Below are 57,119 nucleotides of genomic sequence, written 5' to 3'. Positions count from 1 at the left end.
GCCGCCCGAAACGTGGTTGTAATCGACGGTCCCGTACACTTGCGTGGCCTTCGAAAGCGAATACTCGGCCAGCAGTACGCCGGTGTAGCGCTCGCCGTTGTTGCCGGCGAAACCGTTGATGTTGTGCATGTCGTCGTAGTAGAACGCGCCAGTCAGCGCCAGTGCGGGCGTGGCCTGGTAATTCACACCGGTATAGAGCGTCATGTCGCGACGCTTGTTGGCGGAGAACGAACCGGTGGCGACGGTGCGGCTCGGGTCGTTCAGCGCCTCGTCGACGAAGCCGGTAGCGTCCTGTCCACCCATGTAACCGGCGAACAGCGTGGCCGGGCCGGCGGCATACTTCGCACCGAGACCCCACATGCGCTGGATGTTGTTGTTGATGTCACGCGTTTGCTGATACGTGCCGCCGAAGCTTGCCGGACCGAGGTCGTAAGAGGTGCGCAGGCTCCAGGACGAACTCTCGCTCAGACTGCCGGGCTGGTTGCCGAAGCCGTAGGTCGCGCCCAGATGCAGACCGCCGAACTGCCCCGCATAGGTCGCGGCGTTGTCGATACGCCCGACCGTCATGAAGAAGGGCCATGAGTTGGCCGTGTAGTTGCCGACGGTCAGCGGATCGAAGTCGCCGAAGAAGTTGAACGCCTCCGTTCCCTGGCGGCCGAGCGTGACGGTGCCGAGTTTGCCCGCGAGACCCACATAAGCGTAGCGGCCAAAGATCCGGCCGCCCTGGTCGAGCTGGCCGGTCTGCGGCTCGAAGCCGCTTTCGAGACGGAACACCGCTTTCAGTCCGCCGCCCAGGTCTTCTTCTCCCTTCAAGCCCCAACGGCTATTGGTGATCGCGCCGTTGGTCAACTGCACCAGGTTGCCGTTTGCCGCATCTGAATTATTGGTGAAGCGAATGCTCTGGTCGACAATGCCGTACAGCGTAACGGAGCTTTGCGCGAAGGCGGTGCCCGTCAAGCCGATCCCCAGGGTCGCGATTGCGGCGTGGAGTTTGCGTTGCATGATTTAGTGTTGTCTCTCGTTTTTAGGTAGATAACTGCCCGGCGGTGACCGCCGGACATGGGTGCAGCAAAATCCCCGCGCAACAGGCTGGTCTAGCGCCTGCCGCGCAACAGCGTTTCGAGTCGATCCATGGCTTGCATCAGGCTGGCGTCGCTGCGCGCGTAGCACAGTCGGATCTGTTGTGCGGACTCCTGACCGAATGCGATGCCCGGCGCAAGCCCCACCCTGGCCTCCTGCACTGCGCGCTTGCAAAATTCGAGCGTATCGGTCACGCCATCGATACTGAACATCAGGTAGAACGACGCGCTGGTCGGTATCACATGCAGACCCGCGAGCGCGCGCAGACGCTCGAGCGCGATCTGTCGACCGCCACGGCAGCGCGCGACGAACGCCTCGACGACAGGCTCGCCCTCGTTGAGCGCCACCGCCGCCCCCGCCTGCAAGAACGCCTGGCCGCCGCTCGTGTTGAACTGGATCAGCTTCTCGAAGGTGTCGACCATCGTGCGCGGATACACGAGCCAGCCCATGCGCCAGCCGGTCATGAGCCATGCCTTGGAAAAGCTGTTGATCACGAATACCGGGTCTTCTGGCGAGGCGATTTCCAGCATCGAAGGCGCATACGGCCGGTCGTAGACGATGCGCTGGTAGACCTCGTCGGCAAGGATCGCGATGCCGCGCGAACGCGCGAATTCGAGCAGTTGCCGTTGTTGCCCGGCTTCCATCATCCAGCCGGTCGGGTTACCCGGCGAGGCGTAATAGATCGCCTTCGTGCGCGCGTCGCACGCATCGATCAACCGCTGCAGGTCGAGATGCCATCCTTCTTCGCCATGGTCGAGCGACACGCTGCGAACCTCGCCGCCGGCTATCGTGACGGCGCGCAGGATGTTGGGCCACGAGGGCGTCACGCACACCACGTTGTCGCCCGGCTCGATGATCGCTTGCGCCACGAGCATGACCGCATTCATGCCCCCGCACGTGACGGCGATGCGCGAGTCTTCGACGTGTATTGCGCACAGGCGGTCGTAGTACGCGCGGATCGCATCGCGCAACTCCGGGATGCCACGATTGGGTGAATAGAACGTGTGCCCGGCTGCCAGCGCACGACTGGCGGCGTCGCTGAATGCCTTCGGCGTCGGCAGGTCACTCTCGCCCGCCCACAGGCCGATGACGTCGCTTCTTCCGGCACCCATGCGCCAGACGTCGATGATCGGCGAATCGGGCATCGCGGCGATCGTGTCTCTCGTGATGTTCATCGTATCCTCAAGGAGTCCGATCAAAATGAAAGGCAGCCGTCCGGCAATGAGCGGCGCGCGTCTTCACGCGCCGCAAGAAAGCCATCCTTTACCAGGTCGATGTCGTTGGCGCACACGCCCATCCGGTATCCGCGCTCGAACGCCTGGCGCGCAGCGCGCACGTTGCCGGTGAAGATGCCGCACGGCAAGCCGTTTGCCGTGGCGGCACGCAGGATGCGTTCGCAATCGCTGTCGATCACCCCGCTATCGCTGGTGCCGCGTGACAGGGCAAGATCGCCCGTTCCGATAAACAGATAGTCAACGCCCGGCGTCTCGGCGATGGCCTCGACGTTCTCCACGCCCTCCACCGTTTCGATCATCAGGCCGATTGCCACTTCGCGATCGGCAGCCCGCATCGCTTCGAGACCTGCCCGCAATGGCCGGACGCCCCCGGCGGAACGCTTTCCCGCTGGCGGGTACCGTCCTGCCGATATGGCCCTGTATGCGTCGTCCACGGTTTCGACGAGCGGCACCAGCACGGAAGCGGCGCCGGCGTCGAGCGCCTGTGCGATGGCGCTGTGCGAATTCTCCGCGCAGCGGGCAATCACCGGGACCTGCGCACCGGCAACGCCAATTGCCGATTCGAGCGTGCCGCGCTCCCACAGGCCGTGCTGAAGATCGAGGACGACTGCGCCGGGTTTTGCATGAGCGGCAAACTCCGCCACCGGTACGCTGCCAAGCGCGAGCCATATCAGATGAAGGTGCCGATCACCGGCCAGCAACGGCTTGAGCGAGCGAAAAAGCATGGATGGGCGTCTCGTTCGTGGTGTGTTTCGCCTGGCTACAACTGCCTTGCCGGTCGAAAACTGAATTCAATTTTGCAATGGGAGGAACATTACTGTGGATATATTCGGGTGTCAACGAAATACGCCCCCGGAAACGGATTAGACCCGCTGCAGCGCACTGATTTACAAGGGACTCGGGGTTTTACCGGGACGGGTTTTCACTCTGATGCCTGCCTCATCCAAAGCAGCAGATGGCAAGGCAATTGGGCGTGTGAGGCTGATCGCCGATTACGCGATGAAAGGTCGCTACAAGCACTTCGAGTTTGTACGGTCACTACGGCCCGGAGGCGCCTGACCTGCCGGACCGATGTCTTGACAATCCACTCACTGCCCATCAGAATCCAGGAGAATTCTGAATTCAGAATAGAAAAATGTCCATTATGACGACAGGAATCGACAAAATTGCAAGGACGCCCACCAGGACCGCCCTCAAGCAGACGACGCTGACCGAAACGATCTACCAGGAAGTGCGCGGTCGGTTGCAGCGCGGAGATATTGGGTCGAACGAGCGCATTCTGGACTACGAAATAGCCGACGAGTTTGGCTGCACGCGCATGCCCGTTCGACAGGCGCTGGTGCGGCTCGTCAACGAGGGGTATCTGATCGGCACCACTCGCGGCTTCGTTATGCCCAGACTGACGAATGACGATATCCACGAAATCTTCGAAGTCCGGCGGCTGCTTGAACCGAGCGCGGCAGCCGGCGCCACCGCCGCACTAACGGACGAACAGCAGGCTGCATTGAAGCGTGCCTACCAGAAGGCCGTGCGAGCCTGTGAGAAGCAGGACGGGGCTGCGATGATTGCTGCCAACGTGGAGTTTCGCGATGTGTGGCTTTCGGCCGTACAGAATAGTCGCCTTCAGGACACGATCAGGCGCTTCACCGACCACGCGCAGCAAGTCAGGTCGCTCACGCTGACCGACTCTTCCACCCAGAATATCGCCCTGGCGGGCATGCGTGACTTGCTGGAAGGCTTTCTTGAGCGTGATTCGAAGCGTGTAAGGACCATCATGCTCGAATTCATTCTCAACGCTGAACAGCGATATTTCGTGTTGGTAGACGGTCAGGATTCTTGATCGAAACATCGCGCGCATGCGTTTTGTTCTGCCTGCGCCTCCCGCCGCAATCTGGTCCGGCAATGCACCGGGCCATCACAAGACAGAAAAGAAGACGGAGCCGCCCCTGGCGAACCTGGCATGAATAAGTCGAACCTGCAGCACGGATACAGGTGGCGTACGGGGGTGGAGACAACCCTCGTGATACTCGGCTCCGCCGTTATCGCCCTGAACTACTATGTGCTGCTCCAACCGAACCAGATTTTGCCGCCTGGTCTTGGCGGACTGCTGGCGTTCGCATCGCGTCGATTCGACCTGCCCTTCGATGTCGTCTACTTCGCGGTCAATATCCCCCTGTTTCTGGTCGGATTCCGCGTAGTGGGATTACGTTTCCTGATGCTGAGCCTGGCTGGCACCGTGGCGACTTCGCTTTTTCTCAGGCTCTTCAGCGAAGTACCGGGCATACATGGGCTGGTTATCGGAACCCTGCTCGGTGGCTTGCTGAACGGCGCCGCGATCGCCGTCATTCTGATGTGCCGGGGGTCCACCGGCGGGATGGATATCGTCTGTGTGGTGCTGTCTCGCAGGTATCCGCGTTTTAGCATCGGGCAGTTTTCATTTTTTCTAAATACGTTCGTCATCCTGATTTCTGGGGCCTTCCTCGGCGTGACGAGCATGTTGGCCACCCTGATCGCAATCTTCCTTGCGGGCAAGGGAGTGGATTGGGTCATGCATTGGGGAACGCGCTGGCGGTACGCTGAGAAACGCCGAATAACGGGTGCAATGAGGGGCTGAAAATTGCGCCCCAACGGTGCCGGGACTTTGTCAGAATGGGCAGCACGCACGATGCTGCGTGTTTTCAAAGGAGATTTCGATGGCCGAGCTTCTCACTTGCCTGTGGTTCGATGAAGGCAGAGCACGCGAGGCGGCGGAGTTTTACGCCGCTACATTTCCCGAGAGCCATGTCGATGCGGGCCATGTATCGCCCATACCGGGCGTGGGACAGGGTCCGGAGCTGCTGGTCGAGTTCACCGTACTCGGCCGGCGCTTCCTGGGCTTGAACGGCGGGCCCAACTTCAAGGCGAACGAGGCGGTCAGTTTCATAGTCGAGACCGATAGCCAGGAAGAGACCCACCGCTACTGGAACGCCATTCTCGACAAGGGCGGCGAGGAATCCGCTTGCGGCTGGTGCAAGGACCGCTGGGGCTTTTCTTGGCAGATCACGCCAAGGCGGCTGCTCGATTTCATCACTGGGCCAGATCGCGATGCCGCAAGGCGTGCGATGGAAGCGATGATGAAAATGAGAAAAATCGAGATCGCCGAAATAGAACGCGCTGCGGCCGCAACCGGTTAAGGCCGAACGAATCACCGCGTGCCGGCGCACACAGCACCGCAGCCCCAAAGCTGCGCGCCCGAACTGAGCGGTTGTGCGCTGTTCGGGCGCACCCGGTGCGCGAAACCCTGCATATCCTATCGCTCGTGCGCCAGCCATATCTGTCGAGCGTGCTGCCGATGTATGTCATATTTGCGCTGTGCGTGCCCGCTGCGGTTCCGTTCGCGCGCCGCGCACCGTTCGCCGCGCTGGCCTCCAGCCTGCTGCTCTGGGCCTTCGCGCCGCCGCTCCCCGCGCTGCTCAGCGCCAGCGAAGTCGGCAACTGGTTGTTCGACCCGTTCGCGTGGCAGTTGATGTTCGTGTTGGGCATGCTCTGCCGGCTGCACCCGGTGCCGCCCGGCTTCAAGGATTCGGAAATGGCGCGCTGGCTCGTACGGTTCGCTTTCGCTGCGGTAGCGATGTTCGCGGCAGTGAAACTGCTCGTCCTGACTCAACCCATGCCTGGGGAAATGAAACAGCATCTGGCATTCGCACGTGCCGTCAACTTCATCGTCATTGCGATGGTCGCGGCGTATTTCGTCCATCGCGGAACCGTTGCGCGCATCGCCGCGCATCTGCCGTCCGTCTTGACGGTGGGCCGTACGGGGCTCGTGTGCTTCGTCGGTGGCACGCTCATCTCGGTGATCGTGGATACCGCGATGCCCCGCGCCCTGCACGGCGCGGCCGCATTCGCGGCGGCGCTGGCCGGCGACGCCGTCGCGATCGGCGCGACGCTCATGCTCGCAAAGGCCTGGCGCGGCATGCTGCGCCACCAGAAGGCGCGTACCGCCGTCAACGGCGCCGGCTGCCGATGATGCATCGGAGCGCCTACGCATTCGAAGCTTTCAAGGCGATGGCCATCGCCGCATCGGCGCTCATCGCAAGCGGCCACGCTCTCGCCCAGCACGCGCCTGCGCTGCCGCTGCACTGCACCGACCTGGCCGGTGCGCTGCTGCCGGCCGCCAGTATCGGGTTGCCTACCCATGGGGCGCTCGTGCAGACCGCCACACTGATTGCCGCAACCGCGACCGGCAACCTCAATGGCGACTATTGCCGCCTGACCGGCGTGATTCGCGCGCAGAGCGCCGGGACCCCGGATATCCGCTTCGAAGTGAATTTGCCGAGCCGCTGGAACGGCCGCGCACTGCAGTTCGGCGGCGGAGGCTATAACGGCGTGGTCGTGACGGGAACCGGGCCCATGCCCTTCTCGCCGGACCGCGCTCCGCTCGCGCGCGGCTACGCGACCTTCGGCGATGACTCCGGCCACAACGGCACGTCGTCGGAAGCGAACTTCGGCCTGCTCGAAGAGGCCGTGACGAACTTCGGCTACGCGCACCTGAAAAAGACGCACGACGTTGCGCTCGCGCTGATCGTGCGCGGTTATGGCCAGCCGCCGGAGCACACGTATTTCGCGGGCGGGTCGACGGGTGGCCGCGAAGGCTACACGGTGATCCAGCGCTATCCCGACGACTACGACGGCGTGATTGCGAACTCCCCCGCGCTGAACTTTTCCGGCGTGCGGCTGACAGGCGTGGTGGTCGGCCAGCACGAATACCGCACGTCTGGCGGCTATCTGTCGCCGCAACTGCTCGAGCACGTGTACGAGCGCACGATGCAGGTGTGCGATACGTTCGACGGCGCTGCGGACGGCATCATCAGCGACGTCGAAGGCTGTCGTGCGAAAGAGCCGGAGATCATCGAATCGCTACGCTGCGCGGCGCAAGATCGATCAGGAGACCAACACGATTCCGATGACTGTCTTACGCCGCCACAGCTAGCCACGCTCGAAAGCCTGCGTGACGGCTTGCGCCTACCCTATACGCTCGCCTGGAACGTGAACCGCTATCGCGGCTACAACGTCTTCCAGGGAACGCGCTTCACGAGCGCGCTGGGTCTCGCGCATTCGGAAGAACGGCTGCCGCAACTGGCGTTCGTGCCCAATGGCTACCTGTTTTCGCAGGGCGACGCCTACATCAAGTACTTCGTCACGCACGATCCGGCATTCGATTCCACCACCTTCGACGTGATGCATCCTGGCCGCTATCAGGAACGCCTCTACACGCTTTCGGCAACGATCGGCGCGATGAACCCCGACGTCTCGCGCTACATTGCGCGCGGCGGCAAACTGATCACCTTGCAGGGGCTCGCCGACGAGGTCATCAGCCCGAACCAGACCATCGCGTATTACCGCGGCCTCATCGACCGTTACGGCCAGGAGCGTGTGGACAGCTTCATGCGGCTCTACATGGTGCCGGGCTATCAGCACGGCAACGGCGTGTTCATTCCATCGGTGGATCTGCTCGGCGTGCTCGACGACTGGGTCACGCACGGCGCCGCGCCGGAAACCTTGCTCGCCACCGACATCGCGCGGGCTACCAACGGCCGCACGCGGCCGCTGTGCCGCTTTCCGGCGTACCCGCGCTACGTGGGCAACGGTAACCTCAATCTCGCGAGCAGTTTCACCTGCGCTACACCGTAAGTGGCAAAGCAAGTGCCTCGCGCACCGGCGCTACGCGGCGGGTGCCCTGCGCGCGGCACGCTGCGGCAGCACCACGATGCAACCAACGACGAAGATGAGCAGCAGCGCGGAAGCATAAAGCCGGCTGACCTGCAGGCCGCCTTGCGCGAGGGGCTTGTCGAGCAGGTCGCCCAGCGTTGCGCCAAGCGGGCGCGTGAGAACGAACGCGAGCCAGAAGAGCGCCGTGCGCGAGACGCGGGGCCACAGCCAGAGCAGACCCACGACGACAAGGCCCGCGCCGAAGATTGCGGCGCCCACTTCGTAACCCACGCCGAGGCCGCCGCGATCGTCACCCGCCACCCAGTCGCCGAGCGCCGTGCCGAGCGTTTGGGAAAACAGGATCGTGGTCCAGTAGAACCACTCCACGCGCGCGCTCACCACGCTCTCGATCGAAACCGTACCCTCCGCGCGGTACCAGATCGCGAGACTCGCGATGAGCAGCAGGAGAATGATCGACACGCCGCCCGGATAGCCGACTCCCACCGAGCGGTCAAAGAAGTCCGCGAGCGTGGTGCCGAGCGTGGTCGTCGCGACGATGGTCGCCCAGTAGAGCCAGGAATAGAAGCTGCGCGCGCGGACCTGCGCCGAAACCAGTACGACGAAGGCCGCGAGGAAAATGAGCGAGCCCACCAGATAGCCCAGATTCAGTGACATCGTTACCCAGTCTCCGCCGGTTTCGCCGAGCGTGGTGCAGGCAATCTTGATGATCCAGAATCCGAGCGTCACCTCGGGGACTTTGCTGACAGCATGTTCGACGAAGCTTCCGGTGCGGGAAGACATGGGAACTCCTTGCGCCACGCGAGGGGCGGAACGAAACAAAGCTGCGACTATATTCCCCGTTTGCTTAACAGCGCCTTAACTGGACGCTCCGCATGACGATTCCATGGCGCATAAGCATTCGCTAAGGTTCGCTGCGTAGTCTGGAGACATACGCTGTGGAGATTGCGCGGCGTATCGCCTTCCGCAAGCGCCATGCCTGCTTATAAGGAATGCGAATTAATTTCCCATCGGATGGAGCCCATACCATGAAAGTTCTATTTGTATCCGCCATTCTCTCGCTGGGTTTTGCACTGCCCCCCGCCGCCTTTGCCCAGAACGCCGCAGCCAACAGCACCAACAGCACCAACAGCCAGGCGGCCCCTACCTCGCAAATGCCGCAACAAGGCCAGACGCATTGGTCTGGCACTCAACATGCCGACGAATCAGGCTATGGAATGGAAAGCAGCGGAACCTCGAGTGCCTCGACTGCGCATATGTCGCGCTACGGCTCGCTCGTATCGCACGAGGGCCGCAACGACCTTTTCGCGCACCATTGAGCGCCGCGACGCCAGCTGTCAAACCCGCAAACCGCGACTCTTGAGCCGATAGACGAGTTGGGCGCGTGTGATGCCAAGACTGCGCGCCGCCGCCGAAAGATTGCCCGACGCCTGACGCACCGCGCTCTTGAGCAGGGCCGATTCGATGTCGTCGAGCGAGAGCGGCGCGCCGTCGTTCTCGGTGCCCATGAGCAGGCTCGTGACCTTGCGTGTCACGCGCTCGGCCTCGTCGCCCGAGCCTGAGAGCGAATTGAGCTTGCCCGAGGGCAGCAGGCTGCCATGTTCGTCGACGCCGAACAGCAAGGGATCGAACGTTTCCCCGCTGATGAAGAGGTGGCCGACGTCGATCGGCGCGTTGTCGGCCGCGAGTATCACGCCGCGCTCGACGATATTCTCCAGTTCCCGAATATTGCCGGGCCAGTTGTAGCTGAGAATGGCGTCGATCGCGCGGCTCGTGAAGCCCGTGACGTTGCGCCCATGCCGCTCGCGGTATTTGCGCAGAAAGTGATTGAGCAGTACCGGCAGGTCTTCCTTGCGCTCGCGCAGCGAGGGCACGCGAACCGGAAACACGTTGAGCCGGAAAAAGAGGTCTTCGCGAAAGCGCCCCGCACGCACTTCGTCGCGTAGGTCGAGATTGGTGGCTGCCACCACGCGCACGTCCACGCGGCGCGTTTGCGTGTCTCCCACGCGCTCGATCTCGCCTTCCTGCAGCGCGCGCAGCAGCTTGCCCTGCGCCGTCTTCGTCAGGATGCCGATTTCGTCGAGAAAGAGCGTGCCGCCGTTCGCGCGCTCGAAACGGCCCGGACGGCTTTGCGTCGCGTCCGTGAAGCCGCCCTTCTCGACGCCGAAGAGCTCCGACTCCACCAGCGATTCGGGTATGGCCGCGCAATTGATGGCAACGAACGCGCCCTCGCTACGGTTGCTGATACGATGCAGCGTGCGCGCGAATACTTCCTTTCCCACGCCGCTTTCGCCGAGAAACAGCACCGTCGCGCGCGTGGCCGCCACGCGGCGGATCATGTGGCAAACCGCATTGAAACCCGGCGACGCGCCGACCATGTTGCCGTCTCCGAACGCCGTGGGGGCTGTATCGGCCTCGCGCTGCGCGAACGCGTCGTGATCCGCTATGGAGTGCGTACGATCGCCGCTCGCGGCCAGCCCTTGCGTAAACGATTGCGCTTTCAGAAAACGCAGGTCGTTGGCGGCCTCGTCGCCCCACTCCTCGATCGGCTTGCCGATGATGCGGCAATGCGATTGCCCGAGCGCGCGGCACTCCACCTCGCGATAGAGAATCGGCCGCCCCATGAACACGCTCGTATAGCCGCTCGCATAGCCGATCTGCATCCAGCAGACGGGCTCGGCGCCAATGCCGTAGATGCGCACATGCTCTTCGTCCTCGGCGCAGGCCTTCCAGATGAACTCGCCGTAGTAGTGGCCTTTCTCGACGTCGATTTCGAGCCGCACCGGCTCGACCTCGGTCAGCCCTTCGAGCATATGTAGCTGAGGGCCCACCGCGAACATCTCGGCGACATTGTTCTCGGGCCGCACCTTGCCCACCAGCTCGGCGTCGCGCGCGCCCGAGTTGTAGCCCATGCGCGTAAGGAGGCCGCGCGCCGCGTCGATGCCGAGGCTGTCGATCAGCTCGCGCCGCAACGTGCCGAGCGACTGCGCGTGCAGGAGCACCATGCGCTGGTCGTCCAGCCAGATACGTCCGTTGCCAGGTGCGAAACGCAAGCGCGACATGAGATCGGCGATATCTGGATAGCGCAGGCTGTCCACGCGCGCGCCTCTCGGCGTCACGAGTTTCATCGGGTCCCCTGCCTGCTCTGCCTTGCGTTGCGTACCCATGCTGCCCTGCTCCCTGCGTTGACGGACGGCCCCACGATAGGGGAAGCAGCATGGCCGCGCAAGGCTGGATTGTGCCGGCCCGCCAGGCCTGCGGGTAATCCCCGATGCTCGTTTGATCAAGCGGTTTTGGGGTTCGCGTACGGCAATCGTTCATTTCGTCGAATCGGTGGCGCGGCCTCCCCGTTGCCACGCAGCGCGTCATGAGGCGGCACACCCGTGCCAAACGCCGGATGCGAAAGCCTGTCTCCGAAAAAAGCCATGCCGCGCGCACGCGGCGCGACGCGTGCTGGCCTGCTCATTGCATATAGGGAGCACGACGCGGCGCATTGCACGAAAACATCGAGCAGCCGCGTGAAGCGAAAAAACGCGAAAAGAACGGAGGAGGCAATGAGCAAACCGCAGCCGCACACACCCGCACTCGAGCGGCCCTTCGACGTGGCGCAGCGCTACGTGCGCTTCAAGGCGCGCCGCGACGACGGCTTCGTGGAGTTCGACTTTTCGATAGGCGACCCTCGCCTGTGCGTGGAGCTGGTCATGCGCGAGCACGACTATCGCGCGTTTTGCGACACGCACCATGCCGTGCGGCTCTCCGCGGTGGAAGCCGCCGCGCTCGACACGGAAGAGCTCAAGTGGCGCTACGGCCAGCCGGGCCTCGCCGAATAGGCGTGGCAAAGCGGTTTCGACAGATTCGATCGATTACAAAGGAGGAGCACGAGATGCAAATCGATATCAAGACCTCGGCAGTGCAGCCGGTACGGCAGACGTTCTCGCACGTCGCGCGACGCCTCGGCGCCGACAAGCCCGCGTCGCGCTATCAGGAAGCGACGCTGGACCTGCAGCCCGAAGTCAATTTCCACTATCGCCCGCTGTGGCAGCCGCAATACGAGCTTTACGACAAGGCGCGCACTGCCATTCGCATGAACGACTGGTACGCGTTCAAGGACCCGCGGCAGTATTACTACGGCGCCTATACGATCGCACGTTCGCGCCAGCAGGAGACGATGGAGAAGAACATCGAGTTCGTCGCGCGGCGCGCGTTGCTCTCGGGTTTGCCCGAGGAGCAAAAGCAGCGCATCGCCTCGCTCATGGTGCCGCTGCGCCACGTGGAATGGGCGGCGAACACGAACAACTGCTTCGTCACCGCCTATGGCTGGGGCACCGCCATCACGCAGGCCACGATGTATCACAGCATGGACCGGCTTGGCCTTGCCCAGTATCTCTCGCGCATCGGCCTGCTGCTCGACGGCAACCAGGGCACCTCGCTCGTGGCCGGCAAGGCGGCCTGGCTCGACGCGCCGTTGTGGCAGCCGCTGCGCCGTCTCGTGGAAGACCTGATGGTCGCACAGGACTGGTTCGAAACGTTCACCGCGCAGAACGCCGTGCTCGACGGCCTGCTCTACCCGCTCGTCTACCGCCACATCGACGCGCGGCTTTCGGCGCAATGCGGCGCGGGCCTTGGCATGCTCAACGAGTTCGCGATCGGCTGGTTCGACGAGACGAGCCGCTGGGTCGACGCCACGCTCAAGACCGCCGCAGCCGAATCGCCGGAAAACGTCGCGCTGCTCGTACGCTGGGTCGAAACGTGGCGTGGCCGCGCGCTCGACGCCCTGCGTCCGCTCGCGCAAGAGGCGCTCGGCGCGCAGGACGCTGCCGCAGCGCTCGCGCAGATCGATGCTGCCTTCGCCGTGCGCATGACGAAGCTCGGCATCGGCATCGAACCCGCCATTGCCGCGCAGCACGCACGCATGGAGGCAAATCATGGCTGACACCGTATTCATCGCGTTCCAGACCAACGACGACTCGCGCCCGATCATCGAAGCCATCGCCGAGGACAACCCGCATGCCGTCGTTAATACACTGCCCGCGATGGTGAAAATCGACGCGCAAGGCCGCCTCGTGATCCGGCGCGAATCGATTGAAGCCCGCATTGGTCGGCCGTTCGACCTGCGCGAGCTGCAGCTGAACCTGATCTCGCTCTCCGGCAACATCGACGAGACCGACGACGAATTCATCCTGGCGTGGAACGCCTGAGCAACAACAAGGAGACTGACGATGAGCACGCCAACCGCCACGCCGAAAAAGCTGAGCATTAAGGAAAACTACGCAATGCTCACGCGCGGCCTTGCGTGGGAAACCACGTATCAGCCGATGGACACGGTCTTCCCGTACGACCGCTTCGAGGGCATCAAGGTCCACGACTGGGACCGTTGGGAAGACCCCTTCCGCCTCACGATGGACGCCTACTGGAAATACCAGGGCGAAAAGGAGCGCAAGCTCTACGCGATCATCGACGCGTTCCAGCAGAACAACGGCCAGTTCAACGTGACCGATCCGCGTTACATCAACGCGCTGAAGCTGTTCCTGACCGGCGTGAGCCCGCTCGAATACGCGGCGCATCGCGGCTTCGCGCTGGCGGGTCGCAATTTCCGCGGCGCGGGCGCGCGTATCGCCTGCCAGATGCAAGCGATCGACGAACTGCGCCACGCCCAGACCCAGGTTCACACGATCAGCCAGTACAACAAGTTCTTCAACGGCTTTCACGACTTCAGGCACATGCACGACCGCGTCTGGTATTTGTCCGTGCCAAAGTCGTATTTCGAAGACGCCATGAGCGCCGGGCCGTTTGAATTCGTCACTGCCATATCGTTCTCGTTCGAATATGTGCTCACGAACCTGCTGTTCATGCCGTTCATGTCGGGGGCGGCGTTCAACGGCGACATGGCGACGGTCACGTTCGGCTTTTCCGCGCAATCGGATGAATCGCGCCATATGACGCTTGGACTCGAAGTCGTGAAGTTCCTGCTCGAACAGGACCCCGGCAACGTGCCGATCATCCAGAAGTGGATCGACAAGTGGTTCTGGCGCGGCTACCGGCTGCTCACGCTCGTCGCAATGATGATGGACTACATGCTGCCCAAGCGGATCATGTCGTGGCAGGAAGCGTGGGAGACCTATTTCGAGCAGAACGGCGGCGCGCTCTTTCACGACCTGGAGCGCTACGGCATCCGGCTGCCGAAGTATCACGAGGTGGCGACGAAAGAGAAGGACCGTCTCTCGCACGAAGCCTGGGGCATCTTCTACAACTACACGCACGCGGCGGCCATGCACACGTGGATTCCCACCGACGACGAAATGGACTGGCTCGCGCAGAAGTATCCCGCGACGTTCGACAAGCTCTATCGTCCGCGCTACGAATACTGGCGGAATCAGCAGCAGGAAGGCAAGCGCTTCTACAACCCCACGCTGCCAATGCTCTGCCAGATCTGCCAGATACCGATGGCCTTCACCGAGCCCGACGACCCCACCCAAACCTGCTATCGCGAGAGCGAGTATCTCGGCAACAAGTTCCACTTCTGCTCGGACGGCTGCAAGGACATTTTCGACAACGAGCCGGAAAAGTACGTGCAGGCTTGGCTGCCCGTGCACCAGATCTACCAGGGCAACTGCTTCGAGGTCGATGCCGATGCCACTGCACCCGACTTCGACCCCATGCGCGAGGTGCTGCGCTACTACCACATCGAACCCGGCGCGGACGGCCACGAATTCGAGGATTCGCCCGACTGCGCGAACTGGCAGCGCTGGACTGGCAAGGCCCCGTATGGCGGCGAAACCGCGGGGGAAGCGACGCAGGAAGACCCGCCAAAGCGCCGCGCAGCGTAACGCACTCCGTATCTGACAACACTCATGGGAGACACATCATGGCCGTTGTTGCACTGAACGAAGGCTACACGGGGCCGATGCGCGACCGTGTGGAAAATTTCCACGGCAACCAGTTGCTTTACGTGGGCTGGGAAGGCCACCTCATGTTCTGCGCGCCGCACTGCATCATGGTGGCGCCCGACATGACCTTCGGCACGCTCGCACACGAGGTGATACCCGCGATGTACGGCATGCATCCGGACTGGCCTTCGGTGCAACCCGAAAGTATCGAATGGTTCCGCTCGCGCGAGCGCTTCACGCCCGACTTCAACGCGAGCCTCGTCGGCAACGGCCTTGGCCACAAGGCCCTGCTGCGCCTGCGCACGCCCGGCCTCACGGGTATCGGCGGCTCGCATAGCTAGCACGGGAGGCATGCATCATGAGCTATCAATTGACCATTGAACCGATCGGCCAGACGATCGAAATCGAAGAAGACCAGACGCTGCTCGACGCTTGCCTGCGCGCGGGCGTGTGGCTGCCGCATGCGTGCTGCCACGGCCTGTGCGCGACGTGCAAGGTGCAGGTGGTGGACGGCGAGATCGAGCACGGTGAGGCGTCCCCATTCGCGCTGATGGATTTCGAGCGCGACGAAGGCAAATGCCTCGCGTGCTGCGCGCGTGTGCAATCGGACGTGACGATCGAAGCCGACATCGACGAAGACCCGGACGCGCGCCATTTCCCGGTGCGCGACCACGTGGGGCGCGTGGCCGAAGTCGTCGACCTCACGCCGACCATCAAGGGTATCTTCGTCGAGCTCGACGGCGAAGGCATCGCGTTTCAGGCGGGCCAGTACGTAAACGTGCAGATACCCGGCGAGAGCATGCCGCGTGCCTTCTCGCTCGCAGGCGAGCCCGGCAGCGCGTCGCGCATCGAACTCAACGTACGCCTCGTGCCCGGCGGCAAGGGCACGACCTGGTTGCACGAGCAACTGAACGTGGGCGATACGCTGCGCTTTTCGGGGCCATTTGGCCGCTTCTTCGTGCGCGCCTCGGACCCGCAGCCGATCATCCTGATTGCGGGTGGCTCCGGCCTGTCGAGCCCACGCTCGATGCTGCTCGACCTGCTCGCGCAAGGCGATTCTCGCGCAATCACGCTGCTATACGGCGCACGCAGCCGCGCCGAACTGTACTACCACGAGGCGTTTGAGACACTCGCGCGGCGTCATGCGAACTTCACCTACGTGCCCGCGCTTTCCGACGAGGCCGCCGATTCGGGCTGGGAGGGATTTCGCGGATACGTCCACGATGCGGCGCGCGAGCATTTCGCGGGCGATTTTCGCGGCCACAAGGCGTACCTCTGCGGGCCGCCGGTCATGATCGAGGCCGCGATCCGCACGCTGATGCAAGGCCAGTTGTTCGAACGCGACATCTACACCGAAAAGTTCCTCACTCATGCGGACGGCGCGCAAGCCGCGGCGCGTAGCCCGCTCTTCAAGTCCATTTGAGCCGCGCAAGCGCCCCCAGCACAGCGCGCGCCGACATCGAACCGATGCCGCGCCGGCTGGCGGGCGATTGCAAACGACTGCGGACGATCGCGCGCAATTTCAGCCGCGCCGCTTGTCCCGCGCCAGTTCGTTGGGCGGCATCGCGTCGTTTTCCTGCAGAGGTTCACCGGCAAGCCGGCGCTTGCCGGCCTGATCGCTAGCTATGTGTGACGTCGCTCCTTCGGCGTCGTACTCGGCGGCGATCTGCTTCTCTGCGCGGCTCCAGTATTCGTCTGACTTCCCATCCGGCGCGCCGTCGTCTTGCCAGAGTTGATATGCACGTTGCCGGATGCGTTCTTCGCGTTCGTCATTCATGGTCGTTCCCTCAGAGGTGCGAGTTGCCGTAGCGCCGGACCCGAAACGCGTGGCGTGCCGTTGGCGCATGCCACGACGCACGAGCAAGCGCAGTGCCCGACGAGAACGGAAATGCGAGCGCTGCGACAGCTGAGTGTCAGCATGCGCGTACGCTGCGCGTTGCGCGACGGTGCGTCATACTCGCACCGTTATCGTCGAAGCCCCTGTGAGGAGGATAGTCTATGGCGGACATGAACAAGCTGCGTCCCTTTGCATTTGTGCTTGCCGTTCAGGACCTCGAGCGCAATACCGCCTACTTCCGCGACGTGCTCGGCTTTCGGGTGGATTGGGGCGACTCGTCGGACTGGCACCTCGTCGCGAGGGGCGACGTGCGGATCATGCTGGGCAGTTGCCCTGATGCGATGCCCCCGGCGCAAACCGGGGATCATAGCTATTTCGGTTACCTGGAAGTCGACGACGTGGAAGGCCTGCACGATGAGATCGCCAGGAAGGGGGCGATCATCCTGCAGCCGCCCATCGACCGGCCATACGGCATGCGCGAATGCACCGTGGCTACGCCGGATGGTCACCGGTTCGTGATTGGGCAAACCATGGTGTGATGGCCGCGGTCTGCGCGGTCGCTGCGGCTGCAGCGACCTTTCCCCGTCTTCTGCGCCCCTCGACAGGCACGCGCACCAACAAGCCAACGCGGCCCGCGTGCATATGGGGGCCTTCGAAGCTATCCGCCGCAATGGCGCCGACACGGTCAACATCGCTGATGTTCGGCGCGCGCAGCGCAGCGTGCGCTCCACCCTGCTCGCCACGATGCTTTTCATCGCGCTTCCGGTTGCGCTGCTTCCCGCGCTCGGCGTCCACCGCATGGCGGCAATCGGGGCGCTCGCGGTATGGGGCGTTTCCTGTGGCGCGATGCCGGTCGCGCTGCAGATGTGGATGGCACAGGCCACGCCGCAAATGCGCGAAGGCGGCATGGCGCTGTTCGTCGCCAACTTCCAGATCTCGATTGCGCTGGGTAGGTCGCTTCTCATTTGCGACACGAGTCTGAAGCAATCGCACAAGGCGGGTCCATCCGGACGCGCGAAACTCGCCCCTGCTCTACCTGCTCTGCGCGCGCCCTTGGCACAGCTGTTAGCTTGCTGCCTGCGGGATCAGATGTCGATTTTGGCAGATTCCTGTAGCGCGCATTGGGCCGACTGCGCGAATCGATCGCCCGCTTCGATCCAGATTACGCAATTCAGCATCAGCATGAGGAACTCGACCGGCACAGCCTTGCGGCCAATGGTGCACACACCATGAAGCAGTTTCCGGTGAGCGAGCCCGCCGGCATTGCTGAGGATCACTTATAGCTGACCATCACGACAAGCGGAATGTTACGGTCAGTCTTGTCAGGCACGGCCCCAAACTTCACTACCAGCACACTGCCCTGCGGGTCCAGCAGGTAATGGCCACTGGCATCGGACGAGAGCGGTTTCCCGGTGTGGCCGGACACTCGTGCCGAAACGTGCAGACTGCCTTGCTGTGCCGCTCCCGCCCCCATAAGCGCGACATCGGCCGCGGGCGAACAGCCCCGCGGCGCGATGAAGGACACTGTCACGCTTGAGCCATCGTGGCTTGCGCCCTGGGTCGTCCCTGTTGTGAATGCTTCGGATCGTGAAGCACCCAGCGCGATTCCGAACGGCGGGGCAACGATTGCGCCGACAAACGTAATACGCCCGCTGCCCTGCGCATTTGCTGGCGCCGGTGCCGCCAACATGCTCGCCAGCGTGACCAACGCTGAAGCGCCTGCGAGTCGGCGCGTTGCCAGCCCAAGTGTTCTCATGACGATCTCCGGTTGAACATCAGCAGCCGTCGGTGATGACCGCTGACCTGGGACGTATTGGGGAATCGATCAGAAAATCCTGAGTCCACTGTAGAAACCATCGATTACGAACGACTGACAACTGCGTGCCCGTCCGTACAGTGCCGCCTATTTCTTTCCCGATGTACCGCCCGTTGCAGCCGTACGCGATCTGACATCCCGTGGCCGTGTGGCGCGCGCGGCCCTCCATTCACCGGCCCGTCAGCCTCTGTCGGACGAAGCAGATATGCTCGCGCAGCAAATAGAACTGGTCGGCATACGTCACCGGCAGCCGCAGCCGGTTCACGCGGTGCTCGATGTCATCGAGCTTTTCGAGCAGTTCCGCGCGGCTCTCATCCGGCACTTCGTCGAACAGCGCGCGACGCTCGATCGCAAGCAATTCGCTGTACCAACGGTAGATGCGCGCCTTCACGCGCCACGCGTAGATCGGAGGCACGAGTTTCAGCCCCGGAATCAGCACGACCAGCAGCGGCACGATGAACACGATCATCCTGTCGGTGAGCGAAGCCAGCCAGAACGGCATCGCGCGGTAAAGGAACGTCTTGCCCGACTTGTAGTAGCGCGCCGCGTCCGGACTGAGCGGAAAATCATGAGCGACGGGAGACGGAAACGCGCCCGCGTTCTGCAGCAGGCCCGCGCCGCTGTGCACCTCGTAGGCCGCCTCGACGAGAAGATCCGAAAGCGCCGGATGCAGCGTGCGCCGTGCGATCAATTCAGCCGTGGTCACGACCGTATGCACGCTTTCGGAGGGCAGATTGTCGCCAAGGTCGAACACGCCCATCGGCACTTCCACCTCAGTCAGAAACGGGAAGCGCCGCGTATACGCGCGCGCCTGGGCAAAATTGAAGAAGCGAATATCGGGCCTGCGCAGCAGATCCGCAATCACCGAAGGCTGCGCCGCATCGCCCGTCACGATCGCAACATCGACCTGCCCGTCCACCAGCGCCCGTATCGCCGGTTCGCCGGCGAGCGAGATCATCTTGTCCGTATCCCCCGTATCGATGCCGTTCGCCTTCAGGACGAGCAGCACCAACTGGCGCGTCCCGCTGCCCGCCCTGCCGATCGCGATCCGCTCCCCCTTGAACGCCTTGAGAAGCCTCGCCTCGGGACCGCGGTAGAAGATGAAGAGCGGCAGGTAGCCCATGCTCCCGAGCGACATCAGGTCGGCGCCGTGCGTATCGGGCGACATCACGCTGTGGAGCGTGCCAAGGCCGCTCTGCACGAAGCCGAGATCCACGTGTTCAGCGGGATTGGCGAGCCGCTCGAGATTCTCGAGCGTGCCCGCCGAGGGGATCACCCGCAAGGTCACGCCGTTGCGCGCAAGAATGTCCTTGTAGCGTTGCGCGGCCACCCAGAACGCGCCGCCCGCGGGGCCCGCCGAAATCGTGAGCGTGCTGGGCGGCGCTGGTTGAATGACGCGAAAGGCAACCCACAGCACCACGATGCCCGCGGTCAGGACGATGCCGATCGAGGTGGCAAGGTCGAGCCATGAGATCGCGATATAGCGCAGCCTATCGGGAGAATCCGGCTCTTGCGGCTCGTTCACAGACATGATTGGTTGTCCTGCATGATGAGTCGACAAGGGCGGCGCATTTACCCGCCCTTAGCCGCCCTTAGCCATCTTTGCCCGCTTTCACCTTTACCATCCACCGCTTCGCTGAACCGCCCGAACGATCACGCGCGTGCCCCGCTCCTTCACCCAAACCGGATGCAATACACCGGCGGCAGATGCGCCGAAATCAAACGCCAGCTTTCGCCACCATCGGCCGACGTCCATAGCGCGCCTGTCGTCGATCCCATCGCGAGACGGGTGCCGGAGTCGTCGATGGCTAGCCCGTGGCGGTACACGAGGTCATACGCCGGTGCAGCCGGCAGCCCTTTCGAGAAACGCTCGAACGTGCGCCCGCCGTCGCGCGTGCGTGTAACGACGAACTGGCCGCCAACCGGAATCCGGTACTGGTCTTTCACGGCCGGGACGAACCACGCGGTATCGGGCTCGCCCGGGTGAACCACGACCGCAAAACCGAAGCTCGAAGGCTGCGCCTCGATGCGCCGCCAGTGGGCCGCGCCATCTGTCGTGCGGAAGATTGCGCAGTGATGCTGCGTCCATAGCACGTCGGGATTAGCAGGGCATTGCACGACGCGGTGCGGGTCCTGCGCGTTGCCCTCACCGCGCCGCTCCGGCGGCATGTAATCGGCCTCCATGCCCTCGGCGCTCAGGCGCCAGGTTGCGCCGCCGTCGCCGGTTTGCCACACGCCGCCGCACGACACGCCAACCGTAACGTGCCGGCTGTCACGCGGATCGACCATCACCGAGTGGATGCCCGGCGCGTCGTAGCCGCCGCCAACCCATTCGCGGCGTTCGGCGCGATCCCACAGCGCGCGGTTGAGTGTCCAGGTGTCGCCGCCGTCGTCGGAGCGGAAAAGTCCGCCGGGTATCGTGCCGGCCCACAGCACGCCTGGCTCGTCCGGGCCACCGGTTTCGAGCGACCAGATCTGCTGGAGCGTCCAGGGCGCGCCCGGTCCCGGTCGCCCGGAAGCAGCGGCGCTCGCGCCCTCGCGCCCGTTCGCCGCTTCATCGGCTCGTGGCGCGTCGTCGGGTTGCGGCGGGTAGACGGGAACCGCGCACTCTTCCCAGCCCGTCGTGCCCGCGCGCCGGCGGTGCAACTTCACGCCGAAGTGCCCGAGATTGAGCGCGGCATACAGCGACCCGTCGCGCGGATCGGGCAGCACCATGCTCACCGGCTCGCCGATGAAATCGGGCTCGCCGAGCGTCCAGCCGCCCGCTCCATCGGGTTGCAGGACGAACAGGCCCTTGCGGGTTCCGACAAGCAATCGATCGCTCATCTCGCGTGTCTCCCATGCAAAGCTGTCGACCAGAGTTAATACTTTGCCACTTTGTCGATCCGGCGTTAGCGCTTCAGCGCTTACTCCGGTCCCACGCAACACGCTCTGGTCTCATGCGGATCTGTCGACCAGAGTTGGTGCTTCAGCGCTCACTCTGGTCCCATGCAAATCCCGTTTGCGGATGGTCCTCTCGCCGCGTCGCTGTGCACCCTTATCCGCCCGAAAGCGCCTGCACGACATACACCCGGCTTTGCTCGCCGAGCGCATCCGAGAGATGTTGCCGGTCGCGCAAGGGCCGGCCATCGACGAACACGGCCAGATGCTTTCGCAGCGCACCCTGATCGTCGAGGATGTAGCCGCGTAGTCGAGGCTGCGCGGCGAACACCGCTTCCAGCGCTTCGCCAAGCGTGCGCGCGTCTGTCTCGCGCTCGGGCGTCGCGACGTGCCGCTGAATCGAAGCTGCGAAGAAGAGGTGCGCCATGGCGAGGCGGCGGCGCGGAATTGGCCGCATCCGCTGGTTCTGTAGTTTAGGCGATCCGCCGCGCGCTTCGGGACATCGCCGCGCCTCCTGTGCCTCCCCAGCCTCGTGGCCCCACGCTGCGACGCAGCAAGTACGCGCCAGGCCTCGAGGCCACAGGAAGTGAAGTGCTCGCCTTTATCAGGGCGCGCTCCCTACGGCCCTCGTGGATTGACGATGCAAACCGGGTGCCGGAAGGCGCATGCGGTAAAGGGAGATCGCCTGTATCGTGAGCACGCAGACAATCGCGCCGCCATAAGCGGCCAGCAGGTTCCATCGCGTCAAGGTCAGGCTCAGCACGAAGAAGAACGAGGCGAAGCCCAGCAGTCCCGCCGCCATGCCGCGCATCAGTTGCTGTGTGGCTTCAGGGCCGGTCATGCGGTGAGCGAAAACCGCGAGGATGATCGCCATGAACGGGAACGACGCGAGCACGCCGCTCGCCTCGGGCCCGACGTAAGGGGCGATCAGCGTCACGCTAACCACGAGGCCGGCGATGAGCGCCATGCGCGAAGGCAAATCCCACCACGGCGGCGCGAGCTTCGCGGTTCGGGCGGGTTTGTCAGGAATGAGATTGAGCGCAAGCGTGATGGCCAGAATGGCGAGCAGATACAGGCCGTTTGCCGGCAGCGCGTTCCATTGCAGGAGAGCCGCCACCGCGGCAAACGTCGCGCCGGCGCCCACCAGGGCCACGGCCCACCCGCGCGGCGCGAGCCGGCAATAGACCACGCAAAAGGCCGCTTGTGCAGCCGTTGCGACGAGCGAGCCCGCCGTTGCCTGCGCAGCGAACGCCGGCCCATGTTCCAGCGACAGAAACACCGAAACCGGCCCCGACGTGAGCGGCAGCCCCACGAGCAAGCCGCCGACCGCTTCGCCCCAGCGGCGAGCGGCAAGACTGGCGGCCAACAGCAACAACGGTGTCACGACGAGCTTGAAAACCAGAAGATCCATGGCGAACAATATTCAACCTTCACGACTGTGCGGGCGGGGTAGCGGCACGCCCCGCGGATTGCTGCCCATATTGAAGGCCCCCAGCCCCGCTGACAAACCATTTGTCGTCATATAATGCGTGAGCAACACTCACACGTACTGACTCCATGTTCGACCGGCTTCCCCCTTTGCAAACCCTGCGCGCCTTCGAGGCAACCGGGCGGCTGATGAGCATGACGCTGGCGGCGCAGGAATTGCACGTCACCCACGGCGCGGTGAGCCGGCACATCAAGACGCTCGAAAACCATCTGGGCGTGGCGCTGTTCCAGCGCCTCACACGGCGGATCGTCCTCACCGAGGCGGGCGCCGAATTCCTGCTGGCGGTGACCCGCACGCTCGCTGAGCTGACGAAGGAATCCGATCGCCTGCGCGCCCACGACAATGTGACGCGCCTGAAGATCAACGCGAGCGTTTCGTTCGCGAACCGGTGGCTCGCGCCGCGGCTGTACCGGCTGAAAGCGCGCCATCCGGAGCTCGACGTGCACCTGGACGTGACCGACAAATACGCGGACCTGAACGACTCAGATGTGGATGTGGCCATACGTTACGGAAGCGGCCGCTATCCGCGCGTGCTCGCCGAGCGCATTCTGGAAGAGACCGTGACCCCGGTTTGTAGTCCTGAATATCGGGCGAAGATGGGGGGCATGGCCTCAGTGGCGAGCCTCGTCGGCTGCACCTTGCTGCACGAGGGCGGCATGCTGGCCAATTGGGAACAATGGTTTGCGCTCGCGGGAATGCGCGGCGTGCGCAGCGATCGCGGCCCGGCCTACAGTCACGGCAGCCTCGCCATCGAGGCGGCGATTCGCGGCGAAGGCGTGGCGCTCGGACGCAGCGTGATCGTGGCGGACGACATCGCCGCTGGCCGGCTCGTCGCGCCGTTTCCCGAGCTTCGCCTCGAATCCGAGCGCGGTCATGATCTCGTTTATCGTATCGGCAGCCGCGACGACCCCAAGGTGCGTGCCTTGCGAGACTGGCTCACCGAGGAAATCCGGCTGTTTCTCGGCGAGGCCAGTTGAGCGGGAGGCGAACGACTAGACTGCCGCCGCGACCGTGCGGCACGGCTCCACGGCGCGCAGCATGCAGTCCACCGCGAAGTCCACGTCGTCCTCAGTCGTGAAGCGACCGAGGCTTACGCGCACCGTGCGGCTTGCCGCATCCTCGCCGAGCCCGATTGCCGTGAGCACGTGCGAGGGCGTGCCGGCAGCCGAGTTGCAGGCCGAAGTCGAAGAAGTCGCGAGGTCGCCGGTCAGCAGGAACGGGAAGAAGCCCGGCAGATCGAACGTGAGGCTCAGCGTGTGGGGAATGCGCCGCGCGCGCGCACCGTTGAGCGTGACGCCCGGCACGGCAAGCACCTGCGCCAGCAGGCGTTCGCCAAGCCGCGCAATACGCTCGCTGTCCTCCTGCAGCGCATTGCGCGCAAGCTCGCAGGCCACACCCATGCCGACGATCTGGTGCGTGGCCAGCGTGCCCGAGCGCAGGCCGCGCTCGTGGCCGCCGCCATGCATCTGCGGCGCGATGCGCTCGAACGCCTCGCGGCTCACGTACAGCGCCCCGATACCCTTCGGCCCATAGACCTTGTGCGCCGACATCGACATGAGATCGATGCCCGCCGCTTTCACGTCGATGGGCGTCTTGCCGAGCGCCTGTGCCGCATCGACATGCAGCAGCGCGCCGGCCGCATGCACGACGCGCGCGATCGCCGCGATGTCCGTGAGCGTGCCGAGTTCGTTGTTCACCAGCATCAGCGAGACGAGCCCGGTGTCGGGGCGCAGCGCGGCCTCCACGGCCTGTGCGGTGATTTCGCCTTCGGCCGTCGGCGCGAGGCGCGTCACCGCCATGCCGCGCGCTTCGAGGCTCGTCATCGTATCGAGAATGGCCTTGTGCTCGAGCTGGCTCGTGATGAGATGGCGCCTTTCGGTTGCGCGATCCGCGTAGCCCTTCAGCGCGAGATTGTTCGACTCGGTCGCGCCGGAAGTCCAGACGATGTCGTGCGCGTCGGCACCAATGAGCGCGGCCACGTCCTTGCGTGCCTGCTCGACGAGCCGCCGCGCGCGCAGGCCCGCGCCATGCGAACTCGAGGCAGGATTGCCGAAGTCGCCCTCGATGCCAAGACAACCAAACATCGCCTCGATGACCCTCGGGTCCGCCGGGGTGGTCGCGGCATAGTCAAAGTAACGCAAATCGCCCTTCTCACTCATCTTCGTTTCTCGCACAACGGAATGCGGGCAATGCTACGCGTCGCGTGCTGGAAAATGGTTCCAAAAATAAGGCGGATTCTGGGAGGGGCGGAGTATCCATTTCTGCGTCACCAGCCTTTCGGAAAATAAATTTCCGATCAAGCTCGCGCGTGGCCGAGGCAGGCTTTTCGGTTCAGGCCCTTCGCCCCGCGCTCGTCTCGTGCCGCAACCAGGACATTTTCCGTCGCGCGAGGACAAATTCGTCCACCCCCGCATGCGCTTGCGCGCAGCCGCTTCGACGCATTCACGCGCCCGCAGCCCGGACAATTTTGTCCACCCCGGCCGCGTGCGAGCGCTCGCGCGCCCCGCCGCACGCGGCTTGCGCACGGCGCGCGCGTTGGCACCGACCTTGCGTTTTGCGGCGCATGAACGTAGCTGGACGTCACCCAGGTGAACGGGACCCTTCGTTGCAGGATGTAGTGCGAGCCCTTGCCCGTTACCTGCGTGAGCATCCGCATGCAGGGGATAGCGTGGATGGCATCGCACAGTGGTGGCTCGACCTCACGCCGGCCTCGGTCGGTCTCGTCGAGCGCGCGCTCGACGTGCTGCAGCAGGCGGGTGTCGTCGTGGGCGCGCGCGCGCCCGATGGCCGCGTCCATTACCGCCGCCGCATGCCCGACGCGCAAACCGACGCCGCCGCAATCGAAGCGGAACTCGAGCGTCTTTGCCGCGCCCGCGCTTTGCCCGGCAACGCGCAGCCTCCGCCGCGACCATGACCGCGGGCGAACGCGCGGGCAAATGCACACCCAAACGCGCGGGCAAGCTCGCGCCCCGCGCACCGATGGCTCTCCCTCAACGTCTGCAAGGTAAGCATCATGGCGATGACCTACACCTACCCCGGCGTCTATATCGAGGAGCAGCAGAGCTCTTCGCATCCGATCACCGGCGTCCAGACCTCGATCGCGGCTTTCGTCGGCTATACGAACAGCGGCATCGACAATCGCGCGCAGCAGATCTTCAGCTTCGGCGACTTTGAGCGGCTCTATGGCGGCCTCGCCTCGAACAGCGAACTCAGCTACGCGGTGCAGCAGTTCTTCCAGAACGGTGGCGCGCAGGCCTGGGTCGTACGCACGCCTGCCACCTCGCTCGGCGCGGCGGCGGCGAAGGTGCAGTTCCAGTCGTTCACGTTCGAGGCGCTCAGCAGCGGCACGATCCCGAACGGCCAGTTGACGATCGACATCGACTACGTGGGCCTCACACCTGGCGGCCCGAGCCCCGGCGCCGCACCGAAGACGTTCAACCTGACCGTGACCGATCTCGCGGGCGGCACCGTCGAGAGCTTCCCGTCCGTCACCTACGACAACACGAAGAGCAACTGGGTGCAGAACATCGTCAACGACCCGGACAACGGCTCGCAGCTCGTGAAGATGGACACGCCGAGCACCGCCCAGCTCACCGCGATCGAGGCGCTCGCGAGTATCGCGCAGACCGGCTACGTGGGCACGGCGATCACGCCGTACTCGGTCTCGACCGACATTGGCGGCAACCTGCCGGGCGCGGTCACGCTGAATACCGGCAGCGCGACCGTGACAGGCAACGGCACGACGTTCAGCGCGCTGAAGTTCGGCCAGTCGATCCTCATAGCGGGCGACACGAGCAACACGGCCTGGCGCGTGCTCTCCATCGGCGGCGACACCACACTCACGCTCACGCAAAACTACACGGGCCCGAGCGTGACCAATTCCGCGTTCACGCTCGCGGGCCCCGTCGCGACGAAAGACTACGGCTTCACACTGAGCACGGCCAATCCGACAACCGCGCCGGCCGGCCTGCCGCTCACGGTCAAGATCTTCCCCAACAACTCGGCGGTGCCCACCTCGTTGAGCGGCCTCGCCACGCAAATCCAGCAGGCCATCAACGCCGCGCTCACGGTGCAGATGCCGGGCGCGGTCGTGCTGGTGGGCGTGACGCAGTTGCCCGCCAACCCCGCCACCCAGGCGCTGCGCCTGAACGCGCTCTTGCCAGGCTACCCCGACGCCGTGATCTCGATTGCCGACCCGGCCTCGCCGCTCAACACCTGTGTGGCCCTGCTCGGCCTCACCGGCGGCAGCGCGAGCGCCAACGCCGCGCACTATGCGCTCGGCACCGGCAACAGCAACTGGGGCCAGCAAACGAGTTCGTCCGAAGGCGTCGACTTTGTCTCGCCGGCCACGACGGGCTTGCCCGCAACGGCCGACCTGATCGGCGACGAGGCGAGCTTCACCGGCATCTACGCGCTCGAAAAGGTCGATCTGTTCAACCTGCTTTGCATCCCCGAGGCCACGCGCGCCAATGCGAGCGACCCCAGCGCGCCCGACATCAACGTGAACGCCAACGCGATCTACAGCGCCGCGATCGCGCTATGCAAGCTGCGCCGCGCGTTCCTGCTCGTCGACCCGCCTCCCGACGTGACCACGGTGGCCGGCGCGGTGGACTGGAAGAGCAGCCAGCTCGCCGTGGTCGATCCGAATGGCGCGGCGTTTTTCCCGCGCCTGCGCCTGCCCGATCCGCTCAACAACTACAACCTGCGCACCTTCGCGCCGTGCGGCGTGGTGGCGGGCGTCTATGCGACCACCGACAGCTCGCGCGGCGTCTGGAAGGCACCGGCGGGCACGGCCGCGACGCTCAACGGCGTGCAGAGCATGGTCTATGTGCTGAGCGACCCCGAGAACGGCGTGCTCAACCCGCTCGGACTGAACTGCTTTCGCACCTTCCCCGTGTACGGCTCGGTGCTATGGGGCGCGCGCACGCTGGTTGGCGCGGACGCCATGGCGAACCAGTGGAAGTACGTGCCGGTGCGGCGCATGGCGCTCTTTCTCGAAGAGAGCCTGTACCGTGGCACGCAGTGGGTGGTGTTCGAACCGAACGACGAGCCGCTGTGGGCCTCGATTCGCCTGAACGTGGGCAGCTTCATGCAGACGCTGTTCCTCAAGGGCGCCTTCCAGGGCAGCACGCCGAGCCAGGCGTACTTCGTCAAATGCGACAGCGAAACCACGACGCAGGCCGATATCGACAACGGCATCGTCAACATTCTCGTGGGCTTCGCCCCGCTCAAGCCCGCGGAGTTCGTGGTGATCCAGATCGAGCAGATCACCCCGCAATCGAGCTGAGCCCGGTGCGTTTCTAACGTCTTGTGCCCTAGCGGCGGAGATCAGTCATGGCAGAGTTCACCGTCAACCCCCAGCGCTTCGATCCGTACAAGAACTTCAAATTCCGCCTCAAGTGGGATGGGCGCTATGTGGCCGGCATCAGCAAGGTCTCGGCGCTCAAGCGCACGACCGAGGTGGTCAAGCACCGCGAGGGCGGCGACCCGAGCACCTCGCGCAAGTCGCCGGGGCGCACCGAGTTCGAGGCGATCACGCTCGAGCGCGGCGTCACGCACGACACCGACTTCGAGGCCTGGGCCGCGACCGTCTGGCAGCTCGGCGCGACGCTCGGCAGCGAAGTCTCCCTCGCGAGCTTTCGCAAGGACGTGATCCTCGACTTCTACAACGAAGCCGGGCAACTCGCGATCAGCTACAAGATCTATCGCGCGTGGGTTTCGGAGTACCAGGCATTGCCGGATCTCGATGCGAATGCGAACGCCGTGGCGATCCAGCACATCAAGCTCGAAAACGAGGGCTGGGAGCGCGACACCTCGGTGACCGAGCCGACCGAGCCGACCTTCACTTCGACGGCCGCGTGATATCGGCTGTGGAAAGGTGAAAAGGAGCCAGCGATGGCGACGAACCCTTCCGGCACGATGCAACCGCTCACGGGCCTGCGCCTGATCGAAGCCTGCGAGGCGGCGAGGCGCGAGCCCGCGTTGCTGCGGCCGCTCGCGCTGCTCGCGGCGGCACTGCCTGAGTGCGACCGCAACACGCTGCTCGAACAGACGCTGGGCGAACGCAACCGGGCGTTGCTCGCGCTGCGCGCGCTCAGCTTCGGGCCGGAGCTGGAAGGCTATGCCGAATGTGGCGCGTGCGGCGCGCCGATGACGTTCCGGCTTGCCGTGGAGGACGCGCTCGTGGCACTCGACGCGTGCGCCGCGAGCGCGACGAGCGAGTGGGTCGAGAACGGCACGGCGTGGCGGCTGCGCCAGGCGACGACGGCCGACCTGCTGGCGGCAGCCCGCATGCCCGATGATGCTTTGGCCGAGCGTGAGTTATTGCGCCGCTGCCTCGGTGCGAGCGTCATGTACGGTGCGAATGCGAGCGCAGGCGCCGAAGCCGACACCAACGCCAGCACCAACGCCAACGCCAACGCCAACGTAGCGATCTTGCCGCAAACGCCGCCTTCGGCGCTCGCCGAATTCGAGCGTTTGCACGCCGGCGCCGAGCTGCATTGCGCGCTGCGATGCCCACAATGCGGCCACGCCGCCGATCACGAGCTGGATCTCGCCGATTTCGTCTGGCGCGAGGCGCGCCATGCGGCGCGACGCCTGCTCACCGACATCCACACGCTCGCGTCTCACTATGGCTGGAGCGAGGCGGCGATCGCCGCGATGAGCCAGGCGCGCCGCGATGCCTACCTGGAGCTGCTGGACGCATGAGCACGCTGCTGCAACGCATGGCGCGCCGCGCGCGCGAAAGCCCGCTGGAAGCGCAGCCGCGTATCGAACCGGTGCTGGCATCGTCATTTGGGCCCCGCATGGGCGAAGGCATGGCTGGAGCCATCGAACGATATGGGCAAACGCAGGCGCGTGTCGCCGACTTGCCTGACGGGCCCGAGGTGCGCGATTCACGCGCAGCGCACGAGCCGCCTGTGCCGGCTGAAGCGCGGACCGATCCGCATCGCGCGCATGCCGACGAAGCATCGCACGCACGCCCCGGCGAGAGCCCACAGTGGCAGGCACGCAGCACGAAGCAGGCTTCGCCGCAAGCACACGCAATCGTTGCGCACGCAACGCTCGAAGCAGCGGGCGCAGCGCCAGTCGGCCCGCATGTCGGAGAACACGCCCTGCCGCGCCGCGACAGGCCTGCAAAGATCGAACCCGTGCTCGACGCAACGCCAGCAGCAGTCATGAGCGCGCGTGAAACCGCCCCCGGCCAGCGCTGGAGCGAAACCACGGCACCCTCGCGCGCACCGGAACGGCACACCGTGGAGCACGCCGCACGCAGCAAGCCTTCGAGCGAGCCAACCGCCGTCCCGGCGCCGCCGCGCAGCGACCCCCGCGTGCCGGACGAGGCCCCCGCGCCCACCATCACGATCACCTTTGGGCGCGTCGAGGTACGCCAGGCGAGCGCACCGCCAGCGCCGCCACGCGCGCCATTCCGGCCCGCCGTGAGTCTCGACGCCTTCCTGCGGCGTGGCGGAGGCAACGCACGATGAGCACCTATCTCGCCGTTGGCGGCGTGAGCGCGTTGCTGCGCTGGCTGCTCAACAACGCGCTCACGCCGAACGGCCCCACCGGGCTGCTTGGCGGCGGCTCGGCCGGCATCACGGCCACCTCGCCCGACCTCGTGCAGACCGGCGCGGACGAAGCGCCTCATCTGAACATCTTCATGTACTACGCGAGCCTGAATCCGGCGCTGCGCAACGAATGCGAGCCCTCGCGCAACGCGAGCGGCGCGGCCATCAGCAATCCGCCGCTCGCGCTGAACCTGCACTACCTCGTGACGGCGTACGGCGCTGGCCAGTTCGATCCCGAGATCCTGCTCGGCTGGGCCATGAAGGTCTTTCACGACACACCGGTCGTGCCACGATCGATGATCGAAAGCGCGATGACCGATCTCAACACGAACAACGTCACGCCCGAGGGCCAGTTGATCAGCGGATGCCTTCTCGCCACGCAGTTCGAGCACATCCGCATCACGCCCGAGGCGCTCACGACCGAGGAAATCTACCGCCTCTGGACAGCCTTCCAGATCAACTACCGGCCGACCACCTCGTATCAGGTTTCGGTGGTGGTGATCCAGGACACCAACAGCTACGCGTCGAACCGGCCCGTGCAGCGGCGCGGCGTGCTCGCGCTGCCCTCGCAGGCGCCCGTCATCACGAGCGTCGCGCCGAATCCCATCGTCGCAGGCGGTACGCTGACGATCCTCGGCAACGCCTTCGTCGGCGATACGCCGGGCGGCACGCTCGTTTCATTCGACAACGCCGCGGGCCTGCCTCCCGACACAGTGCAGGGCACCGTGCTGCGCATCGCCTTGCCGGCCACCCTGGAGGCCGGCACGCGCACCTTGCGCGTGCAACGCACCGTCACGTACCCGACTTCCGCCACCGCGCATGCGGGCTTCAGTTCGAGCCCGATGCCGTTCCAGCTGCTACCGGTGATCACGCAGATCAATCCCGCCAGCGTCACCGCCGGCAACGCCGCCACGCTGACTGTCTCGCCCGCGGTGGGCAGCGCGCAGCAGGTGGTGTTCTATCTCGGCGACACGGCCTTGCCGATTCAGGCTCGCCCACTTGGCGACCCTCCCGCGAGCCAGCTCGCGCTCACCGTTCCCGCTGGCTTCGCGACGGGCACGTGGCCCGTGCGCATCGAAGTGGACGGCGCGCAAAGCCGCATCGCGCTCGACACGACGAATGGCAGCCCGACCTTTGGTCAATGGCTGCCGCAACTGGGGGTGACGCCATGAGCACGGCGGCCGCGGCCACGGTTGCGCACGAAACGCTCGGCGAGGCGCTCGATCGCGTGTACGCGCGGCTCTCGCGCGGGCTTGGCGTCACGCCGGATGGCACGCGCACCGAATCCACGGCCGCCGCTGTGTCCTCCTTCCACGACGAGCACACGCACGAAGCCCTCGTGCGCCTGCAGTCGCTCTTCGCACTGAGCGACTTCGAGCTCGACGTGCTCGTGCTGTGCCTCGGTGCGAGTCTCGAAGCACGCTTTGCCAGCGCCTGCGCCGCCGCGCGTGGTGACGCGGCCAGTCCCTGGCCGAGCTTCGCGCTCGCGCTGGCGACGCTCGACGGCCCACACTGGAGCGCGCTCAGCGGCTCGACGCCGCTGCGCTACTGGAACCTGATCGACGTGATCCGCGCGGGCGGCACGGCCGACACGTTGCTGCACGCGCCCTTGCGCGTGAACGAGCGCATCCTGCACTACGTGATCGGCGTGCCCGCCATCGACGCGCAGCTAGAAGCGACGATCCTGCCGCTCGAACCCGCGCACGCGAGCGCGGCGAGCGATGCCCCGCAGGATGCCTATGGCAACGCCCTCGAAGCCGCGCTGCGGCAGTGGCTCGACGCGCACGGCGCGCAGCGGCCGCTGATCTTGTGCGGTGGACGCGCCGCCGCGCGCGAATCCGCGTTCGCGTGGCTGTGCGAGCGCGCCGGGCTGAGCCCATGGCAACTGAGCGCGAGCGAGCTGCCTGCCTCGGCCGAGGAACGCAACGCGCTCGCGCGACTGTGGACGCGCGAGGCGGCCTTGCAGCACGCCGCGCTCTACCTCCGCAGCGATGGCGAATCCGACGAAGCCGCGGCCGCCCTCGCGGGCTGGCTCGCGCGCGTGCGCGCGCCCATCGCGCTCGATGCGCCGCCCGGCTCGCGCGCCGAGCGGCTAGCGAACCTGCGCGCGGGCCTGCGCGTGGAAGTGCCCGCGCTCTCGGCCGACGAACGGCGCGCCGCCTGGCTCGACGCGCTAGGCGACGACGCCGCGCGCATGAACGGCGCGCTGGAGCGCATCGTCGACTACTTTCACTTCGACGAACCGGCGATCCGCTCGGCCGCCGCGATCGCGCGCGTGAGCCCGCAAGACGGGCGCGACGACCTCGGCGGTATCGCGTGGCAAATCTGCCGCCAGCAAGGCCGCCGCGCGCTCGACAACCTCGCGCAACGCATCGAGCCCCGCGCACAGTGGGACCAGCTCGTGCTGCCTCCCGCGCAAACCGAAACGCTGCGCCAGATCGAGATCCACCTGCGCCAGCGCGCGGTGGTCAATCAGCGCTGGGGCTTCGCGCAACGCTACAGCCGCGGGCATGGCCTCACCGCGCTCTTTTGCGGCGGCAGCGGCACCGGCAAGACGTTGGCGGCCGAGATCCTCGCGCGAGAACTCGATCTCGACCTCTATCACATCGATCTCGCGGCGCTCATGAGCAAGTACATCGGCGAGACCGAGAAGAACCTGCGCACCGTGTTCGACGCCGCCGAGGAAAGCGGCGCGGTGCTGCTGTTCGACGAGTGCGACGCCCTGTTCGGCAAGCGCAGCGAAGTGCGCGACAGCCACGACCGCTACGCCAACCTCGAAGTGAGCTACCTGCTGCAGCGCATGGACAGCTATCGCGGCATGGCGATCCTGACGACCAACCAGCGCCACGCACTCGATCCCGCGTTCGTGCGGCGCATTCGCTTCATCGTGCAGTTTCCGCTGCCCGACGCGCCTTCGCGCGCGCGCATCTGGCGCGGCATCTTCCCCGCCGAGGCGCCGCTGGACGAGGCGCTCGACTTCGAGCAGCTCGCGCAACTCAACGTGCCGGGCGGCGTGATCCGCAACATCGCAGTGCACGCGGCCTTTCTCGCCGCCGAAGCCGGCGCGCGCATCGGCGCGCCGCACATACTCGCGGCCTCGCGCACGGAGTACGCGAAGATGGACCGGCCGCTCACGGCCGCCGAAACGAGGGGATGGTCATGATCCAGACAGCCGCTCATCAGCCAAAGGCCAACGCGCAGGCTCCCTCCCGCACGAAGCCCACGAACGTGCGCATCGACATCGCGCATTTGAGCGTGGAAGGCTACACCGCCGCGCAGTACACACGTTTCATGCGCACGCTGGAAGCCGCGCTGCGCACGCTGGCCGCACAGCCGCGCGACTGGTCCGCGCTCGCCGCGCCCGGCGAGCAGCACACCGCGCGAGTCGCCCCGCTCACGCCACGTCCTGGCACCACGCCCGAGCAAGCCGCGCGCGAGCTCGCGCAGCGCCTTTTCTCGCGACTGGCCTCGGCGGCTCCGGTCGCTCCGGTGGCTCCGGTGGCGGCGGTAGCGACAGCGGCGGTGGCGGCCCTGATCGCGACGGATCCAACGGAGCCGACGTTGCCCGCACATCTGCTCCCGGTGTCCACAGCGACCCGAGCGACCCCAGCCGCCACGGCGAACGCCCATGCCCCGGAGCCCCGCCATGCCTGACATCTCCCCGCTGCTGCGCAAGGGTGCGATCCTGATGCTCGATCCGGTGCTCGGCGTGCCGCTCGGCTCGATCTCGCTGCAGTACAACCCCGAGACGCTCACGCGCTCGCTCAAGCCGCAGGCCGTGGGCGACGAGCCCGACCGCACCGAGATCCTGCGCCTGAAGGGGCCGCCCATCGAAACCATCAAGTGCGAGATCGAGATCGACGCCACCGATGCGCTCGATGCAGGCAACGCCACTGCAATTGCGCTCGGCATCCAGCCGCAGCTCGCGCTGCTCGAACTGCTGATCTACCCCTCGAGCGTCACGCTGATCGCCAACGAGGTGCTCTCGCTGATCGGCACGATCGAGATCCTGCCGATGCAGTCGGCGCTGACCGTCTTCGCCTGGAACGCCACGCGCCTCACGCCCGTGCGCTTCACCGACATGGAGATCACCGAGCAGTTCTTCGACCCGCAGCTCAACCCCATCCACGCGAAGGTCTCGCTCGGCATGCGTGTGCTGAGCGTGAACGACGTGGGCTTCCTCACACCGGCGGGCGCCCTCTACCTCGTCTACCAGACGACGAAGGAAGGCCTCGCGCTCATGCCGACCTCCTGACCAAGCCCAAACCACGCCCAAATCACGCCCCAATCACACCAAAACGAGAACGAACATGGATGCCTCGCTCAGCGCCCTCATCAGTTCCGCCGCCGGTACCGGCGCGCCGACCCTGCCATCGAGCCGCTACTACGGCGCGGCCACGCTGCCGTACACGCTGCCCAACGGCACGGTGGTGCGCTATCTCGCGCGGCGCATCGTGCCGCAGCCCACGATCTATCCGGCAACGCAGGGCTATGCCGTCGTCGAAGGCGCCCGGCTCGACAATCTCAGCGCGACGTTTCTCGGCGACCCGCTGCTTTACTGGATGATCTGCGACGCGAACGGCAGCGTCGACCCCGACGCGCTAACCGAGCAGCCAGGCCGTGCGGTGCTGATACCGCTCTCGTCGAATATTCCGCCCGGAGCGCGCAATGGTTAGCCCGCTCTACCTCACGCTGCTGGCCGGCCCCGTGATCGCGGTGCCGGCGCCCAAGCCGCTCATCGACGCGCTCGTCTCGGCCGAGGTCACCGAATCGGCCACGGGCAGGAGCGGCTTCCAGCTCACCTTCACGCTCGCGGACGACTCGATCCTGCAAACCTTCTTCGTGCTGGCGGCCTCTTCGCCCGTGCCGGTGCTGCGCGTCGTGCTGATGGCGACGTTCGGCGGCCTGCCGCAGGTCGTGATGGACGGCATTGTCATGCACTGCGAAGTATCTCCGGAGGCCATGCAGGGTTCGTCGAAGCTCGTGATCACGGGCGAGGATCTCTCGGCGCTGATGGGCTTCGTCGACTTCACGGGCTTGCCGTATCCGGGTGCGAGCCCCGACGTGCGCGTGGCCGCGATCCTCGCGAAATATGCGGCGTTCGGCGTCGTTCCCGCCATCGTGCCGGTGCCCGTCCCCGATATCGAAGTGCCCACCGACCGCACGCCCGGCCAGAAGGGCACCGACCTCGAATACATCCAGGAACTCGCGCGCCTGTGCGGCTACGTGTTCTACATGATCCCCGGCCCCGCGCCCGGCACGAGCACCGCGTACTGGGGGCCGCAGGTCCGCTTCGGCATGCCGCAGCCGTGCCTGAACGTGAATCTCGACGCGTGGACCAACGTCGAAAACCTGAGCCTGCGCTACGAGCCGCAGGGCGCGGTCACGCCGGTCGTCTTCACGCAGTTGCCGGTCATCAACACCGTGGTGCCCATTCCGATTCCGCCCGTCACGCCGTTCAATCCGCCGCTCGGCCTCATGCCGCCGATCCCGCAAAAGGTCGAGCCGCTCGAAGACACCGCCAAGCTGCCCTTCGGCCAGGCGCTGATGCGCGGCATGGCGCGCTCGGTGGAAACAGCCGACATCATCACCGGCCAGGGCTCGCTCGACGTGCAGCGCTACGGCCAGATCCTGCGCGCGCGCAGCCTCGTGGGCGTGCGCGGCGCCAGCGTGCCGTTCGACGGCATCTATTACGTCGACAGCACCACGCACCAGATCAAGCCCGGCGAGTACAAGCAGAGTTTCGTGCTCAAGCGCAACGCGCTCGTCGCGAACACACCCGTCGTTCCCGCCATGCCCTTCTAAATCGGAGACCGTCCCATCATGAGCAAGCATTACGGCAAGTTTCGCGGCACCGTCCTCGACAACGTCGATCCCATGCAGATGGGCCGGCTCATGGTCCAGGTGGCCGCCGTCTCCAACGTGTTGCCCTCCACGTGGGCCATGCCGTGCCTGCCGTTCGGCGGCATCCAGGCGGGCCTCTATGTGACGCCTGCGATCGGCTCGGGCGTGTGGATCGAATTCGAGCAGGGCGACCTCGACTACCCCGTGTGGGTGGGCTGCTACTGGGGCTCGGCCGCCGAAGTGCCCGCGCTCGCGCTCGCGGCGCCGCCGGGCCTGCAGCAGATGGTCGTGCAGACCACCGAGCAGAACACGCTGATGATCAGCGACGTGCCGGGGCCGACCGGCGGCATCCTGCTGAAGTCGGCGACGGGCGCGATGATTTCGATTAGCGAGGTCGGCATTACGATCAGCAACGGCCAGGGCGCGACCATCGTCATGACGGGGCCCGCCGTCACGATCAACGAAGGCGCGCTGCAGGTGATCTGAATGTGCACACGCAGGCGAACCCACAGGTGACCCCATGCCAGGCTTCCTCATCCAGCAGGGCGCGACTGTCACGTGCGCCCATGGCGCGCCGGCCATGCCGAGCGTGCCGAACCCGGCCGTCACGTTGAGTGGCATGCCCTCCGCGCTGCTGCCCATGCCGTGGGTCGTGACCGGCTGTCCGGCCGCGGCGGCGCTGAACCCGCCGTGCATCACCGCCACGTGGCTCATGGGCACCGTGCGCGTGACCTCGTTCGGCCAGCCGCTCGTGATCCAGAGCGGCACGTCGATCTGCGCGCCGAGCGGCCTGCCGCTCATGCCGATCGTCGCGCAGACGCGGGTCGCCGCTCAATAGCCGGGCCTTGCCGCCGAGCCGCCCATGCCACCCCGAGGCCCGCGATGAACCTCGCCTTCCCCTACGCCCTCGACCCGAACGGCCACACGGCCCAGACGAGTCTCGTCGAGCATATAGCGCAGATGATCGAGCAGATCCTCTTCACCTCGCCGGGCGAGCGCGTGAACCGGCCCACCTTCGGCAGCGGCACCGCGCAGCTCGTTTTCGCGCCCAACAGCGACATGCTCGCGGCCGCGCAGCAGAACGTGATCCAGGCAAGCCTGCAGATGTGGCTTTCGGACCTGATCCGCGTGCAGTCGGTCAGCGCGATTGCAGAGGACTCCACACTGCTCATCACGGTGGTCTACGTCGTGCTGGCGACGCAGCAGCAGCAGACCCAGCAAGTTGTCTATGGCGCGCTCGCGGCCGTGGGGGGCCCATCGTGATCTACTTCTGCGCGCAGAAGGCGCGCCGCGATCTCGTGCTGACCAGCTCGTCGCTCAACGGCATCGACTACGCAGAGCTGCTCGGCGATTGCCCCGGCTGCGGCACACAACTCGCCATCACGTTCCTGAAGGACGCGCGCGACCTTGCGCTCGGCGTGGACAATGTGAGCATGAGCGGCGACACCGCGATCACGGTCGTGAGCGTGGATGCGCCAAGCGACGCCGCCCCGCTCGTGGCCGTCGTGACGTTTTCGGGCACCGGCGACTTCTCGCCCTATACGCTCACGCTCGTCGGCACGCCGGGCGGCAACGACCCGCCCGCGGGGCTCGATCCGGCGCTCTCCTCGCTCACGTTCTCGTTCAAGGCCGACTGCCCCTCGCCTGCGGACTGTCTCGCGTCCACGTGCTGCGCAACACCGGCTGTACCGCCACCCGACATCAACTATCTTGCGAAGGACTACCCAGGATTCGTGCAGGTCATGCTCGACCGCATGGCCGCGCTGGTGCCCACGTGGAACGAAACGCACGCGGCGGACCTTGGCATCGCGCTCGTGGAAACGCTCGCCTATGCCGCCGATCATCTGAGCTATCAGCAGGACGCTGTGAGCACCGAGGCGTATCTCGGCACGGCGCGCAGCCGCATTTCGTTGCGGCGTCACGCGCGGCTCGTCGACTACACGATCAACGAAGGCTGCAACGCGCGCGCGTGGATCTATCTCAGCTGCATCAAAGATCTGCTCGTGCCGGCCGGCACGCTGTTCTACGTGCGCACGCCGGGCGAGCCGACGGTGGTGATGGAGGGCGACCGTTCACACGTGGCCGCCTTGCAGGCCACCACGCAGCCGGTCTTCAGCAGCCTGTGCGACGTCATGCTGCATGAAGAGCAAAACTGCATCCTGTTCTACACCTGGAGCGACGACGACTGCTGCCTGCCGGCGGGCTCGACGGCGGCGACGCTGAACGGCCATCTGCTGACACTCGGCGTCGGCACGGTGCTCGTCTTCGAGGAGACTCGCGGGCCGCAAACCGGCGACACTGCCGACGCCGATCCCACACATCGCTGGGCCGTGCGGCTCACGAGCGTGCGCGCGTTCGACGACAGCGGCGAAACGCTCGCCGACCCGGTCACGGGCATCGAGATCACCGAAATCGCCTGGGCCGCCGCCGACGCGCTGCCGTTTCCGCTGTGCGTGTGCGTCACGCTCACGAACGCCGAAGGCACGCCCGTGCCGTACGCCGATGTGAGCGTCGCGCGCGGCAACCTCGTGCCGGCCGATCACGGCGTGTGGGTGATGAACGAGGCGCTGGGCTGTGTGCCGGCGCTGCCGCTCGCCGCGCAATCCGCGAGTGGCTGCACCTGCGACGACGGCACGACGGCCACCGCCAGCACCACCGCAGCGCAGCCGCACGCGCGCTTCTACCCCGAACTCGCGCAAACCATGCTGACCTTCGCGCCGCCCTACGACGCCACCGCGCCCGCCTCGGCTTTCCAGACGGCAGGGGCCGCCGCGCCGATGCCGCAGATCACCGTGAGCAGCGACGACGAGCGCACGTGGTCCGCCGTCCCCGATCTGCTGAAAAGCACGGGCGAGGCGACCCGGTTCGTGCCCGAAATCGAAGCCGACGGCTCGGTTTTCCTGCGCTTCGGCGACGACCAGTACGGCGCCGCGCCGCCTCCCGAGCTGCGGTTCACCGCCAGCTACCGTGTGGGCAACGGCAGTGCTGGCAATGTGGGCCACGACAGCATTGTCCACATGATCGGAGATGGCGGCGACATCACGAACGTGAACATCACGAGCGTGCGCAATCCGCTCGCGGCAGCGGGCGGCGTCGATCCCGAAAGCATGGAGCACATCCGCCAGTACGCGCCGTTCTCGTTCCAGAGCGAGGCGCGCTGCGTGACCGAAGACGACTACGGCGCGCAGGCTTCGGCCTTCCCCGGCATCAGCGAGGCGCGCGGCACGCTGCGCTGGACCGGTAGCTGGTACAGCGCGTTCGTCTCGATCGAGCCCGAAGGCGCCTTCACGCCCCAGCTCGCCGCCGACACGCTGCGCCGACTCGACCTGCTGCGCATGCTCGGCGTGGAGGTGGCCGCCGAGGCCGCGCGTATCGTCGGGCTCGCCATCGTGCTGCGCATCTGCGTGGCACCGGACCACTTCCGCGGCGATGTGTATAGCGCGCTGATGCGCCGCTTCATCACGGGCGACCAGTGCGACGGCCAGCCGGGCCTGCTCAACGCGGCGAACTTCGTGTTCGGGCAGACCCTCTACGCGAGCCCATTCGTGGCCGCCGCGCAGGCCGTGGACGGCGTGGTGTCGGCCACGCTCGTGCAGTTCGGGCGTCTGGACGAGCCGTGGGTGGACGGCGTCGCGCAGGGCTATCTGACGCTCGGCCGCATCGAGATCGCGCGTTGCGACAACGACCCCAATCATCTCGACCGGGGCACTTTCACGTTATTGCTGGACGGTGGCAAATGAGCGTCTGTCCAACCACGACCGATACGCTGTGCGACTGCTGCACAGGCATCACGCTCGAAACGCCCGAGCGCATCTTCAACGCGCCCGCGCTTTCGGCGATCGCCTATCGCGTGGGCCGCTGGGCGACCTTCAACGCGAGCATGCTCGCAAGCCTCTCGCAGGCCGCCTATACGCCCATGGGGCTGCTGCGCACGCGCGAAACCAGCGACTTCAGCATCGCGCTCATCGACGCCTGGGCCGTCGCGCTCGACATCCTCACGTTCTACCAGGAGCGCTTTGCCAACGAGGCGTTCCTGCGCACTGCGCTCGACACGCGCTCGGTGTTCGAGCTTGCGCGGCTGATCGGCTATGTGCCCTCGCCGGGCGTCGCGGCAAGCGACGTGATCGCGTTCACGCTCGCCGATGCGCCGGGCTCGCCCGACAACGTGGTGATCGCCGCCGGCACGCGCGTGCAGAGCGTGCCGGGGCCGGGGCAGACCGCGCAGGTGTTCGAGACCTCGGCCGACCTCGTCGCGCAAATCGGCTATAACGCGCTGCCCGCGCAGACCACGCAGCCGTGGCAACTGACCGGGGACACCAGCACGTGGATCGCGGGCACCGCGAACAACGTCAACGTGGGTGACCTGCTGCTGTTCGTGGCCGCAGCGGGCGGCCAGGCCGTGCAGACGGGCCCCGCCAACGCGCGCTTCGTCACGGCCGTTTCCACCGACGCCCAGCGCGGCGTCACACAACTGCAATGGGACAGCGCGCTGGACACCACCGACTTTGCGGCCGGCACGGCGGCCGATGCGGTGAGCCTCTACGTGCTGAACAAGAAGGCCGCGCTCTATGGCGTGCAGGCGCCCGACCCGGCGCTGCTCTCGAACAATCTGTCGAACATTGGCGGCGCGCCGTCATCCGGCACGACACTGCTCAAGGCCGAACTCATCAACGTCAATCCGATCGTGTTCGGTGTCGGCTCGGACGACTGGAGCTATTCGAGCTACCAGCCAGGCTCGTACCAGCTCAATCTCGATGCGTCCTATACGGGCCTCACGCCCGCGGCCAACGTGGACGAATGGGCCGTGTTCTACGGCACGCAGGGCGCCGCCTGCTTCGTGGTGGTCGCCGCCGACGAATCGAACCCGAACCGCTACACGCTCACCACCAAGACCACGCGCCTGACGTTCGCGTGGGGCGCGCCGCTCTCGGGCACGGTGTCGGACGACCTCGACACGGCGCTCGCGGCCTTCGAGAACGACACGCGCAACGTCACTGTCTACGTCAACAGCACCCAGTTGCAGCCGGCCGACCTGCCGCTCACCGAGTGGGACGCCAACCCCGGCTACTGGATGGGGCCGGGCCTGCTCGCGCCCGTGGGCGGCAGCAGCGTCGCCATCGTCGGCGGTCAGAGCATCGCGCTCGGCCAGGCGATCGGCGTTTCGGGGCAACGCGTGCGGCTGCAGGTGCTGCCCGGCGCGGGCGCACAGTTCGTGCCTTCGGGCTCCATCGCCGGCTCGAACGTGCCCGACAACCAGGTCTTTCTCGTCGACGCCTGGCCGCCCGTCGAAGACGACAGCGGCACGCCGCTCTGGAGCGTCGAATCCGTGAGCGGTGTGACGGGCGCGCTGCTCGTGACGGACGCCTTCGTGCAACTGCTGCCCGCCGCGAGCGCCGACGCCATCGTGCGCGAAGCCTCGGATGTGACGGGCATCGTGATCACGGGCGATATCACGACGCTGAGTCTGGGCGGCCCGCTCGCGCGTCTCTACGACGCCGCCACCGTGAGCGTGAACGCGAACGCCGTCACGGCCACGCATGGCGAGACCGTGCAGGAAATACTCGGCTCGGGCGATGCGACCAACCCCGCGCTCACCTTCACGCTCAAGCAGTCGCCGCTGACCTACGTTTCCTCGACCGCGCAAAACGGCACGCAATCGACGTTGCAGGTGTGGGTCAACAACCTCCAGTGGCAGGAAGTGCCGAACCTGCTCGCTGCGGGGCCGGCCGACCGCGTGTTCGTCACGCGCGTGAACGAGAGCGGCTTCACGGTGATCCAGTTCGGCAACGGCGTGAACGGCGCGCTGCCGCCCACCGGGCAGATGAACATTCGCGCCGTGTATCGCAAGGGCATCGGCAGCGCGGGCATGGTCGCTTCGGGGCAGCTCTCGCAGCCTATCGACCGGCCCCAGGGGCTGCGCTCGGCCGTCAACCCTTCGGCGGCGGCTGGCGGCGCCGACCCCGCCAGCGCCGCCGACGCGCGAGCGCGCGCGCCGCTGCCCACGCTCACCATCGGCCGGGTGGTATCGCTCGAGGACTATCAGAACTACGCGCTGAACTTCGCGGGCATCGCCAAGGCGGTCGCCTCCTGGACGTGGGCGGGCGGCCGTCGCGGCGTGTTCCTGAGCGTGGCGGGCACAGGCGGCGCGACCTTCGCGCCCACCGACAGCACGATCCTCCACCTGATCGCCTCGCTCCAGCAATACGGCAATCCGTACGTGCCGCTCACGGTCGCTTCGTATGAGCCCGTGCCGTTCGAAATCGCCGCGAACGTGCGTGTCGATCCCGATTACGACTCGACGCTCGTGCTCGCCGCCGTATGGCAGAACCTGGCCGCCGCGTTCTCCTTCGATGCTCGCCAGCTCGGGCAGAACGTGGCCGCAAGCGATGTCGTCTCGGTCGTGCAGCTCACGCCCGGCGTCGTCGCCATGCAGTTGACCGCGCTGTGCCCGAGCGGCAGCCCGGCCGGCGCCGTGCCGCCGCTGCTGTGCGCAGCCGGCCCGCAGCCGCCGCTCGGCGCGCAGTTGCTGCTGCTCGACCCCGCGAGCCAGTACGCCATCGGAGTCTGGTCATGAGCCTCGACGCCAAAGCACTGTTCGCGCTGCTGCCCGCCGTCTACCGCACGCGCGACGCACTCGCCGGCGGGCCCTTGCAGGCGCTCATGGAGATTGCGGCGAGCCAGTTCGCGATCGTCGAGGAGAACATCGAGCAGCTTTATGACGATCAGTTCATCGAAACCTGCATGCCGTGGGTCATTCCGTATATCGGCGACCTGCTCGGCTACAACTCAATCTATGAAACCGCTGCCGGACTCGACAGCCGCGCGGAGGTCGCGAACACGATAGGCTACCGCCGCCGCAAGGGCACGCCCGTGTGCCTGCAACAGGTGGCCGGCGACGTGTCGGGTCGGCCCGCCGTCGTGGTGGAGGAGTTTCGCCGCCTCATCACGACCGAGAGCCTGCGGCTGCCGCGACCGCATCACGTTGCCACGCTGGATCTGCGCAGCAACGACGTGCTCGACGACCTCGGCCCGTTCGGCGAAAGCGCCTTCGACCGCAGCAATCGCACACTCGACGTGCGCCGCATCGCGCCGCGCGTGCGCGCCGTGGCGCTGCCCGACCCCGCGCCGCTCGATATCGGCCTGCACGGCCCGGGGCGCTTCAACGTGCCCGACGTGGCCGTGCACCTGTGGCGCTGCCAGCCCTGGTGGGTCAACAACGCACCCGCTTTCGTCGTGGACGAAAGGCGCTTCCGCTTCAGCCCCATCGGCCTCGACATGCCGCTTTTCAACGTGCCGAACGCGAGCGGCGCTGCGTTTTCGAGCATGAACACGCGCCTCGACGTGCCGCAGCCGATCCGGCGCGGCGAGTTCCGCCGCCATACCGGCGCGTTCTACGGCCCGAGCATCGCCATCGTGGCCGACGGCGTGGCCGTGCCCGTCACGCGGATCTGCTGCGCGAACCTCGCGGACCGCCCCGGCGGCGCCTCGTGCGTGGTGCCGCACGACAAGATCGCGATCGACCCGGAACTGGGCCGTATCCAGTTCGCCGCCAACCTGCCCGCGCCCGCCTGCGTGCGCGTGAGCTATGCGTACGGCTTTCCGGCCGCGCTCGGCGGCGGCCCGTACGATCGCAGCGCGACGCTCGATGCGCAGCCGCTCGCCGGGGCGCTCGCTGCCGCGAACTTCTTCGCGCTCGTCGGCACGAGCGACTGCCCCGACCTCGCAAGCGCGGTCGCGCAATGGAACCAGCAGCCACCGGGCTCGACCGGTCTCATCGTGTTGCCCGGTTACGAGCGCCATGTGATCGACATCACGGGGTCCAACGCCATCGTGCTGGGTTCGGAGAGCCTGCTCGCCATCGTATCGGCGACGCCGCTCGCCGTGGGCGGCCCGCGCGCACTCGAATGGTCCAATGCGTGCGCGACACTCTGCGGCAACCTCGAGGCGAACGGGCTGGCCGCACCGCTCGCCAACGGCGATCCGGCTCCGGCCGGTCAGCTCGTCATCAACGGCGTGCTGGTTGAAGGGCAGTTGACGCTGGGCGGCGCGACACTCACCGTGCAGCTCTCCGACTGCACGTTCGTGCCGGGCCTCGGCGCGGCCGGCGATGGTCTTTCGCAATGCGAACCAAGTGTCGTCGTCACGAACGACACGACACTGTGCCTCGCGCGCTGCATCAGCGGGCCGATTGCCGCGAACGCGGCGGGCTCGGTGCGCGTGTGCGAGTGCATCGTCGATGCGAACTCGCCGTGCTGCGTGGCCTACGCAGGCGCGGACGGCTATTCGGCAGGCGCCGACCTGCACATCGAGGAGAGCACCGTGATCGGCAAGGTGCGCACGCGCACGCTCACGCTCGCCTCGAACACGATCTTCTTCGGGCGCACAGGCCTGCACGACCCCTGGCCAGCCGCCATCTGGTGCAGCCGCCGCCAGACCGGCTGCGTGCGCTTTTGCACGCTGCCGCAAGGCGCGATCACGCCGCGCCGCTACGAGTGCCTGCCGCCCGATATCACCGACGCGGCCAGCGTCGCGCAGTTCGCGCCGACCTTCGTCACGCTGCGCTACGGGCAGCCCGGCTACGCCCTGCTCTCGGGCGACGTGCCGCTCGCGGTCTGGCAGGGCGCGGACAATGGCTCGCAAATCGGCGTCTATTACGGCATTCAGGAAACCGAAGCAGTTTCGAACGTGCGGATTCGCCTGCCCGAGTATCTGCCCGTGATGCTCGAAGGCGGCGTCTTCGTGCATCCGGCGCGGCCGCTGCCGCGCGCGGCGCCGCCGCCCGTGAGCTATTACGGCGGCGCGCGGCCAACCTGCTGCGGCGACGAGGAAGACGACGCGCTCGCATGGCTTCCCGGCATCGGCGCGGGGCTGCTGTAGACAGGGCATCGATCAACAGGCGTGGCGACGCGAGGGGCAACGAGGAGCAGGCCATGAAAGGTGATTTCAGCCGTATTCGCTTCGAGCCGCAGCAACACTACACGGACGTCCTCGACCAGCAAGGGCGCGTGGCCTACGACGCGGATCACAACGAGCAGCGCTTCATCGACGCTCACCGCCGCACGACCGAGACGATCGACGTGATCGGCGAGTATGGCGCGCCGATGGACGATGCGGGCTTTGCGATCAGCTTCGCGGGCACGACGCTGTCCATCGGCGCCGGGCGTTACTACGTGCACGGCCTGCTATGCGAGAACGACGAAGCGCTCGCCTACGACGAGCAGCCGTTCCTCATGGCGAGCGCCGACCTGACCGGCATGCTCGAAGAACTCCTGCGCATGCAGGGAACCGGCTGCGTGCAGGTGTTTCTCGAAGTCTGGCAGCGCATGGTCACGGCGCTCGACGACACTTGCCTCGGCGAACCCGCGCTCGGCCAGGCCGATACGACCGTGCGTCTGCAGACGGTGTGGCGCGTCGTGGCGAATCTCGTCACGACGCAGCCGCCGTCGCAGGGCAACGCAACGCTCGCGGGCGGCGCGAGCACGGCGACTACGACGGCCACGCTATCCACGCTCGGCGCACTCAGCGGACGCACGGTGCTCGACACACTCGGTCTCGAATCCACGGCCTCGCGCGCCCAGCTCATACGCGACGAGGCAACCCTCGCCTCGCTCTCGCTCAGCCAGCCGGCCACGAACACCACGCTCACGAAGACGGGCCTCGCGCTGAACCCCGCTGCGCTCGCGGCCGCCCTTGCGTTGGAGAGTGGTACAAGCGCGCCCTCGACGCCCGCGGCATCTTCAGCTGGCGCCACGCAAACGCCCGCAACCTGCAGTTGCACGGCGATGTACGCGGCCACGCCCGCCGCGCACAGCGGCACGCTGAGCGCGCAGGTCTCCACGGGCGGCGCGGACTGCGGCTGCCAGCCGATTCCCGCCGCGGGCTACACGGGCCTCGAAAACCAGCTCTATCGCATCGAGATCCAGCTGGGCGGCCCGCTCGGCGCGGCCACGTTCAAGTGGTCGCGCGAGAACGGCTCGGTCGCGGTCGCCGTGCTGAGCGTGTCGGGCAAGAAGGTGAAGGTGGCGAGCCTCGGCATGGACGCGAACCTCGGCTTCCAGGAGGGCCAGTGGGTCGAGCTTTCCGACGACACTTACGAATTCGGCGACGTGCCGGACCAGCCCGGCCTGCTCTACCAGATCCAGCAGATCGACCGCCCATCCATGACGCTCACGATGACCACGACCGTGCAGAGCGTCGATCCCACGCGCCACGCGCGCATGCGCCGCTGGGACCAGAGCGGCACGGGCGCGGGGGCGAGCGGCGTGCCGCTCTCCTCTGGGTGGACCACGCTCGAAAACGGCATCCAGGTGTGCTTCGGCACGGGCACCTACTACGCCGGCGACGCGTGGACGATCGCGGCGCGCACCGCGACGGGCCAGATCGACTGGCCCCCGTGCGGCAGCGACGGCAACCCGTTCCAGCCGCCGCACTACACGCATGTGTATTGCGCGCCACTCGCGTGCATCCACGCGAACCTGCGCCGCGAGGAAGCCGCACTGGCGCACTACACGCCGTTCGCCATCGACGACTGCCGCCGGCTCTTTCCGAGCCTCACGGATCTGGGCGGCTTCGTGAGCGCGCAGTCACTGCACGTCACCGGCATCAACTGGTCCAACGACGACGTGCTGACCTTCGACACGCTCGTCGCCAACGGCCTGCAGGTGCAGCTCGACGGTACGCCCACCGGGCCGCTCTCGCCGGCGAACTTCATCGTGACGCTCGAAACGCCTCTGGCGCTCGGTTCCACCGATACGGCCACGAACCTTGCCGCCGGCGCAACCTCGCTGCAGGGTCTCACCGTTGCGCGCTATCCGTTCATTCTCGATTCCGCCGTGGCACAGGACGGCACCACGCTCTCGTGGACGCTGCCTGGAGCCAGCGCGGGCAAACGGCAGATCAGCGAACTCGCCACGATCGACCGCTCGCTCGCCGCCTTCGTGCAAATGGGTGCGCCGGCGCGGGCGCGCGTGAAACTCCCCGGCCACATGATCTACGCGCTCAACGCGCAGGGCTCGCAAATCTGGCTCGACGGCCAGGCGTTCGGGCAGACCGGCACGCTCGCGTCGGGCAACGGCGAACGCGTGGACCTCAGCCTGCCGAGCGGCGACGGCGAGCGCGCGAGCGACTTCGAAAGCTGGTTCTACCTGTATCCGACGCTTGCGGTGCAGAGTGTCGCGTTTACGTATCAGGCGCTCGTCGTGGAGTCGATCAACGGCACGCCGACCATCAATTCCACGACGCCCGCGGCCACCACCCAGCCTATCGTGCAGCAAGCGACCATCACACTCAACTACGCGGCCGTGCAGGCAACGACGATCCAGCTCTCGATGACGGGCGATGCCAGCGTGGCGAGCGTGCCGTCGAGCGTGGCCGTGAACGTGGGTGAGAGCAGCGTGAGCGTGGACGTGTCGATCAACGGGGTGCCCGCCTCGGGCCCCGCGCGAACCTACGTGCTGACGGCCTCGCTGCCCTCGGCGCTCGGCCAGGCGAGTTCGCAAAGCGCCTCGTTCACGATCGTCGGACGCGGCGGCCGCCGGCTCGTGGAGACCGCGCCGTCGCTCACGCTCAATCCTCAGGCCGCGACCCCGGCCACCAAAACCGCTGCGAAAACGCCCGCTACGAAAGCCACCGCGACCAAAACCACGGCTGCGAAAACCACGCGTGCCACGACACGCCGCGCGAGCACGAAGCCAACAGGAAACGGGTGAAACCATGCGCGCCCTCTGGTCGTTCTGGAGCAAGCCGTATCTGGCCGGGCGCGGGGGCATCTGGCGCGCGCCACATCACCACCTGCTCGCGTGGGCGCTTTCGCTGCGCGTGGCGCGCGCGCACTATCCCGAGACGGTCCTCGTCACCGATACGGCGGGCAAGGCCATGCTCGTCGATCACCTGGGTCTTTCGTTCTCCCAGGTGAGCACGGAACTCGACGCCCTGCGCGGTGAAGACGCGGGCTGGTGGGCGCTCGGCAAGCTCTACGCGTACAGTCTGCAGGACGCGCCGTTCGTCCATATCGACAGCGACGTGTTTCTCTGGAAGCCGCTGCCGCGCCACGTGACCGACGCGCCGGTGTTCGCGCAGTGCCCCGAGCTGCATCCGCCGCTCGACACCTGGTCGCCGCCCTGGGACATCGAAGCCGCGTTCGCGAAGCACGGGCTCGGTCTGCCGGTGGAGTGGGAATGGGCGCGCTCGCTCAGAACGGACGTGTATCGCGAGGAGAACTGCGGCATTGTCGGGGGCCAGGACGTCGGCTTCCTGCGCTATTACGCCGGCACCGCGCTGCGGCTCGTGCGCGACCCCGCGCATCGTTGCGCGTGGCGCGAAATCCCCTTCAAGGACGGCTACAACATGCGCATCGAGCAGATGATGCTCGCCGCCTGCGTGGACTATCACCGCTCGCATCCGCTCTCGCCGTGGCACGGCGTGCGCATCCGTTATCTGTTTCCCGACTTTGCGGGCGCCTTCGATCCCGCGCGCGCCGCCCAGGTCGGCTATACGCATCTGCTTGGCGACAGCAAGCGCAATGCAGCCGTCGCGCAGCGGCTCGAACAACGCATGCGCAGCGAGGACCGCGACTGCTACGAGCGCTGCGTGCGCCTCGGCCCGCGTTTCGCGCAAGGCGCGCTGGGCTGAGCTGGGCTGAGCGCGATGGTCAGTCGCCGCCGTGCCGGGCCTCGCGGAAACGCTCGGGGGCAATGGCGTGCTTGCGCATCAGTTCGAAGAACGCGCGGCGGTTCTTGCGCGCCGCCGTGGCGGCCTGCGTGATGTTGCCCGCATGCGTAGCGAGCAGCCGCTCGATATAGTCGCGCTCGAACGCCGTGATACTGCGCGCCTTGGCGTCGCGAAACGACTCGGGCGGCGCGTCGGGCTCGCGCGCTTCGGGCAGCGCGAGATCGTCCACGTCGATCACGGGCGCCGCGCAGAACAGCGCGGCGCGCTCGATCACGTTGTAAAGCTCGCGCACGTTGCCCGGCCAGTCGTAGGCGAGCAGCTTACGCATGGCGCGCGCGGTGAAGCCCAGCGCCGGGCGGCGCGCCTTGCGGCAACACAGCTGCGCGAAATGGTATGCGAGGGCGGGCACATCCTCGGCACGCTCGCGCAGTGCGGGCAGGTTCAGGTTCAGCACATTGAGACGGAAATAGAGATCGCGGCGGAACGCCCCCTGCTCAACGAGCGCCGCCACATCGTGATTGCTCGCGGCGATCACGCGCACGTCCGCATGCCAGAGCCGGTCGCTGCCGACAGGCCGGTACTCCATCTCCTGCAAGAAGCGCAGCAGCTTGGTTTGCGCGCCGAGCGGCAGCGCGTCGATCTCATCGAGAAACAGCGTGCCTCCCTCCGCTTCGCGCACGAGCCCGCTGCGCGCCACATGCGCCGAGGTGTACGCGCCGCGCGCGCAGCCGAACAGCTCGCTCTCCATCAACTCCACGGGAATCGCGCCGCAATTCACGGCCACAAGCCCGCGCGCCGCGCGGGGCGACAGATAGTGGATCGCGCGCGCGAACATCTCCTTGCCAGTGCCGGTTTCGCCGAGAATCAGCACGCTCGCGTCGCTGCGCGCCGTGACCGGCAAGCGCGCGAGTTCGCGCACGAACAACGTGCTCGAGCCGATCAGGTCGTGAGCGCGTGCGGTTTCGATGGCCGCGCGCGCATCGAGCGCGGGCCTCGCGAGCAGGCCGGCAGCCCGTTCCACACGCATGCCGAGCTCGCCGTCGCGATAGGGCGCGCACACGAAGTCGAACGCGCCCGCGCCCAGCAGCGACGCAACGTCCTGAGCGCCGATCCCGCTGCACAGCACGATGACCGAGCACGCCGGCATGGCGCGGCGCATCTGCTCGATATGGCTCGCTGCAAGGACATGGGCGCCCGCATCGACGGAAAGCACGAGCAGGTCACAGGCGCCGGCCACGCCCGGCGGCGGATGCCAGACCACGTCGAGACGCGCACCGACCTGCGCACACAGCGCGCGATACGCGTTGCGTCCTAATGCCTCTGCGTCCCCCACGGCGCTCACACCGCAATTGAGCCTGTCCATTTGTTTTCTTCCGTTGACGCAAAGCGCGGCTACGCCTTCGCAAGGACGAACGAACGCCCAGCGCCCATGCGCCGTATGGAAAGGAATGCCGGGAATCGCCGCGCCGCCTCAAACCGGTTCTTGTTCGATAGCCGACTTCGTGAAGATAAAATGAATGCAACAACTCCGCCCACGCAATATCCGGTCGATTATTGCGCACCTGCGGTAATGTTCATTTCTTTCGGAATTAATGTAGCGTAGCACACGGCCACCAACTTTCAAGACGGTAACAACTTCTGCCTTATTCGATGGTCATGTTTTCAAACAGGCGATTTTTCCGTGCCTTGTATGGTGGTCCGGTCGTGTAGTCGAATTTTCCAGCCTGTGGTTAGATTCTGGTCGAATCGCGAGATTAAATTGATCGCGTTCGATTATTAAAACTCCCCTATTCCCACGCAAAAGAGTTTGATTTCAAATTGCAGATTTCCTGAATCATTTACATTGCGAGTTACGCGACGCGCGCGTGCCCGCTCACGCTTCCGGCGTCGCGATGTCGGCGCGGATCAGCTCGTCGGCGAGCGCTAGTGCTTCGCTGCGCGCTTGCGCGCCGGTCGCACACGGCCCCGGGCGCGAGCAACCGTCGAACGGATAGATGAGCCGGCCGTCGGTCCTGCGGCGGATTCGCAGCAACCCGTAGTAACGGCCCGCTCCGTCGATCTGCTCGCCACAAAAGACTTCGTAGTCCGCAGCCGTGCTCGGGCGGCGCGCGGCCGGTTTCGGCCCCTTCTCTGGCATGTTGGCACTCCGCGGTTAGCCTTGGGCAGGATAGGCACTGTCACAGCAAGCGCCGCGCCCGGCTTGCGGGACGTTGTGCGCGCAATGAATTACACTTGCCAGCCCGACACCACGTAGCTGCCGCGTGCATGACGCGTCCATGCGCCCATGCCCGCGCGATGGGAATCGCGTCGAAGCGCACGATAACAGGCACAATACGCGGCGAAGCCGCTGCGCGAACACGATGTTCGTCATTCGAACAGGTCGACGCCGCCGCACCGCAATCCGCCCCTTTCTCGCTGTGATGACCCACGACCTTCCCGCTTCCCCAGCCACTGCAGCACGCCCGCCGAACTCGCCGCGCTTCCTGCTGTTCCTGATCTGCCTGTTCGCCTCGGCTGGTCAGCTCGCCATCGACATCTACGTGCCCGCGCTGCCTGCCATGGCGCGTTACTTCGCGACCTCGCCGCAGGCGATCCAGTCGAGCGTATCCGGCTATATGGCCGCTTACGCGTTCGGCCAGCTCATCTTCGGGCCGATCTCCGACCATTTCGGCCGCAAGCGCGTACTGGCCTTCGGCCTCGTGATCTACACGATCGGGTGCCTGCTCTCGCTCGTCTCGCCGAATCTGGAAACCTTCGTGCTCGCGCGGTGCCTGCAAGGCTTCGGCATTGCCGCGACCAATCTGCTCGCGAAGGCCATCATCACCGATTCGTTCTCGGGCACCGCGCTCATGCACGCGTTCACCTATATGTCGATCACCTGGGGACTCGCGCCGATCATCGCGCCCGTGATCGGCGCGCATCTGCAAACGTGGTTCGGGTGGCAGGCGTGCCTCGTGTTCCTGCTCGCCTATTCGCTCGTGATGTGGGCCCTGCTCTGGCGCTTTCGCGAAACCTTGCGGCAACCCGTGCACCTGGAGCCGCGCACGCTGTTCGCGAACGCGGGCAAGGTGCTCGCGAGCCCGGTGTTCCAGAGCTGCTTTCTCGCCCAGGGCCTGTGCTACAGCATCCTGCTCGTGTTCAACATCATCGGGCCGTTCATGGTGCAGAACACGCTGCACAAGCCGCCGACCTTCTTCGGCTACCTCGCGCTCGGCATCGGCCTCATGTATTTTCTGGGCGGCCTTTCGAACCGCCTGCACGGCCCGCGCCTGCCAAGCCCGGAGCAACGGCTGCGCGTGGGCGCGCGCGTGATGGCGGGCGCGGCGATCGCCATGCTCGTGCTCGCGCTCACGGTCGGCCTGCGCGTGTGGACGCTCGCCACGCCCGTGCTCGTGATGGGGCTCTGCGCGGGCGCGATGTACCCCACGCTGATGGCCAAGGGCAATTCGCTGTTCCCGCACATTGCCGGCTTGACGAGCGCGATTCTCGGCTGTGCGCTGCTGCTCGTTTCGTCGGCGATGATGGGGCTGGCCGGATTCGTCTCCGTGCACGTGCTGACGCCGCTTGCAGTGTTCTTCGTGCTGCTCGCGCTCACGGTCGTCGTCATGGTGACGAAGTTGCTGCGGCACCTCGCGCAGCATCAGGCCGCCACGGTCGCGCAGCGCAGCGGCGAGGCGGCGTGAGTGTCAAACAAGCGCCAAACGAGCGCTAGATGAGCGCTAACAGGGCGCTTCGCGAGCACGCCTGCACGCCGCTGCAAGGCTAATCGCCGCAATCGCGCGCGGGTGGTTCGGGCTGGTAGCGTTCGAGCCAATACGCGTACTGAGCCGGCAAGACCCACGACGGCCGCTCGACCTTCAGATGCTGCGCCGCGCGGTACGGATAATGCGGATCGGCAAGATGGGCGCGCCCGATCATGGCCAGATCCATCTGTTCCTCGGCGATCACGCGCTCGGCCACGCGCGGCATGTCCACGCCCCACGACGAGGCCACCGGCAAGCCGGCGTCGCGTCGCACGCGCGCCGAGACCGGCGCGAGAAACGCCGGCCCCCAAGGAATCTTCGCACCCGGAATCGAAAACCCGACGCTCACGTTCAGCAGATCGAGCCCTTGCGCGCGCATCGCGCGCGTGAGTTCGATCGATTCGGTCAGCGTTTGCTCGTCGCGCCCGTCGTATTCGATCACACCGAAGCGCGCCGTGAGGGGCAGATTCTCGGACCATACCGCGCGCACGGCGGCCAGCGTTTCGAGCAGAAAGCGGCCACGGCCTTCGAGACTGCCGCCATAGGCATCGGTGCGCTGATTCGAATGCGTCGAGAAAAAGCTCTGTGCGAGATAGCCGTGCGCGAAGTGCAGTTCGAGCCATTCGAAGCCCGCCGCGCGCGCACGCTTCGCGGCGTCGACAAAGGCCTGCTTCACGCGGGCAATGTCATCTAGCGTCATGGCGCGCGGCACGCGCGGCAGGTTCGCGCCGAACGCAATGGCCGAAGGCGCGATGGGCTGCCACGCACGCGGATCGCTCTCGGGAATATGATCGTCGCCCTCCCAGGGCCGGTTGGCGCTCGCCTTGCGTCCGGCATGCGCGATCTGGATGCCGGGCACCGCGCCGGCCGCCTTGATCGACGCGGCGATGCGCGCCATGCCTTCGGCCTGCTCGTCGTTCCACAGGCCCGTGCAGCCGGGTGTGATGCGTCCTTCGGGCGAAACCGCCGTGGCCTCGACGATGACGAGCCCCGCGCCGCCGCGCGCGATGGCCGGATAATGGATCCAGTGCCACGCGTTCGTGACACCGTCGACGGCGCTGTACTGGCACATCGGCGGCACCGCAATACGGTTGCGCAGCGTAACGTCCTTGAGTTTGAACGGACTGAACAAGGCTGACATTTCGCGCCTCCTGGAGGGGAATCAGAATGGTCCGCGATGACCGGCGCGCGCTGGGCGCACGCGCCTCGCGCCGCCGCCACGTGGGCATGATGGCGGCGCATCGCTTCCCACATTAGGCGAAAATCCTGCGCTGCGGCGTATGCGTGAATGCGGCGCATGTTGCGGCCGCGCGCACCGAAGAAACGACGCCTTCCGACACAGCGAGTCGGCCCGTGTGGAACGAGACATCATCCCGGAGCGCGCCGAACGGCGCCGCGCCCCAGTCAGGCAATCGCCCGCTTCAACCTTGGAGAATGGGCTCCCAACTGCCCGATCGGGCCGAACGGAAAACGGCATCGATCACCCGCATGTTTGCGCGGGTATCTTCCAGCGCAATGGCCTGCGGACCGCCGCTCAATATTGCTTGCGCGAAGACCGCGGCCGCCACGCCGTATTGATCGCACACAGGAAGTTCCAGCCAGCGATCCGTCCCGGCTCCCGCGCCTGCCGGTCCACTCACGAGGAGCCGCGTCGGTCGATCATTCGGCGCGTTGAACGGAATCTCGACCTCAATCCGCCCCGTCGTGCCATGAAATTGCATGCGCTGATAAGGATGGATCTGGGTCGAGTAAAAGAAGCTCGCCTGCACGCCCTCGAAATCCATCAACACGGAGCCAAGCCGGTCCACCTCGAACGTCGGGTCGCGCTCCATCAGCGCGACCACCTGCCGTGGCTCGCGCCCGGTGATGAAGCGTGAAGTCGTGATGGGATAACAACCGATGTCCAGCAGGCCCCCGCCGCCCAGTTCGTTCTGGTTGCGGATATCGTGCGCATTGGTGTTGTAGTAGGTGAAGCCGCCAGTCACCGCCCGCAATTCGCCTATGGCCCCTTCGTCGATCAAGGTGCGCACCTTTAGCCATTGCGGATGCGTGCGAACCATGAAGGCTTCCTGGATGTATCGACCGCTCTTTTCGCGCGCCGCGATCAGTCGTTCGACCTGTTGTGCATCGAGCCCGATCGGCTTCTCGCACAGCACGTGCTTGCCCGCCTCGACGGATTTGATCGACCACTCGACGTGAAGGTGGTTCGGCAAGGGGATATACACCGCGTCGATTTCCGGGTCCGCCAGCAGTGCCTCGTAGCCGTCGTACGCGACGGCCAGGCCATACTTCGCCGCGGCTTCCCGCGCCTTCTGCGCGGAGCGCGAAGCGATGCCCTTCACGCGGCACTTTGGCGCGTTGTGCATGGGCACGACGATCTTGTCGTTGATCTTCGCCGTGCCCAGGATCCCCCAGACAATTTCATCTTTTGCCATGACATCCCCTTTTGCATTCCGTGTGTGATGATCGGACCGAACGAGCGCAACGAAAGCGTCCGATCGCGCCAGTTTACACGTGGCAAAGGGGATGGCCCATGGCGGGCCCGCGCTCAGACCGTTTGCAGTCCTTCGCTGTCGACGATGCGGATCAGCTTGCCTTGCGCGTCGATGAGGCCGCGCTTCTGGAAGCGCGACAGGATCCGGCTCACGGTTTCGAGCGTCATGCCGAGGTAGCTGCCCATGTCCTCGCGCGACATGCGCAGGCGGAATTCAGCCTGCGAGTAGCCGCGCTGCCAGTTACGCGCCGCAACGTCGAGCAGGAACGCGGCCACACGCTCTTCGGCGGTGAGCGAGCCGAGCACGAGCATCTGCGAGGCTTCCTGATTGAACTGGTCGCCCATGAGGCGTTGCAGCCGGTCCATCATCGTGCTGCTTTCGCGGCACAGGCTCTTGAGTGCGGCGTATGGAAGCGTGCAGATCGAGCTGTCCTCGAGCGCGACCGCGCTGAACGCGTGCACGTCGTCGGCAATGCCGTCGAGTCCCAGCGCGTCGCCCGCGAGACGAAGCCCCGTGATCTGCTCGCGTCCGTCGCGATTGACGATGAGTGTCTTGAGCGAGCCGGAACGCACCGCGAACAGGCTGTCGAAGCGGTCGCCCGAGCGGTAGAGCGACTCGCCGCGGCGCACCTTGCGCGCACTGCAGATCAGGGCCTCGAGCTTGGGCAGGTCTTCGGCGGGGAGGCCTTGCGGCATGCACAGATGGCGCATGGCGCACCCCGAGCAGCGCGCGGAAGGCGGTGTTAAGCCAAGAGGAGCGCGGCCTCTCTGGCGCATGACGACGGCGGGTCCTGCAGCGGGTGACAGCATCGGACGACTCCTTCCAGATATTTTTTTGAAGACTCCGACGCATTGTCACACCATAGACGCGCGTCAAAGTGGCGGCAAAATGACGCGTGTAGGAACGGACGGCTCCAAGCCGTCTTGCAAGTCGTCTGGCAAGCCCTCTTTCAAGCTCATCTGCAAGCCCTCTCATCTAGCGATTTCGCGGGGGCGATGGCCGCTTGCGAACTAACAGGGAGCCGCATCGCCGAGGTCTGGCCACGAATAATAAAGCCGCCGCACTTGCGTACGGCGGCTCCAGGCGCCGAGAGTTCGGCCTGCCTCGCCGGCACGAAAGCTTCCGGAAGAAGCCGCCTTCAAGTCCGGAAGATCGACACCGCCTGCGAGAGCCGGTGCGCCTGCCCCGAGAGCGAATCGGCGGCGGCAGCGGCCTCTTCCACGAGCGCGGCGTTTTGCTGCGTCACTTCGTCCATCTGCGTGACGGCGCGGCTGATCTGCTCGATGCCGAGGCGCTGCTCGGACGAAGCGTCGGAGATGCCCGCAATGATGTCCGTCACGTTATCGACCGAGCGCACGATGCTTTCCATCGTCTCGCCCGCGGCGCGCACGCGCTCGGAACCCTCTCGAACCTGCCCGACCGATGCGTCGATCAACCCCTTGATCTCGCGCGCCGCGCTCGCGCTGCGCTGCGCAAGCGAACGCACTTCCGAGGCGACGACGGCGAATCCGCGTCCTTCCTCGCCCGCACGCGCGGCCTCCACGGCGGCGTTGAGCGCGAGAATGTTGGTCTGGAACGCAATGCCTTCGATCACGCCCGTGATCTCGACCATCTTCTCCGAAGAGTTCTGAATGGCCGACATCGTATCCACCACGGCCGCCACCGCCGCGCCGCCGTCGGCCGCCGCCGTGCTGGCCGTGGAAACGAGCTGGCGAGCCTGGTTGGCGTTGGCCTCGTTGTTCTGCACCGTCGATGTGAGCTGCTCCATGCTGGCCGCGGTTTGCTGCAGCGAGGCAGCCTGCTCTTCGGTGCGCGACGAGAGGTCCGTATTGCCCGCGGCGATCTCGCCCGCGCCCGCCGTCACGGACTC

At 66.0% G+C, this 57,119-nt stretch carries 52 protein-coding genes and 1 pseudogene (1 of these 53 running past the window's edge); 35 read left to right on the top strand and 18 right to left on the bottom strand.

Annotated features, from left to right (window positions below; all coding sequences use genetic code 11):
* From VMJ11_RS28310 to VMJ11_RS28300, 3 genes are all read right to left on the bottom strand, one after another.
* Positions 1-1,002, bottom strand: partial view of a porin gene (locus VMJ11_RS28310; RefSeq protein WP_325623972.1) — the 5' portion only. Its footprint begins 69 nt before the window's first position; only the first 1,002 of its 1,071 coding nucleotides appear in the window; it begins with the start codon at positions 1,000-1,002; the stop codon falls past the left edge of the window.
* Between the two features lie 92 nt (positions 1,003-1,094).
* Positions 1,095-2,255 (bottom strand): pyridoxal phosphate-dependent aminotransferase, encoded by a 1,161-nt coding sequence (locus VMJ11_RS28305; protein ID WP_325623971.1) that lies wholly within the window; start codon positions 2,253-2,255, stop codon positions 1,095-1,097.
* Positions 2,256-2,275: 20 nt separating this feature from the next.
* Positions 2,276-2,959 (bottom strand): HpcH/HpaI aldolase family protein, encoded by a 684-nt coding sequence (locus VMJ11_RS28300; protein ID WP_414694486.1) that lies wholly within the window; start codon positions 2,957-2,959, stop codon positions 2,276-2,278.
* 491 nt (positions 2,960-3,450) lie between these two features.
* Here VMJ11_RS28300 and VMJ11_RS28295 point away from each other — a divergent pair, with 491 nt between their 5' ends.
* From VMJ11_RS28295 to VMJ11_RS28275, 5 genes are all read left to right on the top strand, one after another.
* Entirely contained in the window at positions 3,451-4,155 is a 705-nt protein-coding gene (locus VMJ11_RS28295) for a GntR family transcriptional regulator (protein ID WP_325623967.1), read from the top strand.
* 120 nt (positions 4,156-4,275) lie between these two features.
* Entirely contained in the window at positions 4,276-4,929 is a 654-nt protein-coding gene (locus VMJ11_RS28290) for a YitT family protein (protein WP_325623965.1), read from the top strand.
* 79 nt (positions 4,930-5,008) lie between these two features.
* Entirely contained in the window at positions 5,009-5,488 is a 480-nt protein-coding gene (locus VMJ11_RS28285) for a VOC family protein (RefSeq protein ID WP_325623964.1), read from the top strand.
* 71 nt (positions 5,489-5,559) lie between these two features.
* Positions 5,560-6,321, top strand: a complete 762-nt coding sequence (gene opgC / locus VMJ11_RS28280) for an OpgC domain-containing protein (protein ID WP_325623962.1) — start codon at positions 5,560-5,562, stop codon at positions 6,319-6,321.
* Positions 6,318-7,985 carry a tannase/feruloyl esterase family alpha/beta hydrolase gene (locus VMJ11_RS28275; RefSeq protein WP_325623961.1) on the top strand — a complete coding sequence of 556 codons (1,668 nt, stop codon included), beginning with the start codon at positions 6,318-6,320 and terminating at the stop codon, positions 7,983-7,985. The genes opgC and VMJ11_RS28275 overlap by 4 nt, the downstream gene beginning before the upstream one ends.
* A gap of 30 nt (positions 7,986-8,015) precedes the next feature.
* Here VMJ11_RS28275 and VMJ11_RS28270 read toward each other — a convergent pair whose 3' ends face one another.
* On the bottom strand, positions 8,016-8,804 hold the full coding sequence (locus VMJ11_RS28270) for a hypothetical protein (protein WP_325623960.1): 789 nt from the start codon (positions 8,802-8,804) through the stop codon (positions 8,016-8,018).
* Between the two features lie 245 nt (positions 8,805-9,049).
* Between VMJ11_RS28270 and VMJ11_RS28265 the strand changes: the two genes are divergently transcribed.
* A complete protein-coding gene (locus VMJ11_RS28265) occupies positions 9,050-9,340 on the top strand; it encodes a hypothetical protein (protein WP_325623959.1) in 291 nt (96 codons plus the stop codon).
* Positions 9,341-9,358: 18 nt separating this feature from the next.
* Here the strand turns inward: VMJ11_RS28265 and VMJ11_RS28260 are convergent, their stop codons facing one another.
* The gene (locus VMJ11_RS28260; RefSeq protein ID WP_325623957.1) at positions 9,359-11,188 is read right to left on the bottom strand and encodes a sigma-54-dependent Fis family transcriptional regulator; all 1,830 of its coding nucleotides are present in this window, start codon (positions 11,186-11,188) and stop codon (positions 9,359-9,361) included.
* Between the two features lie 387 nt (positions 11,189-11,575).
* Between VMJ11_RS28260 and VMJ11_RS28255 the strand changes: the two genes are divergently transcribed.
* From VMJ11_RS28255 to VMJ11_RS28230, 6 genes are read left to right on the top strand one after another with little or no spacing between them, the layout of a single operon-like run.
* The gene (locus VMJ11_RS28255; protein WP_325623956.1) at positions 11,576-11,851 is read left to right on the top strand and encodes a phenol hydroxylase subunit; all 276 of its coding nucleotides are present in this window, start codon (positions 11,576-11,578) and stop codon (positions 11,849-11,851) included.
* Positions 11,852-11,904: 53 nt separating this feature from the next.
* Positions 11,905-12,954 carry an aromatic/alkene monooxygenase hydroxylase subunit beta gene (locus VMJ11_RS28250; protein WP_325623955.1) on the top strand — a complete coding sequence of 350 codons (1,050 nt, stop codon included), beginning with the start codon at positions 11,905-11,907 and terminating at the stop codon, positions 12,952-12,954.
* Complete coding sequence (locus tag VMJ11_RS28245; protein ID WP_325623953.1) at positions 12,947-13,219, top strand: MmoB/DmpM family protein; 273 nt, start codon at positions 12,947-12,949, stop codon at positions 13,217-13,219. The genes VMJ11_RS28250 and VMJ11_RS28245 overlap by 8 nt, the downstream gene beginning before the upstream one ends.
* Before the next feature lie 21 nt (positions 13,220-13,240).
* The gene (locus VMJ11_RS28240) at positions 13,241-14,848 is read left to right on the top strand and encodes an aromatic/alkene/methane monooxygenase hydroxylase/oxygenase subunit alpha (protein WP_325623951.1); all 1,608 of its coding nucleotides are present in this window, start codon (positions 13,241-13,243) and stop codon (positions 14,846-14,848) included.
* A gap of 38 nt (positions 14,849-14,886) precedes the next feature.
* On the top strand, positions 14,887-15,249 hold the full coding sequence (locus tag VMJ11_RS28235; protein WP_325623949.1) for a phenol hydroxylase subunit P4: 363 nt from the start codon (positions 14,887-14,889) through the stop codon (positions 15,247-15,249).
* A gap of 17 nt (positions 15,250-15,266) precedes the next feature.
* Positions 15,267-16,331, top strand: a complete 1,065-nt coding sequence (locus tag VMJ11_RS28230) for a phenol 2-monooxygenase domain-containing protein (RefSeq protein WP_325623944.1) — start codon at positions 15,267-15,269, stop codon at positions 16,329-16,331.
* A 99-nt stretch (positions 16,332-16,430) separates the two neighbouring features.
* Here VMJ11_RS28230 and VMJ11_RS28225 read toward each other — a convergent pair whose 3' ends face one another.
* Positions 16,431-16,685 (bottom strand): DUF2934 domain-containing protein, encoded by a 255-nt coding sequence (locus VMJ11_RS28225; protein WP_325623935.1) that lies wholly within the window; start codon positions 16,683-16,685, stop codon positions 16,431-16,433.
* 221 nt (positions 16,686-16,906) lie between these two features.
* On the opposite strand from VMJ11_RS28225, the gene VMJ11_RS28220 reads away from it, so the two are divergent.
* Both VMJ11_RS28220 and VMJ11_RS28215 read left to right on the top strand, forming a co-directional pair.
* Positions 16,907-17,284, top strand: a complete 378-nt coding sequence (locus VMJ11_RS28220; protein ID WP_325623933.1) for a VOC family protein — start codon at positions 16,907-16,909, stop codon at positions 17,282-17,284.
* A gap of 103 nt (positions 17,285-17,387) precedes the next feature.
* On the top strand, positions 17,388-17,978 hold the full coding sequence (locus VMJ11_RS28215) for a hypothetical protein (protein ID WP_325623931.1): 591 nt from the start codon (positions 17,388-17,390) through the stop codon (positions 17,976-17,978).
* A 40-nt stretch (positions 17,979-18,018) separates the two neighbouring features.
* Here the strand turns inward: VMJ11_RS28215 and VMJ11_RS28210 are convergent, their stop codons facing one another.
* The 5 genes from VMJ11_RS28210 to VMJ11_RS28190 form a co-directional block, all read right to left on the bottom strand.
* Positions 18,019-18,501 (bottom strand): hypothetical protein, encoded by a 483-nt coding sequence (locus VMJ11_RS28210; RefSeq protein ID WP_325623929.1) that lies wholly within the window; start codon positions 18,499-18,501, stop codon positions 18,019-18,021.
* A 229-nt stretch (positions 18,502-18,730) separates the two neighbouring features.
* On the bottom strand, positions 18,731-20,092 hold the full coding sequence (locus VMJ11_RS28205; RefSeq protein WP_325623927.1) for a TAXI family TRAP transporter solute-binding subunit: 1,362 nt from the start codon (positions 20,090-20,092) through the stop codon (positions 18,731-18,733).
* A 143-nt stretch (positions 20,093-20,235) separates the two neighbouring features.
* Positions 20,236-21,387, bottom strand: a complete 1,152-nt coding sequence (locus VMJ11_RS28200; protein ID WP_325623925.1) for an exo-alpha-sialidase — start codon at positions 21,385-21,387, stop codon at positions 20,236-20,238.
* Positions 21,388-21,598: 211 nt separating this feature from the next.
* Complete coding sequence (locus VMJ11_RS28195; RefSeq protein WP_325623993.1) at positions 21,599-21,868, bottom strand: MoaD/ThiS family protein; 270 nt, start codon at positions 21,866-21,868, stop codon at positions 21,599-21,601.
* A gap of 177 nt (positions 21,869-22,045) precedes the next feature.
* Positions 22,046-22,852: a hypothetical protein gene (locus VMJ11_RS28190; RefSeq protein ID WP_325623923.1), complete on the bottom strand. Its 807-nt coding sequence runs from the start codon at positions 22,850-22,852 to the stop codon at positions 22,046-22,048.
* A gap of 146 nt (positions 22,853-22,998) precedes the next feature.
* Here VMJ11_RS28190 and gcvA point away from each other — a divergent pair, with 146 nt between their 5' ends.
* Positions 22,999-23,907 carry a transcriptional regulator GcvA gene (gene gcvA / locus VMJ11_RS28185; protein WP_325623921.1) on the top strand — a complete coding sequence of 303 codons (909 nt, stop codon included), beginning with the start codon at positions 22,999-23,001 and terminating at the stop codon, positions 23,905-23,907.
* Between the two features lie 21 nt (positions 23,908-23,928).
* On the opposite strand, the pseudogene VMJ11_RS28180 reads toward gcvA, so the two are convergent.
* Positions 23,929-25,089, bottom strand: a pseudogene (locus tag VMJ11_RS28180) (cysteine desulfurase family protein); the annotation flags it as partial.
* Between the two features lie 509 nt (positions 25,090-25,598).
* Between VMJ11_RS28180 and VMJ11_RS28175 the strand changes: the two are divergent.
* From VMJ11_RS28175 to VMJ11_RS28085, 19 genes are all read left to right on the top strand, one after another.
* The gene (locus tag VMJ11_RS28175; RefSeq protein ID WP_325623919.1) at positions 25,599-25,844 is read left to right on the top strand and encodes a hypothetical protein; all 246 of its coding nucleotides are present in this window, start codon (positions 25,599-25,601) and stop codon (positions 25,842-25,844) included.
* 99 nt (positions 25,845-25,943) lie between these two features.
* Positions 25,944-28,217 carry a phage tail sheath family protein gene (locus VMJ11_RS28170; protein ID WP_325623917.1) on the top strand — a complete coding sequence of 758 codons (2,274 nt, stop codon included), beginning with the start codon at positions 25,944-25,946 and terminating at the stop codon, positions 28,215-28,217.
* A 47-nt stretch (positions 28,218-28,264) separates the two neighbouring features.
* Positions 28,265-28,792 (top strand): phage tail protein, encoded by a 528-nt coding sequence (locus VMJ11_RS28165; protein WP_325623915.1) that lies wholly within the window; start codon positions 28,265-28,267, stop codon positions 28,790-28,792.
* Between the two features lie 33 nt (positions 28,793-28,825).
* Positions 28,826-29,638, top strand: coding sequence for a hypothetical protein (locus tag VMJ11_RS28160; RefSeq protein ID WP_325623913.1), 813 nt, complete (start codon positions 28,826-28,828; stop codon positions 29,636-29,638).
* A complete protein-coding gene (locus VMJ11_RS28155; RefSeq protein ID WP_325623912.1) occupies positions 29,635-30,417 on the top strand; it encodes a hypothetical protein in 783 nt (260 codons plus the stop codon). Before VMJ11_RS28160 ends, VMJ11_RS28155 begins: the two co-directional genes overlap by 4 nt.
* Positions 30,414-31,670, top strand: a complete 1,257-nt coding sequence (locus VMJ11_RS28150; RefSeq protein WP_325623911.1) for a DUF4255 domain-containing protein — start codon at positions 30,414-30,416, stop codon at positions 31,668-31,670. Before VMJ11_RS28155 ends, VMJ11_RS28150 begins: the two co-directional genes overlap by 4 nt.
* Complete coding sequence (locus VMJ11_RS28145) at positions 31,667-33,661, top strand: ATP-binding protein (RefSeq protein ID WP_325623910.1); 1,995 nt, start codon at positions 31,667-31,669, stop codon at positions 33,659-33,661. Before VMJ11_RS28150 ends, VMJ11_RS28145 begins: the two co-directional genes overlap by 4 nt.
* Complete coding sequence (locus VMJ11_RS28140) at positions 33,658-34,152, top strand: hypothetical protein (RefSeq protein ID WP_325623909.1); 495 nt, start codon at positions 33,658-33,660, stop codon at positions 34,150-34,152. Before VMJ11_RS28145 ends, VMJ11_RS28140 begins: the two co-directional genes overlap by 4 nt.
* The gene (locus VMJ11_RS28135) at positions 34,145-34,753 is read left to right on the top strand and encodes a hypothetical protein (protein WP_325623908.1); all 609 of its coding nucleotides are present in this window, start codon (positions 34,145-34,147) and stop codon (positions 34,751-34,753) included. The genes VMJ11_RS28140 and VMJ11_RS28135 overlap by 8 nt, the downstream gene beginning before the upstream one ends.
* 55 nt (positions 34,754-34,808) lie before the next feature.
* A complete protein-coding gene (locus VMJ11_RS28130; protein ID WP_325623907.1) occupies positions 34,809-35,174 on the top strand; it encodes a LysM domain-containing protein in 366 nt (121 codons plus the stop codon).
* The gene (locus VMJ11_RS28125) at positions 35,167-36,303 is read left to right on the top strand and encodes a hypothetical protein (protein WP_325623906.1); all 1,137 of its coding nucleotides are present in this window, start codon (positions 35,167-35,169) and stop codon (positions 36,301-36,303) included. Before VMJ11_RS28130 ends, VMJ11_RS28125 begins: the two co-directional genes overlap by 8 nt.
* Before the next feature lie 18 nt (positions 36,304-36,321).
* Positions 36,322-36,828, top strand: coding sequence for a phage baseplate assembly protein V (locus VMJ11_RS28120; RefSeq protein ID WP_325623905.1), 507 nt, complete (start codon positions 36,322-36,324; stop codon positions 36,826-36,828).
* A gap of 34 nt (positions 36,829-36,862) precedes the next feature.
* Entirely contained in the window at positions 36,863-37,180 is a 318-nt protein-coding gene (locus VMJ11_RS28115; RefSeq protein ID WP_325623904.1) for a hypothetical protein, read from the top strand.
* Positions 37,181-37,224: 44 nt separating this feature from the next.
* Entirely contained in the window at positions 37,225-37,605 is a 381-nt protein-coding gene (locus VMJ11_RS28110; protein ID WP_325623903.1) for a GPW/gp25 family protein, read from the top strand.
* Positions 37,602-40,082, top strand: a complete 2,481-nt coding sequence (locus tag VMJ11_RS28105) for a baseplate J/gp47 family protein (RefSeq protein ID WP_325623902.1) — start codon at positions 37,602-37,604, stop codon at positions 40,080-40,082. The genes VMJ11_RS28110 and VMJ11_RS28105 overlap by 4 nt, the downstream gene beginning before the upstream one ends.
* Positions 40,079-42,916: a putative baseplate assembly protein gene (locus VMJ11_RS28100; RefSeq protein ID WP_325623901.1), complete on the top strand. Its 2,838-nt coding sequence runs from the start codon at positions 40,079-40,081 to the stop codon at positions 42,914-42,916. Before VMJ11_RS28105 ends, VMJ11_RS28100 begins: the two co-directional genes overlap by 4 nt.
* The gene (locus VMJ11_RS28095; RefSeq protein WP_325623897.1) at positions 42,913-45,219 is read left to right on the top strand and encodes a hypothetical protein; all 2,307 of its coding nucleotides are present in this window, start codon (positions 42,913-42,915) and stop codon (positions 45,217-45,219) included. The genes VMJ11_RS28100 and VMJ11_RS28095 overlap by 4 nt, the downstream gene beginning before the upstream one ends.
* Positions 45,220-45,272: 53 nt before the next feature.
* On the top strand, positions 45,273-48,050 hold the full coding sequence (locus VMJ11_RS28090) for a DUF6519 domain-containing protein (protein WP_325623895.1): 2,778 nt from the start codon (positions 45,273-45,275) through the stop codon (positions 48,048-48,050).
* 4 nt (positions 48,051-48,054) lie between these two features.
* Positions 48,055-48,972, top strand: coding sequence for a DUF6734 family protein (locus VMJ11_RS28085; RefSeq protein WP_325623893.1), 918 nt, complete (start codon positions 48,055-48,057; stop codon positions 48,970-48,972).
* 19 nt (positions 48,973-48,991) lie between these two features.
* Here VMJ11_RS28085 and VMJ11_RS28080 read toward each other — a convergent pair whose 3' ends face one another.
* On the bottom strand, positions 48,992-50,374 hold the full coding sequence (locus tag VMJ11_RS28080) for a sigma-54 dependent transcriptional regulator (protein WP_325623892.1): 1,383 nt from the start codon (positions 50,372-50,374) through the stop codon (positions 48,992-48,994).
* A 510-nt stretch (positions 50,375-50,884) separates the two neighbouring features.
* Positions 50,885-51,148, bottom strand: coding sequence for a DUF6723 family protein (locus tag VMJ11_RS28075; RefSeq protein ID WP_325623891.1), 264 nt, complete (start codon positions 51,146-51,148; stop codon positions 50,885-50,887).
* A gap of 283 nt (positions 51,149-51,431) precedes the next feature.
* Here VMJ11_RS28075 and VMJ11_RS28070 point away from each other — a divergent pair, with 283 nt between their 5' ends.
* Positions 51,432-52,694: a multidrug effflux MFS transporter gene (locus tag VMJ11_RS28070; protein ID WP_325623889.1), complete on the top strand. Its 1,263-nt coding sequence runs from the start codon at positions 51,432-51,434 to the stop codon at positions 52,692-52,694.
* Between the two features lie 79 nt (positions 52,695-52,773).
* On the opposite strand, the gene VMJ11_RS28065 is transcribed toward VMJ11_RS28070, so the two are convergent.
* From VMJ11_RS28065 to VMJ11_RS28050, 4 genes are all read right to left on the bottom strand, one after another.
* On the bottom strand, positions 52,774-53,895 hold the full coding sequence (locus tag VMJ11_RS28065; protein ID WP_325623887.1) for an NADH:flavin oxidoreductase/NADH oxidase: 1,122 nt from the start codon (positions 53,893-53,895) through the stop codon (positions 52,774-52,776).
* Between the two features lie 280 nt (positions 53,896-54,175).
* The gene (locus tag VMJ11_RS28060) at positions 54,176-55,189 is read right to left on the bottom strand and encodes a Gfo/Idh/MocA family oxidoreductase (protein WP_325623886.1); all 1,014 of its coding nucleotides are present in this window, start codon (positions 55,187-55,189) and stop codon (positions 54,176-54,178) included.
* 113 nt (positions 55,190-55,302) lie between these two features.
* A complete protein-coding gene (locus tag VMJ11_RS28055; RefSeq protein ID WP_414694485.1) occupies positions 55,303-56,058 on the bottom strand; it encodes a helix-turn-helix domain-containing protein in 756 nt (251 codons plus the stop codon).
* Between the two features lie 329 nt (positions 56,059-56,387).
* A partial coding sequence (locus VMJ11_RS28050; protein ID WP_325623884.1) for a methyl-accepting chemotaxis protein occupies positions 56,388-57,119 on the bottom strand: 732 nt, incomplete at its 5' end.

Source organism: Paraburkholderia sp. (assembly GCF_035501035.1).
GTDB lineage: Bacteria > Pseudomonadota > Gammaproteobacteria > Burkholderiales > Burkholderiaceae > Paraburkholderia.
The sequence above is the reverse complement of the archived record's forward strand: the minus strand, read 5'-3'. Positions and strand labels throughout refer to the sequence as shown.

Coding starts and splice junctions, on each gene's coding strand:
- VMJ11_RS28305 (WP_325623971.1), bottom strand. CDS start 2,255: ATGAACATCACGAGAGACACGATCGCCGCGATGCCCGATTCGCCGATC.
- VMJ11_RS28295 (WP_325623967.1), top strand. CDS start 3,451: ATGTCCATTATGACGACAGGAATCGACAAAATTGCAAGGACGCCCACC.
- VMJ11_RS28290 (WP_325623965.1), top strand. CDS start 4,276: ATGAATAAGTCGAACCTGCAGCACGGATACAGGTGGCGTACGGGGGTG.
- VMJ11_RS28285 (WP_325623964.1), top strand. CDS start 5,009: ATGGCCGAGCTTCTCACTTGCCTGTGGTTCGATGAAGGCAGAGCACGC.
- VMJ11_RS28275 (WP_325623961.1), top strand. CDS start 6,318: ATGATGCATCGGAGCGCCTACGCATTCGAAGCTTTCAAGGCGATGGCC.
- VMJ11_RS28270 (WP_325623960.1), bottom strand. CDS start 8,804: ATGTCTTCCCGCACCGGAAGCTTCGTCGAACATGCTGTCAGCAAAGTC.
- VMJ11_RS28265 (WP_325623959.1), top strand. CDS start 9,050: ATGAAAGTTCTATTTGTATCCGCCATTCTCTCGCTGGGTTTTGCACTG.
- VMJ11_RS28260 (WP_325623957.1), bottom strand. CDS start 11,188: ATGGGTACGCAACGCAAGGCAGAGCAGGCAGGGGACCCGATGAAACTC.
- VMJ11_RS28255 (WP_325623956.1), top strand. CDS start 11,576: ATGAGCAAACCGCAGCCGCACACACCCGCACTCGAGCGGCCCTTCGAC.
- VMJ11_RS28250 (WP_325623955.1), top strand. CDS start 11,905: ATGCAAATCGATATCAAGACCTCGGCAGTGCAGCCGGTACGGCAGACG.
- VMJ11_RS28245 (WP_325623953.1), top strand. CDS start 12,947: ATGGCTGACACCGTATTCATCGCGTTCCAGACCAACGACGACTCGCGC.
- VMJ11_RS28240 (WP_325623951.1), top strand. CDS start 13,241: ATGAGCACGCCAACCGCCACGCCGAAAAAGCTGAGCATTAAGGAAAAC.
- VMJ11_RS28235 (WP_325623949.1), top strand. CDS start 14,887: ATGGCCGTTGTTGCACTGAACGAAGGCTACACGGGGCCGATGCGCGAC.
- VMJ11_RS28230 (WP_325623944.1), top strand. CDS start 15,267: ATGAGCTATCAATTGACCATTGAACCGATCGGCCAGACGATCGAAATC.
- VMJ11_RS28225 (WP_325623935.1), bottom strand. CDS start 16,685: ATGAATGACGAACGCGAAGAACGCATCCGGCAACGTGCATATCAACTC.
- VMJ11_RS28220 (WP_325623933.1), top strand. CDS start 16,907: ATGGCGGACATGAACAAGCTGCGTCCCTTTGCATTTGTGCTTGCCGTT.
- VMJ11_RS28215 (WP_325623931.1), top strand. CDS start 17,388: ATGGGGGCCTTCGAAGCTATCCGCCGCAATGGCGCCGACACGGTCAAC.
- VMJ11_RS28210 (WP_325623929.1), bottom strand. CDS start 18,501: ATGAGAACACTTGGGCTGGCAACGCGCCGACTCGCAGGCGCTTCAGCG.
- VMJ11_RS28205 (WP_325623927.1), bottom strand. CDS start 20,092: ATGTCTGTGAACGAGCCGCAAGAGCCGGATTCTCCCGATAGGCTGCGC.
- VMJ11_RS28200 (WP_325623925.1), bottom strand. CDS start 21,387: ATGAGCGATCGATTGCTTGTCGGAACCCGCAAGGGCCTGTTCGTCCTG.
- VMJ11_RS28195 (WP_325623993.1), bottom strand. CDS start 21,868: ATGGCGCACCTCTTCTTCGCAGCTTCGATTCAGCGGCACGTCGCGACG.
- VMJ11_RS28190 (WP_325623923.1), bottom strand. CDS start 22,852: ATGGATCTTCTGGTTTTCAAGCTCGTCGTGACACCGTTGTTGCTGTTG.
- gcvA (WP_325623921.1), top strand. CDS start 22,999: ATGTTCGACCGGCTTCCCCCTTTGCAAACCCTGCGCGCCTTCGAGGCA.
- VMJ11_RS28170 (WP_325623917.1), top strand. CDS start 25,944: ATGGCGATGACCTACACCTACCCCGGCGTCTATATCGAGGAGCAGCAG.
- VMJ11_RS28165 (WP_325623915.1), top strand. CDS start 28,265: ATGGCAGAGTTCACCGTCAACCCCCAGCGCTTCGATCCGTACAAGAAC.
- VMJ11_RS28160 (WP_325623913.1), top strand. CDS start 28,826: ATGGCGACGAACCCTTCCGGCACGATGCAACCGCTCACGGGCCTGCGC.
- VMJ11_RS28155 (WP_325623912.1), top strand. CDS start 29,635: ATGAGCACGCTGCTGCAACGCATGGCGCGCCGCGCGCGCGAAAGCCCG.
- VMJ11_RS28150 (WP_325623911.1), top strand. CDS start 30,414: ATGAGCACCTATCTCGCCGTTGGCGGCGTGAGCGCGTTGCTGCGCTGG.
- VMJ11_RS28145 (WP_325623910.1), top strand. CDS start 31,667: ATGAGCACGGCGGCCGCGGCCACGGTTGCGCACGAAACGCTCGGCGAG.
- VMJ11_RS28140 (WP_325623909.1), top strand. CDS start 33,658: ATGATCCAGACAGCCGCTCATCAGCCAAAGGCCAACGCGCAGGCTCCC.
- VMJ11_RS28135 (WP_325623908.1), top strand. CDS start 34,145: ATGCCTGACATCTCCCCGCTGCTGCGCAAGGGTGCGATCCTGATGCTC.
- VMJ11_RS28130 (WP_325623907.1), top strand. CDS start 34,809: ATGGATGCCTCGCTCAGCGCCCTCATCAGTTCCGCCGCCGGTACCGGC.
- VMJ11_RS28125 (WP_325623906.1), top strand. CDS start 35,167: ATGGTTAGCCCGCTCTACCTCACGCTGCTGGCCGGCCCCGTGATCGCG.
- VMJ11_RS28120 (WP_325623905.1), top strand. CDS start 36,322: ATGAGCAAGCATTACGGCAAGTTTCGCGGCACCGTCCTCGACAACGTC.
- VMJ11_RS28115 (WP_325623904.1), top strand. CDS start 36,863: ATGCCAGGCTTCCTCATCCAGCAGGGCGCGACTGTCACGTGCGCCCAT.
- VMJ11_RS28110 (WP_325623903.1), top strand. CDS start 37,225: ATGAACCTCGCCTTCCCCTACGCCCTCGACCCGAACGGCCACACGGCC.
- VMJ11_RS28100 (WP_325623901.1), top strand. CDS start 40,079: ATGAGCGTCTGTCCAACCACGACCGATACGCTGTGCGACTGCTGCACA.
- VMJ11_RS28095 (WP_325623897.1), top strand. CDS start 42,913: ATGAGCCTCGACGCCAAAGCACTGTTCGCGCTGCTGCCCGCCGTCTAC.
- VMJ11_RS28090 (WP_325623895.1), top strand. CDS start 45,273: ATGAAAGGTGATTTCAGCCGTATTCGCTTCGAGCCGCAGCAACACTAC.
- VMJ11_RS28085 (WP_325623893.1), top strand. CDS start 48,055: ATGCGCGCCCTCTGGTCGTTCTGGAGCAAGCCGTATCTGGCCGGGCGC.
- VMJ11_RS28080 (WP_325623892.1), bottom strand. CDS start 50,374: ATGGACAGGCTCAATTGCGGTGTGAGCGCCGTGGGGGACGCAGAGGCA.
- VMJ11_RS28075 (WP_325623891.1), bottom strand. CDS start 51,148: ATGCCAGAGAAGGGGCCGAAACCGGCCGCGCGCCGCCCGAGCACGGCT.
- VMJ11_RS28070 (WP_325623889.1), top strand. CDS start 51,432: ATGACCCACGACCTTCCCGCTTCCCCAGCCACTGCAGCACGCCCGCCG.
- VMJ11_RS28065 (WP_325623887.1), bottom strand. CDS start 53,895: ATGTCAGCCTTGTTCAGTCCGTTCAAACTCAAGGACGTTACGCTGCGC.
- VMJ11_RS28060 (WP_325623886.1), bottom strand. CDS start 55,189: ATGGCAAAAGATGAAATTGTCTGGGGGATCCTGGGCACGGCGAAGATC.
- VMJ11_RS28055 (WP_414694485.1), bottom strand. CDS start 56,058: ATGCTGTCACCCGCTGCAGGACCCGCCGTCGTCATGCGCCAGAGAGGC.